At 45.9% G+C, this 55,525-nt stretch carries 65 protein-coding genes and 3 pseudogenes (1 of these 68 cut by a window edge); 39 read left to right on the top strand and 29 right to left on the bottom strand.

Annotation, left to right across the window (positions count from 1 at the left end; all coding sequences use genetic code 11):
• Positions 1-217, bottom strand: partial view of a metallophosphoesterase gene (locus tag NC997_RS04545; RefSeq protein WP_190528322.1) — the start only. The gene continues 1,358 nt to the left of window position 1, outside the view; 217 of the gene's 1,575 nt are visible here — the first part of the coding sequence; it begins with the start codon at positions 215-217; its stop codon lies off the left edge, out of view.
• A gap of 193 nt (positions 218-410) precedes the next feature.
• Here NC997_RS04545 and NC997_RS04540 point away from each other — a divergent pair, with 193 nt between their 5' ends.
• A complete protein-coding gene (locus NC997_RS04540; RefSeq protein WP_190528320.1) occupies positions 411-1,742 on the top strand; it encodes a GTPase in 1,332 nt (443 codons plus the stop codon).
• A gap of 72 nt (positions 1,743-1,814) precedes the next feature.
• Here the strand turns inward: NC997_RS04540 and NC997_RS04535 are convergent, their stop codons facing one another.
• Positions 1,815-2,330 (bottom strand): dihydrofolate reductase family protein, encoded by a 516-nt coding sequence (locus NC997_RS04535; RefSeq protein WP_190412520.1) that lies wholly within the window; start codon positions 2,328-2,330, stop codon positions 1,815-1,817.
• An 11-nt stretch (positions 2,331-2,341) separates the two neighbouring features.
• Positions 2,342-3,574 (bottom strand): DUF4336 domain-containing protein, encoded by a 1,233-nt coding sequence (locus NC997_RS04530; RefSeq protein WP_190528318.1) that lies wholly within the window; start codon positions 3,572-3,574, stop codon positions 2,342-2,344.
• Positions 3,575-3,716: 142 nt separating this feature from the next.
• Here NC997_RS04530 and NC997_RS04525 point away from each other — a divergent pair, with 142 nt between their 5' ends.
• Positions 3,717-3,854: a hypothetical protein gene (locus tag NC997_RS04525; protein WP_348257763.1), complete on the top strand. Its 138-nt coding sequence runs from the start codon at positions 3,717-3,719 to the stop codon at positions 3,852-3,854.
• Positions 3,855-4,428: 574 nt separating this feature from the next.
• On the opposite strand, the gene NC997_RS04520 is transcribed toward NC997_RS04525, so the two are convergent.
• Positions 4,429-5,301 (bottom strand): hypothetical protein, encoded by an 873-nt coding sequence (locus NC997_RS04520; RefSeq protein ID WP_190528316.1) that lies wholly within the window; start codon positions 5,299-5,301, stop codon positions 4,429-4,431.
• 578 nt (positions 5,302-5,879) lie between these two features.
• Here NC997_RS04520 and NC997_RS04515 point away from each other — a divergent pair.
• A complete protein-coding gene (locus NC997_RS04515; RefSeq protein WP_190528314.1) occupies positions 5,880-6,068 on the top strand; it encodes a hypothetical protein in 189 nt (62 codons plus the stop codon).
• 4 nt (positions 6,069-6,072) lie between these two features.
• On the opposite strand, the gene NC997_RS04510 is transcribed toward NC997_RS04515, so the two are convergent.
• Positions 6,073-6,609 (bottom strand): PadR family transcriptional regulator, encoded by a 537-nt coding sequence (locus tag NC997_RS04510; RefSeq protein ID WP_190528312.1) that lies wholly within the window; start codon positions 6,607-6,609, stop codon positions 6,073-6,075.
• 272 nt (positions 6,610-6,881) lie between these two features.
• Between NC997_RS04510 and NC997_RS04505 the strand changes: the two genes are divergently transcribed.
• From NC997_RS04505 to NC997_RS04490, 4 genes are all read left to right on the top strand, one after another.
• Entirely contained in the window at positions 6,882-7,775 is an 894-nt protein-coding gene (locus tag NC997_RS04505; protein WP_190528310.1) for a pirin family protein, read from the top strand.
• On the top strand, positions 7,765-8,178 hold the full coding sequence (locus NC997_RS04500) for a hypothetical protein (protein ID WP_199299475.1): 414 nt from the start codon (positions 7,765-7,767) through the stop codon (positions 8,176-8,178). The genes NC997_RS04505 and NC997_RS04500 overlap by 11 nt, the downstream gene beginning before the upstream one ends.
• Positions 8,179-8,793: 615 nt before the next feature.
• The gene (locus NC997_RS04495) at positions 8,794-9,198 is read left to right on the top strand and encodes a fasciclin domain-containing protein (RefSeq protein ID WP_190412512.1); all 405 of its coding nucleotides are present in this window, start codon (positions 8,794-8,796) and stop codon (positions 9,196-9,198) included.
• A 130-nt stretch (positions 9,199-9,328) separates the two neighbouring features.
• Positions 9,329-9,586, top strand: a complete 258-nt coding sequence (locus tag NC997_RS04490) for a hypothetical protein (RefSeq protein ID WP_242031413.1) — start codon at positions 9,329-9,331, stop codon at positions 9,584-9,586.
• A 52-nt stretch (positions 9,587-9,638) separates the two neighbouring features.
• Here NC997_RS04490 and NC997_RS04485 read toward each other — a convergent pair.
• Positions 9,639-9,818 (bottom strand): annotated as a pseudogene (locus tag NC997_RS04485) (HNH endonuclease signature motif containing protein); the annotation flags it as partial.
• On the bottom strand, positions 9,815-10,201 hold the full coding sequence (locus NC997_RS04480) for a hypothetical protein (protein ID WP_190528308.1): 387 nt from the start codon (positions 10,199-10,201) through the stop codon (positions 9,815-9,817). The pseudogene NC997_RS04485 and the gene NC997_RS04480, both read right to left, overlap by 4 nt.
• A gap of 33 nt (positions 10,202-10,234) precedes the next feature.
• Between NC997_RS04480 and NC997_RS04475 the strand changes: the two genes are divergently transcribed.
• Positions 10,235-10,390 carry a hypothetical protein gene (locus NC997_RS04475; protein WP_348257762.1) on the top strand — a complete coding sequence of 52 codons (156 nt, stop codon included), beginning with the start codon at positions 10,235-10,237 and terminating at the stop codon, positions 10,388-10,390.
• Between the two features lie 68 nt (positions 10,391-10,458).
• Here NC997_RS04475 and NC997_RS04470 read toward each other — a convergent pair whose 3' ends face one another.
• Positions 10,459-11,097 (bottom strand): VTT domain-containing protein, encoded by a 639-nt coding sequence (locus NC997_RS04470; RefSeq protein ID WP_190528306.1) that lies wholly within the window; start codon positions 11,095-11,097, stop codon positions 10,459-10,461.
• A gap of 24 nt (positions 11,098-11,121) precedes the next feature.
• On the opposite strand from NC997_RS04470, the gene NC997_RS04465 reads away from it, so the two are divergent.
• Positions 11,122-11,247: a hypothetical protein gene (locus NC997_RS04465; RefSeq protein ID WP_277881817.1), complete on the top strand. Its 126-nt coding sequence runs from the start codon at positions 11,122-11,124 to the stop codon at positions 11,245-11,247.
• An 86-nt stretch (positions 11,248-11,333) separates the two neighbouring features.
• Positions 11,334-11,774, top strand: coding sequence for a hypothetical protein (locus NC997_RS04460; RefSeq protein ID WP_190412507.1), 441 nt, complete (start codon positions 11,334-11,336; stop codon positions 11,772-11,774).
• Positions 11,775-11,818: 44 nt separating this feature from the next.
• Here NC997_RS04460 and NC997_RS04455 read toward each other — a convergent pair whose 3' ends face one another.
• Positions 11,819-11,941 carry a hypothetical protein gene (locus NC997_RS04455; RefSeq protein WP_277881816.1) on the bottom strand — a complete coding sequence of 41 codons (123 nt, stop codon included), beginning with the start codon at positions 11,939-11,941 and terminating at the stop codon, positions 11,819-11,821.
• A 29-nt stretch (positions 11,942-11,970) separates the two neighbouring features.
• Between NC997_RS04455 and NC997_RS04450 the strand changes: the two genes are divergently transcribed.
• From NC997_RS04450 to NC997_RS04440, 3 genes are all read left to right on the top strand, one after another.
• Positions 11,971-12,414, top strand: a complete 444-nt coding sequence (locus tag NC997_RS04450) for a hypothetical protein (protein ID WP_190433060.1) — start codon at positions 11,971-11,973, stop codon at positions 12,412-12,414.
• Between the two features lie 164 nt (positions 12,415-12,578).
• A complete protein-coding gene (locus NC997_RS04445) occupies positions 12,579-13,043 on the top strand; it encodes a XisH family protein (protein ID WP_190450961.1) in 465 nt (154 codons plus the stop codon).
• Positions 13,010-13,333, top strand: coding sequence for a XisI protein (locus NC997_RS04440; protein WP_190528304.1), 324 nt, complete (start codon positions 13,010-13,012; stop codon positions 13,331-13,333). The genes NC997_RS04445 and NC997_RS04440 overlap by 34 nt, the downstream gene beginning before the upstream one ends.
• 284 nt (positions 13,334-13,617) lie before the next feature.
• On the opposite strand, the gene NC997_RS04435 is transcribed toward NC997_RS04440, so the two are convergent.
• The gene (locus NC997_RS04435) at positions 13,618-14,316 is read right to left on the bottom strand and encodes an MAE_28990/MAE_18760 family HEPN-like nuclease (RefSeq protein ID WP_190528301.1); all 699 of its coding nucleotides are present in this window, start codon (positions 14,314-14,316) and stop codon (positions 13,618-13,620) included.
• On the bottom strand, positions 14,313-15,428 hold the full coding sequence (locus tag NC997_RS04430; protein WP_190528299.1) for a DUF262 domain-containing protein: 1,116 nt from the start codon (positions 15,426-15,428) through the stop codon (positions 14,313-14,315). Before NC997_RS04430 ends, NC997_RS04435 begins: the two co-directional genes overlap by 4 nt.
• A 279-nt stretch (positions 15,429-15,707) precedes the next feature.
• On the opposite strand from NC997_RS04430, the gene NC997_RS04425 reads away from it, so the two are divergent.
• A complete protein-coding gene (locus NC997_RS04425) occupies positions 15,708-16,304 on the top strand; it encodes a Uma2 family endonuclease (protein ID WP_190528297.1) in 597 nt (198 codons plus the stop codon).
• A 114-nt stretch (positions 16,305-16,418) separates the two neighbouring features.
• Here NC997_RS04425 and nudC read toward each other — a convergent pair whose 3' ends face one another.
• A complete protein-coding gene (gene nudC, locus NC997_RS04420) occupies positions 16,419-17,237 on the bottom strand; it encodes an NAD(+) diphosphatase (RefSeq protein ID WP_190528295.1) in 819 nt (272 codons plus the stop codon).
• Positions 17,238-17,576: 339 nt separating this feature from the next.
• Entirely contained in the window at positions 17,577-19,277 is a 1,701-nt protein-coding gene (leuA, locus tag NC997_RS04415; protein ID WP_190528293.1) for a 2-isopropylmalate synthase, read from the bottom strand.
• 567 nt (positions 19,278-19,844) lie between these two features.
• On the opposite strand from leuA, the gene NC997_RS04410 reads away from it, so the two are divergent.
• Both NC997_RS04410 and NC997_RS04405 read left to right on the top strand, forming a co-directional pair.
• Positions 19,845-22,226 (top strand): MASE1 domain-containing protein, encoded by a 2,382-nt coding sequence (locus tag NC997_RS04410; protein ID WP_242031412.1) that lies wholly within the window; start codon positions 19,845-19,847, stop codon positions 22,224-22,226.
• 58 nt (positions 22,227-22,284) lie between these two features.
• A complete protein-coding gene (locus NC997_RS04405) occupies positions 22,285-23,601 on the top strand; it encodes a response regulator (RefSeq protein WP_190528289.1) in 1,317 nt (438 codons plus the stop codon).
• 280 nt (positions 23,602-23,881) lie between these two features.
• Here NC997_RS04405 and NC997_RS04400 read toward each other — a convergent pair whose 3' ends face one another.
• On the bottom strand, positions 23,882-25,060 hold the full coding sequence (locus NC997_RS04400) for an MFS transporter (RefSeq protein ID WP_190528287.1): 1,179 nt from the start codon (positions 25,058-25,060) through the stop codon (positions 23,882-23,884).
• Positions 25,061-25,455: 395 nt separating this feature from the next.
• Between NC997_RS04400 and NC997_RS04395 the strand changes: the two genes are divergently transcribed.
• The 4 genes from NC997_RS04395 (at position 25,456) to NC997_RS04380 (ending at position 28,417) form a co-directional block, all read left to right on the top strand.
• Positions 25,456-26,457: a nucleotidyltransferase gene (locus tag NC997_RS04395; RefSeq protein ID WP_190528285.1), complete on the top strand. Its 1,002-nt coding sequence runs from the start codon at positions 25,456-25,458 to the stop codon at positions 26,455-26,457.
• A gap of 35 nt (positions 26,458-26,492) precedes the next feature.
• Positions 26,493-27,398, top strand: a complete 906-nt coding sequence (locus NC997_RS04390; RefSeq protein ID WP_190528284.1) for an S-4TM family putative pore-forming effector — start codon at positions 26,493-26,495, stop codon at positions 27,396-27,398.
• A 187-nt stretch (positions 27,399-27,585) separates the two neighbouring features.
• Positions 27,586-27,930, top strand: a complete 345-nt coding sequence (locus NC997_RS04385) for a metalloregulator ArsR/SmtB family transcription factor (RefSeq protein ID WP_190412492.1) — start codon at positions 27,586-27,588, stop codon at positions 27,928-27,930.
• Positions 27,920-28,417 (top strand): SRPBCC domain-containing protein, encoded by a 498-nt coding sequence (locus tag NC997_RS04380; RefSeq protein WP_190528281.1) that lies wholly within the window; start codon positions 27,920-27,922, stop codon positions 28,415-28,417. Before NC997_RS04385 ends, NC997_RS04380 begins: the two co-directional genes overlap by 11 nt.
• Positions 28,418-28,707: 290 nt before the next feature.
• Here NC997_RS04380 and NC997_RS04375 read toward each other — a convergent pair whose 3' ends face one another.
• Positions 28,708-29,031: a transposase gene (locus tag NC997_RS04375; RefSeq protein WP_190528279.1), complete on the bottom strand. Its 324-nt coding sequence runs from the start codon at positions 29,029-29,031 to the stop codon at positions 28,708-28,710.
• Between the two features lie 14 nt (positions 29,032-29,045).
• Complete coding sequence (locus NC997_RS04370; RefSeq protein ID WP_190528277.1) at positions 29,046-29,471, bottom strand: IS630 transposase-related protein; 426 nt, start codon at positions 29,469-29,471, stop codon at positions 29,046-29,048.
• 84 nt (positions 29,472-29,555) lie between these two features.
• On the opposite strand from NC997_RS04370, the gene NC997_RS04365 reads away from it, so the two are divergent.
• The gene (locus NC997_RS04365; RefSeq protein WP_190528275.1) at positions 29,556-29,963 is read left to right on the top strand and encodes a VOC family protein; all 408 of its coding nucleotides are present in this window, start codon (positions 29,556-29,558) and stop codon (positions 29,961-29,963) included.
• 23 nt (positions 29,964-29,986) lie between these two features.
• Here NC997_RS04365 and NC997_RS04360 read toward each other — a convergent pair whose 3' ends face one another.
• Both NC997_RS04360 and NC997_RS04355 read right to left on the bottom strand, forming a co-directional pair.
• Positions 29,987-30,115, bottom strand: a complete 129-nt coding sequence (locus NC997_RS04360; RefSeq protein WP_277881815.1) for a hypothetical protein — start codon at positions 30,113-30,115, stop codon at positions 29,987-29,989.
• Between the two features lie 81 nt (positions 30,116-30,196).
• Positions 30,197-30,814, bottom strand: a complete 618-nt coding sequence (locus tag NC997_RS04355) for a TetR/AcrR family transcriptional regulator (protein WP_190412490.1) — start codon at positions 30,812-30,814, stop codon at positions 30,197-30,199.
• Positions 30,815-30,983: 169 nt separating this feature from the next.
• Between NC997_RS04355 and NC997_RS04350 the strand changes: the two genes are divergently transcribed.
• From NC997_RS04350 to NC997_RS04335, 4 genes are all read left to right on the top strand, one after another.
• Positions 30,984-32,177: an ABC exporter membrane fusion protein gene (locus NC997_RS04350; RefSeq protein WP_347276130.1), complete on the top strand. Its 1,194-nt coding sequence runs from the start codon at positions 30,984-30,986 to the stop codon at positions 32,175-32,177.
• Entirely contained in the window at positions 32,174-33,346 is a 1,173-nt protein-coding gene (gene devC, locus NC997_RS04345) for an ABC transporter permease DevC (protein ID WP_190528271.1), read from the top strand. Before NC997_RS04350 ends, devC begins: the two co-directional genes overlap by 4 nt.
• Positions 33,347-33,358: 12 nt before the next feature.
• Entirely contained in the window at positions 33,359-34,066 is a 708-nt protein-coding gene (locus tag NC997_RS04340; RefSeq protein WP_190528269.1) for a DevA family ABC transporter ATP-binding protein, read from the top strand.
• Positions 34,067-34,208: 142 nt separating this feature from the next.
• Entirely contained in the window at positions 34,209-35,921 is a 1,713-nt protein-coding gene (locus NC997_RS04335; RefSeq protein ID WP_347276129.1) for a pseudouridine synthase, read from the top strand.
• 45 nt (positions 35,922-35,966) lie between these two features.
• On the opposite strand, the gene NC997_RS04330 is transcribed toward NC997_RS04335, so the two are convergent.
• Entirely contained in the window at positions 35,967-37,067 is a 1,101-nt protein-coding gene (locus NC997_RS04330) for a WD40 repeat domain-containing protein (RefSeq protein WP_206753365.1), read from the bottom strand.
• Between the two features lie 368 nt (positions 37,068-37,435).
• Between NC997_RS04330 and NC997_RS04325 the strand changes: the two genes are divergently transcribed.
• The 6 genes from NC997_RS04325 (at position 37,436) to NC997_RS04300 (ending at position 43,998) form a co-directional block, all read left to right on the top strand.
• Positions 37,436-39,316, top strand: coding sequence for an ABC transporter ATP-binding protein (locus NC997_RS04325; protein ID WP_347276128.1), 1,881 nt, complete (start codon positions 37,436-37,438; stop codon positions 39,314-39,316).
• A 212-nt stretch (positions 39,317-39,528) separates the two neighbouring features.
• Positions 39,529-40,188, top strand: coding sequence for an SDR family oxidoreductase (locus NC997_RS04320; protein ID WP_190528265.1), 660 nt, complete (start codon positions 39,529-39,531; stop codon positions 40,186-40,188).
• 172 nt (positions 40,189-40,360) lie between these two features.
• Entirely contained in the window at positions 40,361-40,516 is a 156-nt protein-coding gene (locus NC997_RS04315) for a hypothetical protein (RefSeq protein ID WP_348234173.1), read from the top strand.
• 177 nt (positions 40,517-40,693) lie between these two features.
• Positions 40,694-41,848, top strand: a complete 1,155-nt coding sequence (locus NC997_RS04310) for a DUF262 domain-containing protein (protein WP_190528263.1) — start codon at positions 40,694-40,696, stop codon at positions 41,846-41,848.
• Positions 41,845-43,041, top strand: a complete 1,197-nt coding sequence (locus NC997_RS04305; protein ID WP_190528261.1) for a DUF3696 domain-containing protein — start codon at positions 41,845-41,847, stop codon at positions 43,039-43,041. Before NC997_RS04310 ends, NC997_RS04305 begins: the two co-directional genes overlap by 4 nt.
• A gap of 3 nt (positions 43,042-43,044) precedes the next feature.
• Positions 43,045-43,998: a T-complex 10 C-terminal domain-containing protein gene (locus NC997_RS04300; protein ID WP_190528259.1), complete on the top strand. Its 954-nt coding sequence runs from the start codon at positions 43,045-43,047 to the stop codon at positions 43,996-43,998.
• A 66-nt stretch (positions 43,999-44,064) separates the two neighbouring features.
• Here the strand turns inward: NC997_RS04300 and NC997_RS04295 are convergent, their stop codons facing one another.
• Complete coding sequence (locus NC997_RS04295; RefSeq protein WP_190528257.1) at positions 44,065-44,355, bottom strand: Precorrin-3B methylase; 291 nt, start codon at positions 44,353-44,355, stop codon at positions 44,065-44,067.
• A gap of 97 nt (positions 44,356-44,452) precedes the next feature.
• Here NC997_RS04295 and NC997_RS04290 point away from each other — a divergent pair, with 97 nt between their 5' ends.
• Together NC997_RS04290 and NC997_RS04285 are read left to right on the top strand one after the other, a co-directional pair.
• Complete coding sequence (locus NC997_RS04290) at positions 44,453-44,716, top strand: hypothetical protein (protein ID WP_190528255.1); 264 nt, start codon at positions 44,453-44,455, stop codon at positions 44,714-44,716.
• Entirely contained in the window at positions 44,716-45,159 is a 444-nt protein-coding gene (locus tag NC997_RS04285) for a type II toxin-antitoxin system VapC family toxin (RefSeq protein ID WP_190528253.1), read from the top strand. Before NC997_RS04290 ends, NC997_RS04285 begins: the two co-directional genes overlap by 1 nt.
• Positions 45,160-45,215: 56 nt before the next feature.
• Here NC997_RS04285 and NC997_RS04280 read toward each other — a convergent pair whose 3' ends face one another.
• Positions 45,216-45,482, bottom strand: a complete 267-nt coding sequence (locus tag NC997_RS04280; protein WP_190528252.1) for a Precorrin-3B methylase — start codon at positions 45,480-45,482, stop codon at positions 45,216-45,218.
• A 147-nt stretch (positions 45,483-45,629) separates the two neighbouring features.
• Entirely contained in the window at positions 45,630-45,905 is a 276-nt protein-coding gene (locus NC997_RS04275; RefSeq protein ID WP_190412477.1) for a UBP-type zinc finger domain-containing protein, read from the bottom strand.
• A gap of 343 nt (positions 45,906-46,248) precedes the next feature.
• On the opposite strand from NC997_RS04275, the gene NC997_RS04270 reads away from it, so the two are divergent.
• Together NC997_RS04270 and NC997_RS04265 are read left to right on the top strand one after the other, a co-directional pair.
• Positions 46,249-46,803: a DUF6438 domain-containing protein gene (locus tag NC997_RS04270; RefSeq protein ID WP_190528249.1), complete on the top strand. Its 555-nt coding sequence runs from the start codon at positions 46,249-46,251 to the stop codon at positions 46,801-46,803.
• Between the two features lie 327 nt (positions 46,804-47,130).
• A complete protein-coding gene (locus NC997_RS04265) occupies positions 47,131-47,817 on the top strand; it encodes a Coq4 family protein (RefSeq protein WP_190528247.1) in 687 nt (228 codons plus the stop codon).
• Here NC997_RS04265 and NC997_RS04260 read toward each other — a convergent pair.
• From NC997_RS04260 to NC997_RS04250, 3 genes are all read right to left on the bottom strand, one after another.
• Positions 47,795-48,001 carry a hypothetical protein gene (locus NC997_RS04260; protein WP_190528245.1) on the bottom strand — a complete coding sequence of 69 codons (207 nt, stop codon included), beginning with the start codon at positions 47,999-48,001 and terminating at the stop codon, positions 47,795-47,797. The two genes, NC997_RS04265 and NC997_RS04260, sit on opposite strands and share 23 nt — an antisense overlap.
• A gap of 2 nt (positions 48,002-48,003) precedes the next feature.
• Positions 48,004-48,297, bottom strand: coding sequence for a hypothetical protein (locus tag NC997_RS04255; protein ID WP_190433004.1), 294 nt, complete (start codon positions 48,295-48,297; stop codon positions 48,004-48,006).
• 166 nt (positions 48,298-48,463) lie between these two features.
• Positions 48,464-50,203, bottom strand: a complete 1,740-nt coding sequence (locus NC997_RS04250; protein ID WP_190528243.1) for an ABC transporter ATP-binding protein/permease — start codon at positions 50,201-50,203, stop codon at positions 48,464-48,466.
• 107 nt (positions 50,204-50,310) lie between these two features.
• On the opposite strand from NC997_RS04250, the pseudogene NC997_RS04245 reads away from it, so the two are divergent.
• Positions 50,311-50,418: pseudogene (locus tag NC997_RS04245) on the top strand (aminoacyl-tRNA hydrolase); the annotation flags it as partial.
• A 215-nt stretch (positions 50,419-50,633) separates the two neighbouring features.
• Here NC997_RS04245 and NC997_RS04240 read toward each other — a convergent pair.
• Both NC997_RS04240 and NC997_RS04235 read right to left on the bottom strand, forming a co-directional pair.
• Positions 50,634-51,251: a L,D-transpeptidase gene (locus NC997_RS04240; protein ID WP_190528239.1), complete on the bottom strand. Its 618-nt coding sequence runs from the start codon at positions 51,249-51,251 to the stop codon at positions 50,634-50,636.
• Positions 51,252-51,406: 155 nt separating this feature from the next.
• Positions 51,407-52,123 (bottom strand): class I SAM-dependent methyltransferase, encoded by a 717-nt coding sequence (locus tag NC997_RS04235; RefSeq protein WP_190528237.1) that lies wholly within the window; start codon positions 52,121-52,123, stop codon positions 51,407-51,409.
• 269 nt (positions 52,124-52,392) lie between these two features.
• On the opposite strand from NC997_RS04235, the gene arfB reads away from it, so the two are divergent.
• Entirely contained in the window at positions 52,393-52,809 is a 417-nt protein-coding gene (arfB, locus tag NC997_RS04230; protein ID WP_190412468.1) for an alternative ribosome rescue aminoacyl-tRNA hydrolase ArfB, read from the top strand.
• A gap of 14 nt (positions 52,810-52,823) precedes the next feature.
• Here arfB and NC997_RS04225 read toward each other — a convergent pair whose 3' ends face one another.
• Positions 52,824-53,417 (bottom strand): TetR/AcrR family transcriptional regulator, encoded by a 594-nt coding sequence (locus NC997_RS04225; RefSeq protein WP_190528235.1) that lies wholly within the window; start codon positions 53,415-53,417, stop codon positions 52,824-52,826.
• A gap of 5 nt (positions 53,418-53,422) precedes the next feature.
• Positions 53,423-54,172, bottom strand: a complete 750-nt coding sequence (locus NC997_RS04220) for an alpha/beta hydrolase (protein ID WP_190528233.1) — start codon at positions 54,170-54,172, stop codon at positions 53,423-53,425.
• Between the two features lie 131 nt (positions 54,173-54,303).
• On the opposite strand from NC997_RS04220, the pseudogene NC997_RS04215 reads away from it, so the two are divergent.
• Both NC997_RS04215 and NC997_RS04210 read left to right on the top strand, forming a co-directional pair.
• A pseudogene (locus tag NC997_RS04215) lies at positions 54,304-54,578 on the top strand (aminoacyl-tRNA hydrolase); the annotation flags it as partial.
• A complete protein-coding gene (locus NC997_RS04210; protein WP_190528231.1) occupies positions 54,571-55,305 on the top strand; it encodes a class I SAM-dependent methyltransferase in 735 nt (244 codons plus the stop codon). The pseudogene NC997_RS04215 and the gene NC997_RS04210, both read left to right, overlap by 8 nt.
• Positions 55,306-55,525 lie beyond the last annotated feature (220 nt).

Below are 55,525 nucleotides of genomic sequence, written 5' to 3'. Positions count from 1 at the left end.
CTGCGATTTGTCGTTGGGGGTTGTATCCTCGATAGGAGCCGGAGCCGCTATCTCCCACGACTAAAAATGAGAACTCCGGAGTGTCAGAAGCGCCATCGTCTAAAACCATCCGGGTTTGATCGATTCCTCTGTCCACAAGACTCGGTGCAAGCCATCGCACTCTTTCGTTCATCTTACGGATTTTGACCGAGATCGGTGGATCGGATACAAATTGCATAGCTGCTTTACTCCCAGATTTCTCTGTGCCCTCGTTGCTCGTCCCACTGCATGCTGATTGTACCTGCCTGCGTTCGCAGAAGGCTTCTATCGGTTTATATTAGTTTTCCGATCGGCGAGAGCGACGAGTAGCTTGCTTGTAGTCTAGAAGATAGACACGATGTAATCTGAATCTATCCGCCGTTTTAATGTCTATGACTGAGCAACGTGATGCTGATTCGTCGTCAATGGATTCTCAGCAACCTAGCGAACCAACGGATGCTGTGACGACTGAGTCGGTCAATGATTCTCCCAAAAACCGCATTGCGGGTGTTTGGAACGACGCAACCGCACGTTTGAGGCAACTGCTACCTGTAGAACAAGTGGCACAAAAGACTGTTGGGTGGTTTAGTGTCAGCGAAGACCGGGTTGCAGAGATTTTGGAGACGGTTCGAGCTGAACTCCCCACGACAGAAGCCCTTTTGATTGGGAAACCTCAAGCGGGGAAAAGTTCGATTGTGCGGGGGCTGACAGGCGTTTCTGCTGAGATTGTCGGTCAGGGATTTCGCCCTCACACGCAACACACGGAACGGTATGCTTATCCTTCGAGCGATGTGCCGTTACTCATTTTTACAGATACGGTCGGGCTAGGAGATGTAAATCAGGACACTCAGGCGATCGTTAAAGAATTGGTTGGCGATTTGGAACAGGAGAGTCGTTCTGCCCGAATTCTTATTCTGACAGTCAAAATCAATGATTTTGCAACCGACACACTGCGACAGATTACGACTCAGCTGCGTCAGCAGTATCCAGATATTCCTTGTCTGCTAGCTGTCACCTGCTTGCATGAGGTTTATCCTCCCGGTACTAACGATCATCCCGCTTATCCACCCGATTATGAGGAGGTTAACCGAGCTTTCGGTGCCATTCAACAAGCGTTTGCCGGAGTGTGCGATCGCTCCGTTATGATTGACTTCACCCTGGAAGAAGATGGTTACACGCCGGTATTTTATGGCTTAGAGGCGCTGCGAGATACCTTGGCAGACCTCCTACCAGAAGCGGAAGCGCGGGCGATTTATCAATTATTAGATAAGGGCGCTAGCGAACAAATTGGCAACCTCTACCGAGATGTTGGACGCCGTTATATGTTGGCATTTTCCATCATGGCAGCCGCGATTGAGGCGGTACCGTTGCCATTTGCCACCATGCCTGTCCTAACTGCCTTGCAAGTCTCAATGGTCGGTTTGTTAGGAAAATTGTACGGGCAAACCCTGAGTCCATCGCAGGCGGGGGGGGTCGTTAGCGCGATCGCCAGTGGCTTTTTAGCACGGGCAATCGGACGGGAGTTAATTAAATTCTTACCGGGTTTTGGGAGCGCGATCGCTGCTTCCTGGGCAGCTGCCTACACCTGGTCATTAGGCGAAGGTGCCTGCGTCTATTTCGGTGACTTAATGGGGGGTAAAAAACCCGATCCTCAGAAAATTCAGTCTGTGATGCAAGAAGCGTTTAAAACAGCGCAAGAACGATTTAAAGGAATCAAGCGTTGATAAAACCTGTGCCAATTTGCATTGCAGCAAGAATTGAAACAGCGCATCGATTTCTATTGCCATTTACTCACTTTAATGCACTACATCATAAGACAGTTGCACAAGACCAGAATCATAAGTTTGACATTTAGTAAGATTCAAAGATTGAGAAATTGTTCCATTATCAAATAATGGAATTCCTTCACCCAATATCGTTGGATGTATTGAAAGAATTAGCTCATCTACTAGGTTCTGACTCATCAAGGCATGAGTCAGTTGAGATCCGCCAACTAACCAGATATTCTTTCCATCTACCTGACGCAATTGCTCTACAAATTCCGTGATGTCTTCCCTGATAACTTCAGCATTGCTATCTGCTGGAAAGAGAGGATTTTTTGTAAACACATAGCTTTTTACACCTTTGTAAGGATACTCACCGAAAGTCAGCACTTGCTCGTAAGTCTTCCTACCCATCAGAAGAGTATCAACACTGGCGAAGAATTCTGAATAGCCGTAATCTTGGTCTGTAAATAACCAGTCAATGTCGCCAGACTGTCGCGCAATATAACCGTCTAAACTGGATGCAATGAACAGGATAACTTTACGCATTGCTCTTTGTCCTATACCTTTTCCTTTGCTGGTGGTACGATGCCAAGCTTATTCAAACCTTTATCCAATACCTTGAGCAGTTGAAAATCTTGCTCTGGTAAGGGATAAGTGCTACTGCCGAACAATCCTGCACCTTGAGAAGGGTGCTTTTCTAAGAAGGAGAATGCTTGTCGAAACTGATGCGATTCTGCTTGAATTGGCGAGTCAAAATGGCAGGGAATAATTCGCTGAAAGTCCCAACTTGCTACCTTATCTGCCCATTCGATGGTTTCTTTGGGTGCGCGGTTGAGAATCAAAGTTTGTAGAATTGGTGCCACAAACAGACGACCATCTCCTCGCAGCGCATCGAACGACCGCTTCCAATCTGGCTTCCATCTAAAGGGAAACAAACCGAAATAAGCTTTCTTAGAACGTTCCGGTGCTTTGAGAGCATTGCGAAACACTTCACCCCATTTTGGGACTTCTAGTACGCCTGGTTGGAAGTACAAAGTAAATAGGGAGATGCGCTGCCATCCCTTCCGGCGATTTGCCTGAGTGTTGGCAACGATATCAGATGCCTGCTCCTTGGCATGGAACAGCAAAGGATAGGGATCTAATTGGACAATTGCAGGCGGATCTTCTGGTATGGAAATTACCGAATCGGTTACAAGTAGCGTGCGCGATCGCTTGTGAAAAAATGCAACTTCCGCGAACTTACCCGGTCCCAGGTAGATGGGACCTAGTATCGCGTAGTCAAACTGGTTGGCAAAGGGGGTAGTGCTGCTGTCTTGTGGAAGTACCTGAGTGCGTTTGGAAGGCAAACCCAGCCAACTGAGGGGGAGATTGAGGGGAAAACTCCACTGAGAAGGAGCCACAAAAACCTGTGCAAGCGGAAAACATCTAGCAAAGGGACCCACAAAGACTTTGTGTTCTAGTCCAGAAATCGTGGGTAGGATGATGTACTTGACATCTCCGTGTTCTGCTACCAATTCTTTGACAAGCCGGATACACTCAGGAGTCGGCGCAACAGGCGCATAGACGAGCAAACCCCCTTCATCTAGCTTAACGACTGTCATGCGAATCGGCACGACAACGTAGAAGATGCCCTGAAGCTGGTCAAAAGTCCAGACTGTATCCTGAACAACTTCTTTGCGAATAGTCCGCCGACTGCCAAAAGGATAGAGAGGCAAAGTGAACCAGAAAGACCAGGAAAAGTCCCTCAGATGAATCTGTTCTTCGTTTAGTGTGTGTTCATCATCAGCCACTTCACGACCCCCTTCCGCATTCGCTCAATCTGTGTTTATTTGAACTTCAGAAGTTGGAGTGTAGCAAATTGTTGTCACAATAAACTACATTTTTGTTAAAACTCAGCCTGCTTATACCATTTTAGATTTTAGATTTCAAATTTTGGATGGTAGAAGACTGGCAGCGATCGCGTACAGCCCTTTGGGCATGAAAACAGCGAAGCGAGGCGTTAGCCTAACGCTGACTTGTCAGTTCGCGTCCTTGCCAGTAGCCACTAACAACAATTTATTTGTACTCTAGCGCCCCTAAATGATTCCTGAAGGCGAGATACCCGAAAACTCTTACGGAGTCGGGTATCTGAAGGGTTAGCTCACCATTCAAATGCTAGGATTGCGACTACACGCTATTGAAGGCTGGACGAGGTTTCTGGCGATTGCACAAGAACTCCGGAATTTGGGATTTTACGGTTGAAGTCTTTGAGATGGTTTTTTTAAAGAGCGATCGCGTCTATATGTCACGGCTAACGGAGTGTGGCTTGAGATGAACCCCATTTATTTAGTTACAGCCATTTTTCTCGTTTTTGTCACCTACACAAAACCTAGTTGGTTTTGGCAAACTCGTAAGACACTCCAAATCAGACATAGAATTGGCGATCGCGCTACAGCTATTTTTTGTTACGCACTTGCAGTAGCGCTCATCATCAGCGCGATTATTTAATAATTGCTCCCACAAGCCTTTCCTTCTGCAAGGTTTGCTAGTATGCCAATGCCCTTGGTAAATCTTTGGCATACTAGCGCTTTCTCCTTGCGTTCTTTTCCCTAAAACTCAAGCTAGAAATAACAGTTTATAACTCAACTTTGTGTTGGGAGAATTGTTAGGGAGATACGGCTTTCAATCCTTTAGCTGTTAGGATTACCTCAGCTCCTTTCTTTACGGTTAAGATTGTTGAAGAGTCAGCTCCTTCAGGCTGATCGGGATTGCTGATTGGTGTCTCAAGAATGTAAAAATAATCCCCATTCGCCCAGCCTGTGGTGCAACTTCCATCCCGGCAAGTGATTTTACCTCCAGTTAAATTGATGCATTTTCCATTAGCATCACAACCACGGTAGCTAAGATTTCCCGTTCCATTGACTCCTGACCAAGATTTTGCATTACCAACCGTTATTGTCCACTCACCATTACTGAGAGTTTGTGAGTCAGTTGGAGCTTGAGAGTTTCCATCATCGATAATCTCCATTTTGGTTATGAGAGATTCTTGTTTGCTTTTGCCGCAAGGTTCGATGCTTTCACAATCATTAACAGAGAGGATTTCATAAGAGTTACGAACTTTCTTATTCAAGAAAGTTTTTTCTTGTTCGCAGACTTCAAATGATGCGCCCACATTCCTCTCAATTCTGTTTTCATCCACTAGGGTGATGTAGCATTTGAGGTCGCCCTGTACCATGCTTGTGACGGTACCAATGGTTGGCTGCTTGGTTGAAACTTGCTTATTTTTATCGCGTTTAACTTGGGTATTCGTTTGAGTTTTATTAGAAGAATCAGTGCTAATTTCGGTATTCGTTTGAGATTTATTAGAAGAATTAGCTTTGACTTCGCTATCTGTTTGAGCTTTATTAGAAGAATCCGCCTTCGTTTCTGGGGCGTTATTTGGTTGATTTTGCTGAGAAGCATTGGGAAGCGAGTTACCACAACTCACAAGCCAGAGAGAGCAAATAGTGAATGCAATTGTCTTGGTCAAATTTTTCATGTTTGAGTTTTTTCCAAAATTGAGTGAGTGCATTCTTGATAACTACGCTTTTGGGTCAGTAATAGGTATCTTCACTTCAAATTACTGTGTTTCCCGAAGCGCTAGAAAGCCTATGCTTTCCCGATAAGTTCTAAAATCCTTATAGAGCAAGGATTTTAGTTCGGAAAAAAGAAACCGATATTTGCTGTTTTTTGGCTAATCCTCTTCTCCTTTGGTGAGGCTACACATCAGATACCCCCAAACTCTGCCAAGGGAGCGATCGCATCGCACAGGAATGACTGAGCGCAGCCGCCTATACGATCGCTTGAAAAAAGAAGCTATTTTTTCTCTTTGCAAGGAGTAGCGGGGAGAAATCAGGATTCTCACTACCGTTTTTAAAAAGAAGGATATTTTCTCCCTTTTTCAAGGGAGTTTAGGCAAGCTCGTACCTTATCCGAAAAGGATTAGAGTCTGCCTTTGATCAAGAAATTTAGCAATTTTGGGTGGACTTGTTTGGATAGTGTACTTACTAGAGTGATTTTTCCCGTTTAACTGATTCAAACCTGTAAGAAGAATCACAGTAAAGGGAATTCAGAGTTATGACCGATGCCCGTCAAATGAAGATTCAATGGATTGCTGCTGAATTCAAGCGGTTAAATGCACAGCTTTCCGAGCTTTTGGAACAACAAAAGCAGATACCGAGGGAATCTTGCGATTGGTGGCAATTGCAGGATCTGATTAGCGAAGTGGAAGACGAGATAGAGGCGTTGGTTTTTACCTCTAGTTGATTCATTATGCGTTCCCGATCGCTTCTATAGCAGTCTTGAGCCAATCAATGTAAGTTTGTTCTCTGCGAATCGCTAATTCTAGTCCGAGCCGTTGCAGAATCTGCTCGCGGCTCGCAGAGCGATCGCTCAGGGTTGGCAAGTCAATATTTTCACACTCAGAGAGCTTTTGGCGGCGTGCGGCTAGTTGCTCCTCTAAAAGTTGAAGGATAGCTTCATCGGGTAACTGCGCCGCAAAATGCAACTGCACGAGTAAGGGATCTCGCACGGTTGGCAAGGGCTGAGGACATTGCAGCCATCGGATTAATTCGGCTTGCCCTGCCTCCGTCACGCTGTAAACTTTGCGATTTGGGCGATCGCTCTGAATCTCTAAAGTACAGGTAATCCACCCTTGCCCAACCAGTTTATCGAGGGTTCTGTAGATTTGTGCTTGGTCTGCGGGCCACAAGTGAGCAATACATCGATCGAAGCAGCTGGTTTTCAAGTCGTAACCCGTCCTCTCTTCTTGCTGAAGTAAACCCAGAATTGCGTGTGCTAGAGACATAGACGGTTTTCCGAAGAATGAAGTAGTGGAAGCTCTATTGGTTACTTACGATCTTATGCTAATATATGATCAATCATATATAGGAGCAATCAAAGTAAACGAGATGAATGATGGTTTGCTCCGACAAAGAACCTAAAGGCATCAGCTTCTTGCCGACCGGGGTTTATGACCCGATCTAGATAGACTTTCATACTCTGCAAGTGCTGGTTATCCGCATATTCTTTACCAGGGTTCTGATTAAACTGATAACTAAGGCATCAAGGAGACAGTTGATGACGACTCAAATACGAACGATGCGAACGGTTGCAGGCATCATTAACAGTGTCGAAACGCTGGAAGGTGAAGGGATGCTTGTGCGCCGCCCATTCCCCAAAAGCACCTTTTCCCACTTCGACCCCTTCCTCCTCCTTGATGAATTAGGGCCGGTTGATATTGAGCCGGGTCAAGCAAAAGGAGCGCCGGATCATCCCCATCGGGGCTTTGAGACGGTTTCCTATGTCCTTGAGGGGCGCTTGGAACACAAAGATTCACAGGGTCATGCAGGACAGTTGGGTGCTGGTGATGTGCAGTGGATGACAGCAGGAGCCGGTGTTGTCCATTCAGAAATGCCAGAGCGGGAATTTGCTCGGACTGGCGGACGGCTTCACGGACTGCAACTTTGGGTAAATCTGCCTCGGCGGGACAAGATGATGAAACCTCGTTATCAGGAAATCTCGGCGGAGCAAATTCCCACTGCTCAGACTGATGATGGCTTGGTAACGGTAAAAGCGATCGCTGGAGAAGCGCTGGGAGCGAAAGCAGCCATCGCAACGCAGACTCCGATAATGTACCTGCACTTCACGCTCCAACCGGGCGGAACAGTGGTTCAGCCTGTGCCAAAAGAATACAATGCCTTTACATACGTGCTAGATGGAGAAGGTTTGTTTGGTGCAGACAAGGAACGCGCAGGAGATGGGCAGATGGTGTTGTTTGCACAAGATGGTGAGGAAGTAGCAATTTCAAATCCATCGGATGCGCGATCGCCATTGGACGTGTTGCTCATTGCAGGTGTACCGCTAAACGAGCCAGTTGTCCGCTACGGGCCATTCGTAATGAATACCCAAGCAGAAATTGTTCAAGCAATTGAAGATTATCGTAACGGGAGGATGGGTTCCATTGACTTCTAACACACTGCTACAACGAATACATCAACATCAATATCTGCGCGATCTGCGGAACAAATTGCTGCACCTCCACCGGATGTTGCTTGACACAGAACGCATCACTTACGAACAGGTGCGCGGACGGGTATCCAACACAGAACTCCTGAAACTCGTGATTGAGCACGAACAATTTGCGTGGCTGCATCGCCTTTCTGAGCTGGTTGTGCAAATTGATGAAATGCTCTCTAGCGATGAACCTGTATCGCTGGATGATATCCAAAATCTGATTACCAATGCCCGCACGCTGCTGACGCCGTCAGAGCTAGGCAATGAATTTGCCCGGAAATACTACAATGCTTTCCAACGCGAACCGGGCGTTGTGTTAGCACACGCAGCGGTATCAGAGCTTCTTGCATCTGATAAATAAGGACAAGTGAAGGAAAAGCACCGCAATTTACCTTGCGGTGCTTTTCTATGGGTACGGAAATCTTTGAGAGTCCTTTAGTGCAAGCAACGATCTAGGCTTCATCTGAGGGAAGTATGCGATCGCGCTTAGCAGCTTTCGGCATCTCTTCAGACAGGCGCTGGGCTTTGCCTAATCACACTTACTCTTACAGAACAGAAAATACAGAACCGAAAATCTGCTTTCGCTGAATCGCTGCTTCAGGTTTCCAGTGTTTTACATTTGCTAAATGCAGCCGAGCAAGTTAGTCTAGCAAGAGTAGAATAAAACTACATGAATTTATATTAAAAATATGAGAGACTGGTGCCTCGACTGCATTTGCAGTAATGTAGGCTCTCTCAGTAATTATTGTTACAAAAACGCTCAGTAATCTTCTTCAATAAAGTTGAAGTTTATCCTATAACTTTTGCATAAACTCAACTTAACCTAAATCAAATCTATGACTTTGTTAGTATAAACGATATCTAGTATTTGTGTGGCTCTCGACTCAACAAATTGGGGATATGCCTAAAGGTACAGACAATTTATTAAAATAAACTTTATAGTTGTTAACAAGAGACAAAAAACTAGGTAAAAAACTTGGCTAATATCGTTGATACCGCCGTTCAGGCTGGTTCATTTAACACCCTAGTTGCTGCCGTCAAAGCTGCTGGTTTGGTTGATACACTGCAAGGCGCTGGTCCCTTCACTGTGTTTGCGCCTACTGATGAAGCTTTCGCTAAACTTCCCGCAGGTACAGTAGATTCTTTGCTTCAAGATATTCCGAAGCTTAAGCAAATCCTGACCTATCATGTTGTTTCCGGCAAAGTGATGGCATCTGACGTAGTTAAGCTGAAGTCAGCTACTACCGTTCAGGGTTCAGATGTGAAAATTGATGCTTCCAATGGTGGCGTCAAAGTGAATGATGCAACAGTTGCAACAGCGGATGTTGCTGCTGATAATGGTGTCATCCACGTCATTGACACAGTATTGCTTCCTGCGTAAGTAACGCAAGAAATAGTGAATACTCTGTGTGGGGCAGCGATTATTTATAATCGCTGCCCCACTACTATTTAAATGTGTTTTCTCTATGGGAAATTTGTGAGTAAATTCTCAAGCGATTCTTAGGGTTAATATGCGATCGCGTTGCCCTGACTTGTCAATTCGCATAGCTTACTATAAGCTAGCCGTTCAGCTTTTCACCCATGACGATATAGGTAGTGTTAAGGAAATAAACTTAGACGAATCCATAGCTGCCGCGCCGTTACTTGTGCTTGACTATTTATTTCTAAACAAGCAATTGTTACTCTTGCAATGGGCGTTTTTCCCACAAGCGTTCCAGAATCGCTGTCTACTTGGAAATGGTCGTCCCATTGGTCTTGCCTTGGGTTAAACAGACGAACTTCCGTACCGGATTCAGGATCGATTCCACTGATGCGAGTTCCTTTCCGAAGATTGCAGGAGCGACAAGCGAGAGCTAAATTGAATTCAGCATCAGCGCCGCCTCGGTAAAGAGGGACAATATGTTCGACTTCAAACGGGAAGTTGAAAACTAGCTCTGGAGCATAACAATATTCACATCGATGAGCAGCGTGATCAGCGACTAGAGTATAGAAAGGGTTTATTGACTCAGTTGTTGCACCAAAGCTGCTGTTCGGGCTGTGGCTGCTTTTAATTCAGCTTCAACAAGTTTATCTAGCTCTGCTTGTTGTTCTGGAGGTAGCACCTGTCCGCGATCGCGTGCTGTTCGCCACAAACTCATCAACTCTGATAAACGCTGTTGCTCCCCAGCACTAAAAAACCAGTCAGGACGAAAACTCTGGATAAGCAGTAACGTACCCGATTCGCTACCTTCTAACTGAGCAGTTAACGCATCGAGCGCTTCACCTGCGGTTTTACCTGTTGATTGCTTATCACCTGCGTTCGCGTAGCGTGCGCCAAGCGCAATCGCTCGATAAAGCCTCTCGCCATTGGCATCAGATACTGGCAAGATAGCGACTGTAGTCATGTCTTTACCTGAGAGCCTTTTGTCCAATTATAGTTGGAGCAAGATTACCGCAACTGCCTAAACTCAAACTATAACGACAGGCGATCGCGCTTCTACGTGCAGCCAAAATTTAGCAAGGATGCGATCGCGTACAGCCCTTTGGGGATGAAAACAGCGAAGCGAGGCGTTAGCTTAGCGCTGAGTTGTTAGTTCGCTCTGTTTGTATGAGGTTGCGATCGCGTTTATCGGATCGCTGCCATGCAGCACCTAGCCGATCGTCATTGCTTCGACTGGCGTTGGACAACAGCGGTGACGATGCCGATGCCGAATGCTCCGAGGATCGCAAACCCTAAGAGTAACCGACTGCCTTCAAAGATTCCAGCGCCAGCAGCGACCCAAAGCGGTTTGGCAATCAGAATGCTGACGATAAGGGCTAAGAAATAGCTTTGCCAACGCATTGTAGTCATTCCGGCAGCATAAGCGACAAAATCAAACAGTCCGGTCATCAAAAGACCCGTCATCAGGAAAAAGTTGCCTTCTAAATGTTGTTGAGCGAGGCGATCGACTTTTTCCATAAATTGCTGACCGACAAATCGCTCTACTAAACCTCGTCCGTAACGACGAGCAATATAGAAATTGAACGTACAGGAGGCTAAATCTGCCAACGCAACGACTAGCAATCCTTGAGCGAACCCAAACAGACCTCCTGCTAAAATCGCGTAAGCAGTACCTGGAAGCACTGGCACGATGATACTGGTAAAGCGCAGCCCAAACACGATCGCGGGTGCCCAGATGCCAAACCGATCCACCTGTTCTCGAACTTGCTCAATCCCATATTTGTTGAGCAGCCAGATTGCTAAAGTAATGAGAACTCCAATCGCAAACCAGCGCAGAATTTTTATCCAGTTGTATTTCATGCGGCTCAACTACTCGAAACCTATTTGGTATGGTTGCATGAAATTGATGGCACCGTGATGGAGCGATCGCGTTGCGCTGACAAGTCAGTTCGCGCAAGTTTATTTGAGGTTACGATCGCAAGTGCGGGTGATGAATGCGATCGCTGTTGAAGGGAACTGAGAAGTCATGCTGAGTGTCATACAGGTTAAAGCATGGCACGCTCCAATCTTTTTTCTTTTATTAATAGAAACCGATCATGAAGACTCTGCTACTCGCCAGTGTATTCGCTTCTATTTTGGCGTCTAATCCCTTGAATGTGTCCTCAACGAACACGCCTTCTCAAGCAGACTGGTTTCGTTTCATTGCTCAACCACGTACGTCAGGGCAAGCGTTAGAACGTCCTTTGGTGAGTGCAAAAGGTGGCGCGGGAAGTATTGTAATTCGTGCAGACCTATCTGCATCAGATCCTTGCCAGAAGCTCAGCGGTGCGGCGGAACGCAAAGGAAAGAAAGTAACAGTGCGCGTTACCATCCGTCAACCTGAGGGTGGATGTATCGCCACAATCGGCAATTTTCGCTATGAAGCTACTCTTAACAAGCTTACCCCTGGCAAGTACCAGGTTGAAGTAATCCACGATTATGTGAATAATGGTTGGCCAAGTGGAACAGTATTCAAGCGTAAGGTGAGCGTAAGATAAGACAGTAAATCTTCCACCAAGAGCGATCGCGTTGCGCTGACAAGTCAGTTCGCGCAAGTTTGTTTGAGGTTGCGATCGCAAGTGCGGGTGATGAATGCGATCGCTGTTGAAGGGAACTGAGAAGTGATGCTGAGTGTCATAAAGGTTAAAGCATCGCACGCTCCCATCTTTTTCCTTTTATTAATAGCAACCGACCATGAAGACTCTGCTACTCGCCAGTGTATTCGCTTCTTTTTTGGCGTCCAATCCCTTAAATGTGTCCTCAACGAACACCCCTTCTCAAGCTGACTGGTTTCGTTTCATCGTTCAGCCGGGTACGCCTGGACAAGTGTTAGAACGTCCTTTGGTGAGTGCAAAAGGTGGTGCGGGAAATATTACGGTTCGTACAGACTTATCTGCCTCAACTCCTTGCCAGAAGCTCAGCGGTGCGGCGGAACGCAAAGGCAAGAAAGTAACAGTGCGCGTTACCATCCGTCCACGTGAGACTGGTGGATGTATCCTCATGGTCGGCAATTTCCGCTATGAAGCTAATCTTAACAAGCTTACCCCTGGCAAGTACCAGGTTGAAGTAATCCACGAATACCCGAATAGTGGTTGGTTAAGTGAGACGGTATTCAAGCGTCAGGTGAGCGTAAGATAAGACAGGAAATCTTCCACGAAGAGCGATCGCTTGCATTTGTTTGAGGATGCGATCGCGCTTCTACGTGCAGTCAAAATTTAGAAAGAATGCGATCGCGTTGCGCTGACAAGTCAGTTCGCGTAGCGTACCATAAGCTAGTCATGCGGCTTGTGACCGATTAAGTCATGCCTCAACGAGATGCGATCCATAACATCATCAGGCAAGCTCTCATCAAAGAGGGTTGGGAAATCACGGACGATCCCTATGTCATATCCTATGGTGAGCGATTTCTGTTTATCGACTTAGCAGCAAGATTAGATGCCGTCAGCGGTATTGCAGGGCGATTCATTGGTGCCAGACGCGGCAGCAGTCGAATCGCTGTTGAAATTAAGGAGTTTCGAGGCAATTCGGCAATTGCTGATTTGGAGCAAGCGATTGGTCAATATGTTCTTTATCGACTTCTACTTGAACAGGTCGATCCAGATCGTGAATTGTATCTCGCTATTGCAGACACAACCTTCGACGGGATTTTCAGCGAACCGATTGGTGAGTTGGTGAGGCGTGAGTTACCGATGAAATTGCTTATTGTAGATGTAGCGGCGCAAGAGGTGAAGCAATGGATACCACCACTCAAGAACGGGACATTGTAAAGCAAGTAATTCAACGATACGCCCAGTTCAAGCCTTCTCACGGTGATATTCGTCTCGACACGGTATTTGACGACACGCAAAACCGCTATGCACTGATGCAAGTGGGTTGGGATAGAGGACGAAGAGTTAGGGGAAATTTGATTTATGTGACTCTGCGTGAGGGTAAGGTTTGGGTGGAGTATGACGGGATGGAACAGGGAATCACCAAAGACTTAATCGCCGCAGGCATTCCAAGAGAGCGAATTGTTCTAGCATTTCTCTCTGAAGAGCAAACCGCTGCAACTGCTTAAACTTAGACTAGATAATAGGCGATCGCTCTTTTACGTGCAGCCAAAATTTAGCAAGGATGCGATCGCTCTTTTACGTGCAGCCAAAATTTAGCAAGGATGCGATCGCGTTGCACTGACTCGTCAGTTCGCATAAAATTACAAACTTTTCCAGCAGAGTATGAGTTCGTAGCTCCTGATGAACCAGTGGTTTTTGATCTTATAGGGCGATTAATTAGAAATGCTGTTCCTGTGAAACTGGGTCAAGTTATTGCTCAAAGTATCTTAAATCATCTAGAGCCGTTTACCTAAGGAGTACCACCGGGGAATGAATTTAAGTATTCTTGATTAGATAAATATTGCTCAATATTTTGCAGTATCTGTTTTAGATACCTGACAACCTTCTTCTGGATTTCTAAAAGCTCATCTGCGGTTTTATCTCGTCCTACCTCTGCAAAAGACTTAATGCCGTGTGCTAGATCATTCCTGTTTGACTTAATAGTTAATAAATCACTTCCATCTGCTGTTTTAGCATAGTCAGTCAGGTGTGAAAATCCGTATTCAGTCGCTGTTTCTCTTATTTTCTTCCCATCAATATTGCCTGAAAAGATATCTTGTTTATCAAATCCGGCAGTAATAATATCAAGCGCAATATCGCTTATGCTTGAAAAAATTTTTCCGGGATCTCGCTTCTTTAGGTTTTTGAGGACAATTTTCTTAAGCTCAGGCCTAATTTGATCGTAGGAAACCTCTTTACCTCGAAGTTCATCAAATATTGCTTCAATCGCGTTTCGCATTGTTGCCTCCACTAAGTTATAGAGCAACAGAAAACCACTTGCTTTTAAAGTTTTTATTAACTCAGGGTCAATTTCTCGTATTTTTAAGCTTCCTCCCTTACTTTCCATACTTAATTTAGTAGTTTTTTGCTCCAAGCTCTTCAAAAAAATAAAATATTTGCTCACCTCTCTAGAGCGTTCATTGAAGTCCTGAAATAATGCGCTAGTCATAATTTACTGAGAAGTTGATCGCGCACGAATTCAATACGCCGAATTACTTTAAGTCTGGAGTTGCTTACATCCAAGGTCGTGTATTCTTTGAATTCTCGCGAATCAAGCCACTCTATTGAGGTTGGCATAAGATCGCTCTTTTCCCTTAAGGCAAGTGCAACACCTACAGAAATTGCCTCAAACCGAATTCGAGGAGTGATAGTTCGTTTTATCCCTTTCTGAAATCCATAGGGAAAGTATTTTTCTACAAAATCAAGCATCATCTGAAATTCGATACGCATTCCTTCACGATCAAGCGATTCATTATTATTTTCTTTTAGGTAATTAGTAAGGAATTGAGTTACCTGCCGCTCAAAGTTTTTATAGTTATTTAAATAAGCGAAAAACCGCAGTACGAACTCTTCAGGTTCACGTCTACGAATAAGAGCCTCTGAAAATGAACACAACTTATGAAATTTCGGACTCTTAGATAGCTCATCAATTAAATCAATAAGTGGTCCGCGTAATATATTAACGCGCACCTCCATATCATTGAAAGTTACGCTACCAAGGTTAACTCGTTCCCAAATATCTTTATTAAGTCTTTCATAGATATCTCGCCTTACTTCCTCATTGGACCTGATCGTGATTTCGACTAATCTTATTGATTCACGTTTAAAGCGCCTTTGTCTAGGTAAGGGCAAATCAGCGAATGTAAAACCATTGAGCTTTTCTAACTTCTCTAATCCTGCCAGCCTCAGCTCATTGTTTAGGAACCTTGCTAGAGTACGAATACGTTGTGTACCGTCTATGATTTCAAAACGCACCTTATTTTTATCTTCAGCAACTTCAGCCACGAGAATGTAAGGCGTTGGTAATCCTAGAAGCACAGATTCAATGAATTTTGATTGCCTTACATCATCCCAAACCAATTCTCGTTGGTAATCTGGTATGAACAATTCGTTAGCGTCATCGTCTCTTCCGTCTAGGTACTTCTGAACAAGCAATTCGATTGGGTACTCTTTCGTATTGTAGTCAAAAGGCTTTCGCTGTTCCCGAATTTCTGCTTCCGCCGCTTCTTTTTGCTTATCGGTGATTTCTGGTTTCGGTGGTAGATTTTGGGCTTGTGCCATCTTTCCCTCCAGTTTAGATGGAGTAAGTGTATTGGAGTAAGAAAGGCTTAGAGCTTGCTTCTAGCACCTATAATTTTAGCGCTTTGTGAGTAAATTCTATCAGAGCCTAGCCAGAATAACTAAGCTAGCGCGATCGCACACTCTGGATGTAGAGGATTAACAGTGCGATCGCTCAAGATTGAAACTGGGACAATAACCAAACATTCAGTTTGTCATAATTTATTTACCGACTTAGCCAGAAGGCTTATCCCAATAGTGTAATTTTCAAACTTAGAAACAATGATTATGCAAGCTGAAGATAAAAAAATTTACACACCTGAAGAATATCTTGATTTTGAGGTTAACTCAGAAGAACGGCATGAATATATCAATGGTGAAATTGCCCTGATGACTGGCGGAACCCCTAATCACAATCAAATTGCGCTTAACCTAAGTGGCGCGCTCAATTTTGCACTCAAGCGTCAACCTTATCGAGTATTCGTCACCGATCAGCGTCTCTGGATTCCTAGAAAACGTATCTATACTTATCCAGATGTCATGGTAGTTCAGGGTGAATTGCAATTACAAGAAGGACGGCGAGACACCATTACTAACCCTTTGATGATTGCTGAAGTGTTGTCAGCATCTACTAGAAGTTATGACAAAGACGCAAAATTTACCGCTTATCGTACTATTCCCAGTTTTCAAGAATATATCTTAATTGACCAATACACGATGCACATTGAGCAATACTTCAAAACAGAGCAAAAACGCTGGACATTTACTGAGTATGACGATGCCAATGAAATAGTATCTCTAAATTCCCTTTCTTTTCAAATAACGCTTGCAGATATATATGACAAAATTGAGTTTGAGTCAGTAGAAGTAAGCACCTGAAGATATTATTGTTGAACTTATTTCAATGTCTTGATTTTTGCCAATAGCGATCGCACGCTCTGGATGTAGAGAATGAACAGTGCGATCGCTTCTTTTATTACAGACTCGAATCGCTTAATCCGTAGAAACAAACCAGTCGAGAAGTGTTCGGGCGATGCTCAGTTTAGGAGGAATCAACGGTAGGTTGTCTTTACTAAACCAAGCAGCATCCTCCAATTCTTGTGGGTTAATGATAATATCACCACTCGCATAGATAGCTGTGAATCCAATCATCAGTGAGTTCGGAAAAGGCCAAGGTTGCGAACCAAAATAGCGAATATCCTTAACTTCAATCCCAACTTCCTCTCGGACTTCGCGCACGATTGTTTCTTCGAGTGATTCTCCCGGTTCGACAAATCCAGCAATCAAACCGTACATTCCTGCGGGAAACCGAGAAGCGCGAGCCAATAATATGTCCTCACCACGAGAAATAAGTACAATCACCGCAGGCGAGAGGCGAGGATAATTGACTAACCCACACTTAGGACAACGCTTGGCACGTTCGTTGGGTAATTGGGTTGTGGGAGCCGCACACTGTCCGCAATACTGATGGGTGCGATCCCATTCCATAATCTGAATCGCACGACTGCTGAGCGCATACAAGTCTTCGTCTAAGGTGCCGTACAATTCGCGCAGTCCTTGCAAAGTCATGCCATCGGCTATCACGGCATCTTTCCCTAGTTCCGCCGAGTAACAAGGTCTATCGTCCAGGGTGCCAAGAAATTGCGATCGCACGGGCACCAAGCCAATCTCTGCCAAACTGATGAGGGTGGGAATTGTGCTGAGTGTCCCTTCCCGTCGAACCAACAGCTGATTCCCGACAAAGGTGAACCACCACGCAGGTTCAGATTGTACTGGAGGTGGAGCAATGCTAGGGATGAAAGTTCGATACATATCCGAGTAGAGTGCGATCGCGTAGCCTGCCGGAGGCAGTCGCCTTCATCGTATCATTGCGATCGCATACAGCATCATACAAAAAGCCGCCCGATCGGGGCGGGACTTTATACCCAGTTTTCGATAATACGATGTGTAATTCGTAGCCGTGCGGGGCAAGTTTTAGCCAAAAAACGCTAAAAAGCCCAAGGGCGTCTTTCCGTGTTTCGACTCCAAGGGCTTTTCGCTATAACTTTCACTCCTCACACTTACATCATGTTGCTAAAGACATAATTTTGCTATACACCTTCTGACATATATTGAAGTGGATCGGCGATCGCTCTTACTCAAAAATCAGGCTTAAACCGACTCAAAGCTTTGTAATACCTGGATTTGAGTTTCTGAATCAAATTTCTGCCAAGCACGGTTAACCGCACCCAGAACAGCGAGTAACGATGCCGTGACAATATTGGAGTGGATGCCAACGCCGTAGAAAGAACCAGGGAAGCGATCGCCAGCAACCTCAACATAAGCGATCGCAGACGCATTGCTACCCTGGCTGAGTGAGTGTTCGTCGTAACGATCGATGCGAATGCCAAGATTTAGCGCCTTTAGGAATGCATCAATAGGGCCGTTGCCTTTTCCAGCAAGCGAAATACGATTCCCCTTCATCTCTAGCGATACTGCGATCGCTTGTTCATCGCTGTCTGTTTCCGACAAGTGGTGAGAGAGGTACTTAAACGGCGATACTGCCTGCAAATATTCTTGCTCGAATAGTTGCCACAGATCCGTTGCAGACATTTCCTGCCCGGAAGCATCCATTGCCCTTTGCACCACTTGGCTAAACTCGATTTGCAACCTGCGGGGCAATACCAGGCTGTAATCCCGTTCTAGCAAGAAAGTAATGCCACCCTTACCCGATTGGCTATTCACCCGAATCACAGATTCGTAGCTGCGTCCCACATCGGTTGGATCGAGTGGCAGATACGGAACTTCCCAGATTCCATCCGATTCCTGTACCGCCAAGCCTTTCTTGATCGCATCTTGGTGAGAACCAGAAAAGGCAGTAAATACCAAATCCCCAACATACGGATGGCGGGGATGAATTGGCAATTGCGTGCAATCCTCCACCGTTCTCGCCACCATGTTGATATCAGAAAAATCCAAACCGGGATGGATGCCTTGGGTGTAGAGGTTCAGCGCCAGCGTCACTAGATCCACATTTCCAGTGCGTTCGCCATTGCCAAATAGACAGCCTTCAACTCGATCCGCACCTGCCATCTGCGCCAGTTCTGCTGCTGCAACCCCACAACCGCGATCGTTGTGGGGATGGACGCACAAAATTACGCTATCCCGTCGCGCCAAGTTACGATGCATCCACTCAACTTGATCTGCGAATATATTAGGCGTTGCAACTTCAACGGTTGCAGGCAAATTGATAATTGCCATGTGCTGCGGTGTGGGTTGCCAAACATCCAGAACGGCATCGCAAATATCTTTAGCAAAATCCAGTTCAGTCGCCGTAAAGGTTTCCGGCGAGTATTGGAAATACCAATCAGTCTCCGGTTGCGCTGCGGCAAGTTCGTTCATCAGTTGCGCTGCGGATGTTGCCATCTCGATAGTGCCCGCGCGATCGAGATTAAAGACAGTGCGGCGGAAGACTGGAGAGGTGGCGTTGTAAAGATGCACGATCGCTCGTTTTGCACCTTGCAATGCTTCAAAGCTACGACGAATTAGATGTTCGCGGGCAGGGGTTAAAACCTGGATTGTGACGTTATCGGGTATTAATTGCTGCTCGATCAGGCGGCGGACGAAATCAAAGTCAGTTTGTGAAGCGGAGGGAAATGCAACTTCGATTTCTTGAAACCCAATCTCGACTAAAAGCTTGAACAGACGTAACTTGCGTTCAACGTGCATCGGCTCGATTAGTGCCTGATTGCCATCGCGCAAATCGGTACTGAGCCAGATGGGAGGATTGGTAATGGTTTTCGAGGGCCAGGTGCGGTCGGGTAAGTTAATTGGGGCAAATGAACGATATTTGGTTCCGGGATGCTTCAACACGATCGATGTTTCCTATATTTTTGGGGTTTGTGAGATGCTGTGGCGATCGCAATCGAGTTAAACAAGGAGTTGCCAGGTTGCGACGCAGACCCATCCTGACAACCCATCAACAGTCGCAGTAACATCTCAAGTGCTGTATGAAGTCGCATAAAAATCTCCAAAAAATTGGTGAATGAATGGCAATGCCGCACTTGCCCGCGTAGGCAAGGAGGTTGAGGCTTGAAAGGGAAAAACTTGGTTTAAGTGGTAAAAAATTAGTTGCGCCCAAGGCGCAGCAGCAGCCCTAGCCCTAGTAGTCGGCTAGTGGAGTGGTGTAGAGATTGCTGCTGTGGAAGCATGAGATTGAGACAATAAACTATGGATATACTAGCCCTAGACCTTGCAGGGGTCAATATTCAGATGGACATACTTTGTCACCATAACGCCAGTTAATTTGCGATCGCACGGGCACCAACTCAATCTCACCCGCTGTTAACTTCAAATTCAATTTGGGCACTATAAGGGTAGCAGCCTTCCTAGAAGTTTGCTGCTCTTATGGTCTGTGCGCGGAGACAGGAAATGCAGCCGATGTCGATAACGCAGAAATTCCCAGTTAAACTCGATCGCACTTTTTTGACAGCAGCGCTGGTAATTCCGATTGTTCACCTCTATTTAGGATACGTAGGATTATCCACGACCTTTGTAAATGGTGCCTCCGTATTTTGGCCTTCACTCGGTGTCTTTTTGGCAGCGATGCTGCTACTAGGCTATCGCGTCTGGCCTATTTTATTTGTGAGTGATTTCATTGTTAGTCATATTCTTTTTTTCCCAAACAATCTTTTAATCAGTCTGATTATTCCCGCTGTCAACCTGCTCACTCCATTCAGCGGGACTTTTTTAATTAATCGTTATATCAAACGCCACAATTTTTTAGAGCGATCGCAAGATGTTTTTAAATTTATCATCCTGACTATCCCCACCCCCCTGATTAGTTCCCTCTTGGCTGCCGTCACGCTTTGCACCAGTGGGATTGCGCCCTGGACAGCATTTGCAGAAGTGTGTCGAACCTGGTTGGCATCAGACACCACGGGAATTTTGGTCGTTACACCCCTATTGCTGGCATGGTGGCAAAAATCTGAATTTAAAAAATTCGACAAGCAACAAATTCTCGAATTTGTATTTGTATTGGTCTGGGTAATCGCGCTCGATCATATTGCCTTTTCGGGAGGATACCCAATCGAATACATGGTAATTCCCCCCCTGATTTGGGCGGCATTTCGGTTTGAAGCGCGGGTATCAACGCTACTCGTGCTAATTGTGTCAGCGATCGCAGTTTTTGGAACCGTTCGCGGCTTCGGCTCGTTCGCCAAGCAAGCCACTCCCAACGAATCGCTGATCCTGCTGCAATCGTTTATTTGTGTCATTGCTATCACCACATTTGTCATCTCTGCGGTGACGAATGAAAACCGTAAGGCAGAAAGAAAACTTCGGCAAGCGAATGATCAATTAGAGCAACGAGTTGAAGAACGGACGACTGAACTCAATGAGGCGAAAAATTCTGCCGAAGTTGCCAACCAAGCGAAAAGTGAATTTCTTGCCAACATGAGCCACGAACTACGCACTCCCCTTAACGGTGTTCTGGGGTATGCTCAAGTTCTTTCTGCTGCCCCCAATCTTACCGAACAGCAACAACACGGCATCGACATTATCTATAATTGCGGCTCTCATTTGCTAACGCTGATCGAAGACGTACTCGATCTCTCTAAAATCGAAGCGCGTAAGATGGAACTGCATTTGAGCGATTTACATCTACCTGGCTTCCTGCAAGGAGTCGAGGAAATTTGCCGCATTCGCGCCGAGCAAAAAGGCATTCAGTTCATTTATCAGCCACCCGATAATTTGCCCATAGCGATCGCAACTGACGAGAAACGCTTGCGGCAAGTGTTGCTGAACCTCTTGGGCAATGCGATTAAATTCACCGATGCCGGTAGCGTGACATTCCGAGTGGAGGTGACTGAAAATCGGCAGCAACCAGCGTTCGCGAAGCTTCGCTTTGCGGTTGAAGACACGGGTATTGGGATGTTACCCGAACAACTAGAGCAAATTTTCCTCCCCTTTGAGCAGGTTGGCGATACCAAGCGACAAGCGGAGGGGACTGGATTGGGACTTGCGATCGCCAAAAAAATTGTCGAGATGATGGGAGGAGACATCCACGTTAAGAGCTTACCGAAGGTCGGTAGTACCTTTGAGTTTGAGATCGAGTGTGCTTTCTCGACGAACTCAATAGTAAGCAACATTTCCAGGGGGCGAATTTCTGGTTATTCGGGCGATCGCAAAAGCATTTTGATTGTGGACGATCGATGGGAAAATCGCTCGGTCATGGTTAACTTGCTGCAACCGTTGGGATTCACCGTCATTGAAGCCAGCAACGGACGGGAGGGGTTGGAAAAGGCGCATCAAGTTCAACCAGATTTAATCATTACTGACCTGATCATGCCTACCCTGAATGGTTGGGATTTGCTCGCGCTGCTGCGCCAGTCAGAAACGTTAAAAGATTTGCCAGTCCTTGTGTCATCGGCAAGCGTGTATGATGCCGATCGCCGTAAAAGCCTTGCCGCAGGCGGCAACGATTTTCTGGCTAAACCCGTGCAAGTCGAGGAACTATATCGCCTCTTGGCAAAACATCTGCACCTGGACTGGATTTATGCCGAGGCAAAACCTGTTGAACGTGCGATCGCAACGCCCTTCGCAAACGCAACCCCAACCGAACTCGCTGTGCCACCCCTATCTGAACTGTCGAGCCTACTGGAATATGCCAAGCGAGGACAAATCAAAGGCATCCAACAAGAACTGGAAAGACTTGCCCAACTAGATGAAAGTTATCAGCCGTTTGCCAACAAATTAAGTTTGTTAGTGAAAGAATTTAATATTCACAAAATTCGCAAATTCCTTCTAGAAACTGTAGGTTAATTGCCCCGTATTTCATCTTCATGAATAAACCAATAGTCAAAAAAGGAGCAGTTATAAAATGTTATTTAATTCCGATCGCGAAATCGTTTTAGTGGTTGATGATAATCCAACTAATCTAGAATTATTATATAACGCCTTGGGTTCATCTGGCTATGAAGTTTTGGTAGAAATGGATGGTTTTAGTGGAATTGAGCAAGCTAAGAACTATCCGCCAGACTTGATTTTGCTAGATGTCCAGATGCCAGGAATTGATGGGTTTGAAACCTGCCGTAAATTGCAGCTCGATCCGTCTACAAAAAACATTCCAGTAATTTTTATGACGGCGCTGACAGATACCACAGACAAAGTGAAGGGATTACATTTAGGAGCAGTAGATTATATTACAAAACCCTTCCGTCATGAAGAAGCACTTGCTCGGATTCAAACCCATTTAAAAATTCGCCGTTTGAGCTTAGAACTTGAACAACAAAAGCAAGAACTTGAGGAAATTGTTCAAAAACGCACAGCCGAACTAACCTGCACGTTACAAGAACTAAAAAAAACACAATTGCAATTAATTCAAAATGAAAAACTGTCTACAATTGGTCAGTTAGTTTCTGGCATTGCTCATGAGATTAATAATCCAGTTGGTTGTATTTATGGCAATTTAGAGCAAGCGAGTCTTGCTGTTAAAGATGCGGTTGATTATATACGTCTTTATCAAGCCAAGTTTCCAAATCCTGGCATAGAAATTGAACAAAAAGCGGAAGAGATTGATCTTGAATATCTTCTAGAAGATTTACCAAAAATGTTCTTATCTATGCATACAGGAATCGATAGAATTCGCAACATTAGTACATCCCTTAGAACATTCTCCCGTGCTGATGTAGATTACAAGGTATCAGTTGACATCCATGAGGGACTTGAGAGTACCTTGATGATTTTGCAACATCGTTTGAAAGCTCAGAATTATCGTCCAGCAATTCAAATCATTAAAAATTATGGTGAAATTCCTAAAGTTGAGTGTTATTTAGGACAACTCAATCAGGTATTTATGAATATTTTGGCAAATGCAATCGACGCAGTGGAAGAAGCGAACTTGGGTCACACCTATGAAGCGATTAAAGAAAATCCCAACCATATTATTGTTCAAACTGAAATGAAAGATGAACATCAGGTTGCAGTCCGAATTGCAGATAATGGCATGGGGATGACGAAAGATATCAAGCAACGCATTTTTGACCATCTATTCACGACTAAACCTGTTGGAAAAGGAACAGGTTTAGGATTAACGATTGCTCATCAAATTATTGTTGAAAAGCACGGAGGAACGCTCGAAGTCAATTCTGAATGGGGACGAGGCACAGAGTTTGTGGTAACGCTTCCGATTGTGTAATCTAGTCTTTAAAACTAGATTAGATGAATCAATCCCTCAATCAGCTCTAGTTTTGACTGTAAAATTATTAGTGAAACTGCTGCTGTAAGGTGGCAATAATTTTGAGAGCAGCTTGTAGTTCTTGGATAGCGATCGCCCGATCAACGATCGTGTTAACCAGTTGAGCTGTGGGTAACGGGAACATCCCCTAAATTGCAAATACACGCCCGTTGGTACAATCCTATTCTTTACCAGTGGCAAGAGTGCGAAATGGATGCAACGCCTGCCAGTGGTAAAGGATTTAAAAAAGCGCAATTAGTAAGGCAATGGGTGCTGCAAGTAATATCCACATCGTCGGCTGCAAACCATACTGTTGAGCAACCAAACCCAGTGCAAACGGAGCTAACCCCCCCACAAAACCTGCCAGGTTGTTGAGCGTCATGACGGTTCCGCTCTGCCCCGGCATCGCTGTGTACAATTGCCCCTGGAGAATAGAGTACCATCCGGAATTAAGGAGGCCCAGAAAGCAAAGAATGACCAGCTTGAGATTGATATTGGGTACAAGCAAAAAAGCTGGATAAAGACACAAAACAAGGATAGCGCTAACCTTCAAATAAGCAAGTCCTTGCACTCGTTCGAGTAAGGGAATCAGGAGAAAATCTCCTAGTAAACCAAACCCTAACCAGACTGTGAGAGCGAAACTCGCCTGCGTGTTGTTTACACCCACGACATCTACGAAATATAGTGCCAAAAAGCCACTCAAAACATCCAGCATTAAATCGGAAAATTGCAACAACGTTAACCAACGCAACACGTTACCTCGTTTTAAGCTTTGGATGGCATAACGGATGCCATCTTTGAAGCTGTGCGTGGGTTGATCAATATCAGAGGATGCCGTTGGAGTTGCGATTGGATACTGCCACAACATTCCTACAAGTAATCCCGTCAGTATCGCCAATAGTAAAAACACACTCCGCCAACTTTGATGGAATGCGATCGCACTCGCTAAAGCCAAAGGCCCAAGGACATTACCGACAGAACCCGCCAATGCCCACCGTGCCATATTTTGTTCGTGGCGAGTCGGTTCTATGTCCATCAGCGTCGCCTGGGAAAGACTGACAAAGGCACCGGATGCAGGATAAAAAAGCACAAAGGCTGCTAACAACCAGGAAAAGTTATAGCTAAGGGAGATGAGGAGTAATGCGATCGCAAACCCAACACCTCCCCCCAAAATCAATTGCCGTCGTTGACCAATATCTCCCCAGATTCCCAAAATTGGCTCTATCAGGCTGCTGACCGTGTTGGGTATCGTCAGCAACAGCCCCACTTGCAGGTAAGAAAGATGCAGGTCATTGCGAATCAATGGATACGCAGCACCCCGGACTCCATCCACCAGTTCGTCTAATAATTCAATCACCAGGAAGATCATCGTTAACAAAATGACAGTCCTGGTCGTTTTGTTTTTACTGTCCAATGACATCGTGAAATTCTCCCATCCTCAAAATTTGAACACCAGCGCAACATCTTCACGGCGTTGGCGATCGGAGGGGGAATCCACGAACATACTCTCCGCCTTAGTTGTAAGGCGAATCGCTGGTTGGATTGAGTTCTAGAAGCTTACCAAGGAGGAAAAATCATACAAGCGAAGGGCAAAGAAAGGACTTGCAACTAGGTCTGTAGCCTATTGTAGGCAGACCCGAAGAAATTGTCTTCACAAACAATGTTGGTTGCTTAGTACGGTTATCCCTACTCCTCAATAGTACGCATGTACTCATTCAAGAGTTAGAATCTCAGAAATTCCACATTTGGCGTTTGTAAATAGAAGGAAACATCATTTGTGGATCACTTTCTGAGTCCCAATAAACCTTAATAAAAATGGTTAAAACCGTTAACGAAGCTTTCGATGTTTTCTTAAAAGATTACGTCAACCTAGAGCCAGATGAAACTAAATCAGCTAGAAGTAGTAGAGATTGGCTTCTATCTCAAATTCATTTGTTTCCAAGCAAAGATGGCAAATTTCCAAGGTTATACTCAGAAAAAGATATATTTTTTGGTTCATTTGCTAGACGTACTAAAAAAAGAGAGCTTGATGACATTGATATGATGATTGCTTTGAGTGCGGAAGGAGGTGTTTACAATGAATTCACAGATAGGATTGAGATTCATATCTCTGATTCTGAGTATAGGCTAAAAGCACTTTGCTATGACAACACAAATATTCTTAGTTCACGAAAAATTATCAATAAGTTTATAAGCCTGCTTAATCAAGTTCCACAGTATGAGAAAGCTGAAATCAGTCGTGATATGGAGGCTGCGACTCTCAATCTAAAGAGCTATCCTTGGAACTTCGATCTTGTGCCTTGCTTTTTTACACAAAAGGATTGGCTTAATAAAGATTACTACCTTATTCCAGATGGTCAGGGACATTGGAAAAAAACTGATCCAAGAATTGATAGGCAAAGAGTAACTGAGATCAATCAGTTTCACGATGGCAATGTATTGAATGTAATCAGATTAATGAAGTATTGGAATAAAAGACAAACAATGCCATCAATGCCTTCATATTTAATTGAGAACATGATATTGGACTTCTACTCTACGGAGTATACAAAAACATCGAAATATGTAGATTTAGAGGTTGCAAAAGTCTTGCTATATATTCACGGCGCGATTTTCTATCAGGTCAGCGACCCTAAAGAAATTCAAGGGAATATTAACAAACAAACTTATGAAGAGCAAACTAAAATTTCAAAAAGGGCTTATGCCGACTACACAAAAGCTTTGGAAGCTAGGGAACTAGAAACTCAAAATGCTCATAAATCTTCCATTGCAATGTGGAGTAATATATTTGGCTCAAAATTTCCTAGTTATACGTAAATAACTACCTAAATCAAAAATGGAGATTAGTATTCATGAATAATATTCCTAAAGAACAAAACAATCAACGTAAGTTAGAGCTATTAGCTGCACAACGCCAGCTTTACTCTGATGCAAAAAAAATGCAAATTATTAGTGTAGTTATTGGAGTTCCAATAGTAATTACATGGTCTATCTTAGTTGCAAGATTACCTAAATTAGCTGTTTATGCTGGCTTGTGGGGGATTATTGCCACGCTTCTAGAACTTTTAATTTTTTCACGTTTACAAAAGTCTACTCAAGAAAAAGCCGCAAAGATTCAACAAATGTTTGATTGTGAAGTTCTCCAATTCAATTGGGCAAGTCTAAACTCTGGAATTCGTGTCGAAACAGAAACAATTGTTGATGCGTCTAACAGATTTAAGCGTAAAAATAAAAACTATTCTAATCTCCAAAATTGGTATCCAATTAGTGTTGAAAAATTACCGATTCACGAAGCCCGAATCATTTGCCAACGTTCTAACATTTGGTGGGATGCTAAACTGCGACGTCGCTACTCGAAGTGGATAGTTATTATTTTAATTACTCTATCCATTATTGTATTTTTGATTGGTTTAGTTGGGGGTCTAACTCTTGAAAAGTTTTTGTTGGCTATTTTAGCACCCTTGACACCCGCTTTTGTTGTAGGGCTGCGTCAATACACTGAACATAACGAAGCTGCGGCTAGACTTGATAGATTGCAGGAGAATGCAGAAATTCTTGTACACAAAGCAATCAGTAAAAGGCTTACGCAGCAAGACCTTGAGATAGAATCATACAGCTTGCAAACTCAAATTTACGATAACCGTCGTCGCAGCCCATTGATTTTCGACTGGCTATATTCTCGATTAAGACGTGAAAACGAAGAACAGATGAATAAAGGTGCTGAATCTCTCGTTAAGGAATTGACTCAAAATCCTTAGCATGAACGATTGCGGTGTACATAACAAATCATTGAAATCCAGCCCTGCTTCTATCCCAGCATGACAGCGACTGTCAGGGCATACCCTACTGCAATGTACTACTTCAAGCGATCGCTTAAATCAGCACTTGACATTCTTGGACAGTTTATTTAACCTCGTAGTTAATTAACTGAACGGTTAAATACAAGTGTCTTCCGATCAACTGAGCGTCACCTTTGCCGCCCTTGCCGATCCCACCCGGCGTGCCATCCTGGCTCACCTCGCCAAGGGTGAGGCATCGGTCACGGAGTTAGCAGAACCCTTTGAGATGAGCCTTCCTGCCATCTCCAAGCATCTCAAGGTGCTGGAGCGTGCCGGACTGATCGCGCGGGGTCGGGAGGCTCAATGGCGACCCTGCCAGATCAAAGCGGAGCCACTCAAGGACGCAATGGATTGGATCGAGCAATATCGCCAATTTTGGGAAGAGAGACTTGATCGGCTGGATGATTACCTGCACGAGTTACAAACCCAGGAGAAACAAGATGGGCAATAAAAATGATTCCATTGATGCTCAAAGCGATCGCGAGATCGTCATTACCCGCGTCTTCAACGCACCCCGCGAACTGGTGTTCAAGGCGTGGACTGACCCGGAACACGTAGCGCAGTGGTGGGGGCCGAAAGGCTTCACAACCAAGGTGACTGAGCTGGATCTGCGTCCAGGCGGTAAATCTCGCTACGTCATGATTGGCCCAGACGGCACAGAGTACCCAGGCAAAGGTGTCTTCCGCGAAATCGTGCCTCTTGAACGGATTGTTACCACTGATGAATTTGATGAAGGCTTTGAAAAGGTCGTGAACGCAGATCTGCCAAAAGGAATGGTGATGACGGTGCTTTTCGAGGATTTGGACGGCAAGACCAAGCTCACACTCCGCATTGTGCATGAGTCTGCTGAAGACCGCCGGAAGCATGAGGAGATGGGGGTTATTGGCGGGTGGAACTCCAGCTTTGACTGCCTTGATGAGTTCTTGGCGACGGCTTGAGTCTCCTTTACCACCCATGAGACAGTCAACTGGTGGTCTTTTGTGAAACGGCTCAAGCGGAACATTAGTATCGTCTTGCCGATACTTCCATACAGCAGATTGCAAGTTCATGAAGTACAGTAGCAGCAGTTTGTGAACCAGTTGCGTAGGTGTTTTGGATTGACTAAATCAAGTGCAGTAGCAAGCAAAGTATCAACCATTTTTGTTGTGGTTGGAGAGAACTGTCGTAAAAAAGACTTAAGGTGTGACCACCAAAGCTCAATCGGGTTGAAATCTGGAGAGTAGGGTGATCAATTAAGAACGTTTGCACCAACAGCTTGAATCAGAGGAGCAATCGCCGCTAGCTTGTGGGCAGGAAGGTTATCCATGACAACCACAGCACCCGACCACAATTGAGGCACCAAGCACTTTGTAATAAAGACTTCAAAAGCCGCTCCATCCATCGAGCCATTGAGAGTCATTAAAGCTACAACTTTTTGAGAGCTGATTGCTCCGATAACCGTAATCTTTGCACCTCGATAAAACGGTTTTAAATCGTATACTCTACTTCCATGAGAGGAACGAGCATGAGTTCTTGTCAAACCCAATAAAACGCCCATTTCGTCCGGAAACACGAGGTTCTCTGGGTCTACATCCTTAACTTGCTCCCAATATTCACCTCTGAGCTTTTGTACTCGGTCTGTGGCACATTGACTGCTGCGTAGCGTCTTTTTTTTAGCGTCAGTTGCTGCTTTTTCAAGGCACGGCACATCGTGCTGGTGCTGACCCAATGGTTGTGAGTGTCTCCCCAGTATTCACAATATTCTGATAGTGTTGCGTCTGGATGTTCCTTCACCATTTGAGCAAGTTGAGTTGAGTATCCGTATAATTCACTTTTCAGGCTTCCACCCTGCTTTTCTGGTTTTACGTGACCTTTGATTTTCTTTTGTTTGAGCAGTCTCTGTACAAAGGCTTTGCTCACATCAAATCTGGTTGCTAATTTCCTAATCGATGTGTTTTCTTGTTCGTATGCTTTGACTACTTTTTCTCGAAAGTCGATGGAGTAAGGTTTCATTCTACCTGTTCATGCACTGACCTCAATGTACTCTATATACCTGCAATCTGCTGTATATGCAATGAACTCTCAAAAGGAGAAAATATGGCTACTAAAATTTTCGTGAATCTGCCTGTAAAAGACCTGAATCAGTCTGTTGAGTTTTTTACGAAACTTGGCTTCAGTTTTAACGCTCAATTTACTGATGAAACGGCGACTTGCATGATTGTCAGCGATGACATCTTCGTGATGCTATTAACTCACGACAAATTTAAGACGTTTACTCCGAAAGAAATTTGTGATGCAACCAAAAGCACAGAAGTCCTGGTTTGCTTATCTTCTGACAGCCGAGAAAAAGTCGATGAAATGGTTCGCAAGGCAGTCGCCGCTGGTGGATCAACTTACAATGAACCACAAGACCACGGTTTTATGTACGCACATGGGTTTCAAGATTTAGATAGCCACATTTGGGAACTTGTCTACATGGAACCTAGTGCAATAAATCAAGGTTGAAAATGGAATCAGAGGAATGCCATTCAAGGGTCGATCGTTGTGGTAGTGAAAGTAATTTCGGGTTGAACGATCGCTAATGCGGATTGCAACGCCTGGAAGCGGTTTTCCAGTTGGTAAATTTGTGGCGATCGCATATCTAGATATTTGCCCACAACTCAATCGGTAGTCCCCGAACTGTCATCAACTGTTCGGGGTGACAAGGATGTGCAAACCGTTGCTAATATCAACTCCGCTCAAGCTTCGGATTCCTTGAGAAGATTCATTAAGCTATCGATCAGGCGATCGCTCTCCATCGGCAGAATATCCTGACCGTGAAGCATTTTCTGTACCATCATGAAATGAACTAATGCACCTAAAAAAATACGTGCGGTTGCTTCGGGATCGGCAATCTTTAAGTTTGGACTCGATGCCAGATACTGGCTCAATGTTTCAACGCCCGGTTTTACCAACGTGCGAACAAAGATTTGCGCCAGTTCGGGAAAGCGTCCAGACTCGCCAATAATTAGCCGCAACAGGGCAATTTCTTCACCATCGCAAATGATCTCATTCAGTGCCTTCGTTAATAGCTGCCGCAGCACCACGAAAGCATCTCCTTCCGACGGCAGAAAACGTTGGATGATGGAAAACTTTCTTTGAGCAAACCGTTGGACGAGGGCAGTGAACAGTCCTTCTTTATCTTGAAAGTAGGTGTAAACCGTTGGTTTGGATACGCCAGCCGTCTTCGCCACCCGATCCATGCTAGTCGCGGCATAGCCATGCACCAGAAACTCTTGCATTGCGCCTGTCAATATCTGTTCGGCTTTCTCTGCTAACCCATCCTGCTTCGGTTCCGTCATCTTCGTCCGTCTCATTCATTCCTGATCTGATTGTCACAGTCATTCTAGGGGTATTCGCTTTGAGGAGTTCTAGAGAATTTTCAGGACTCCCTTGACGTTATTGTACTAAACCGTTTAGTTTAGTTGCATGAAAACTAAACCGTTTAGTTTAGTGCCTTCCTAGAACTGGGGAATCTGACAGATGATGCAAGAAGTGGCAGCAGGTAATCCATCCTCTAAACGTCTTTCTCGACCACTGACTCTGCTGGCGATCGCTGCAACCTTGGCAACAGGTGGAGTGATGGCATATACCGTTTGGGCGGGGCGTATCCAGCAATCCAGTACGACCCCATCCACAGCGATCAGTACGCCCCAAATCAAAACCGTGACGGCGTTGGGACGGCTAGAGCCAGAAGGGGAAGCGATCGCGCTTTCTGCACCAACATCTGCTGAGGGGAATCGAGTAGATCAACTGTTAGTCAAGGAAGGCGATCGCGTTCGCAAAGGACAAGCAATTGCGATACTCAACAGTCGCGATCGCCTCCAGGCATCTGTAATGCAGGCACAAGAACAGGTGCGAGTTGCCCAAGCCAAACTGGAGCAGGTGCGTGCGGGAGCCAAGACGGGCGAAATCCAGGCGCAACGCTCCCAGATTGCCCAACTAGAAGCTGAACGTGTCGGCGACTTGAACGCGCAAGCCGCTACCATTGCCCGTCTGGAAGCGGAAGTGCAAAATGCACAGGTGGAGTATCAGCGCTACGCATTGCTTTACCAGAACGGAGCGGTTTCGGCATCCCAGCGCGATAGTAAGCGACTGACACTGACAACTGCCCAAAAGCAACTCCAAGAAGCGCAAGCTGCCCGCGATCGCACTCGGAATTCTCGCCAACAGCAACTGAATGAAGCCCGCGCCACCCTGGATCGAATTGCAGAGGTGCGTCCAGTAGATGTGCAGGTAGCCCAAGCCGATGTCAGACAAGCCTTAGCAGCCGTTGAGCAAGCCAAAGCAAACTTAGAGCAGGCATCCGTGCGATCACCTCAAGATGGTCAAATCCTCAAAATCTACACCCGTCCTGGCGAACTAATTAGCAATGACGGGATTGCCGAAATTGGGCGAACGCAGCAGATGTTTGCGATTGCAGAGGTTTATCAGAGTGACATCAAGAAAATCCGTCCAGGACAAACGGCGCAGGTGAGCAGTGACTCGATTGACAGCGAACTCATCGGTACTGTCGAACAGGTTGGCTACAAAGTGCTGCGCCAAGACATTGTAAATAGCGATCCGTCCGCCAATATTGATGGGCGCATTGTAGAAGTAAAAATCCGTCTGGATGCAGGCTCAAGTAGCAAGGCTGCCCGACTAACCAATCAGCAAGTTAAGGTGGTCATTGAATTATGATTGGCTTCCAACAACTCCAACGCCGGACACCGTTAGGATGGCTGCAACTGAGTCATCAAAAAGGAAAACTGGTCGTAGCGTGTGCCGGTGTTGTGTTTGCAGATGTCTTGATGTTGATGCAGTTGGGGTTTCAGAGTGCGCTATTCAACAGTGCCGTTTTAGTCCACAATAGCGTTCGCGCCGATGTCGTTCTGCTCAGCCCTCAAGCTCGCAATCTATCAAATATGTCGTCCTTCCCGCGACGGCGTTTGTACCAGTCGATGGATATTCCAGGCGTTCAGTCTGCGGAAGCACTCTACGCCAACATGGTGAACTGGAAGCATCCGACCACCCAGCGCGAAACCAGTATGCTGATGTTGGGATTTGACCCTAACAGCTCAGTCTTTGAGCAACCAGACATTAACCAACAATTAAACCTGATTAAGCTGCCTAACACAGTTTTGTTTGACAGCGGTAGCCGTGGAGACTACAAAGCAGCGATCGCGCAACTCGAACAAAACCAGCCACTGAAGACAGAAATTGAGCGCCATAGTGTTACCGTTGCTGGCAAAATTCGCATCGGGTCTTCCTTTGGTGCAGACGGACACCTGGTTACTAGCGACCAAAACTTTCTGCGGCTGTTTCCCCGCAGACAGGCAAGCAGCGTCAGCGTCGGCTTACTGCAACTGCAACCCGGAACCGATCCAGTGCAAACGGTACAAGCTTTGAAAGCACACTTGCCGAATGATGTTCAGGTTTTGACTCGGCAGGAATTTATCGAGTTTGAAAGAAGCTACTGGGCAAAGAATACACCGATTGGATTTATTTTTAACTTGGGCGTGACAATGGGCTTCATTGTTGGCGTCATCATCGTCTACCAAGTTCTCTCAACAGATGTGAATGCACACATGGGAGAATACGCCACTTTCAAGGCAATGGGCTATCGCAATCGCTACCTACTCATGGTGGTGTTTGAAGAAGCCGTTATCTTGGCAATCATCGGCTTTATCCCTAGTATTGCCATTTCCGCAGGATTGTATCGCCTGACTCGTAATGCGACGAATTTGCCTCTGTACATGACTGTGGCGCGAGGAATTTTCGTGTTGATGTTAACGATGGTGATGTGTACCCTTTCTGGAGCGATCGCTACCCGCAAATTGCAATCCGCTGACCCGGCTGATATGTTTTAGGTTTATATTATTATGTCTCTTCAACCTGTCATCTCTATTCACAACCTCGATCACTACTTTGGTCAAGGTCAACTACGCAAACAAGTTTTATTTGACATCAGTTTAGAAATCAATGCTGGCGAGATTATCATCATGACCGGCCCTTCTGGTTCCGGCAAAACCACACTGCTTACTTTAGTTGGTGGACTGCGATCTGCCCAATCGGGTAGTCTCAAGGTGTTAGGACAAGAACTCTGTGGTGCAAATCCGACAGCACTGGTACAAGCGCGACGGCACAATGGTTATATCTTTCAGGCGCACAACTTGCACGGTAGCTTAACGGCACTCCAGAACGTCAAGATGGGCTTAGAGTTGCACAGGGATATTTCTCCACACCAGATGCGCCAGCGCTCAGCCGAAATGCTAGAACAGGTAGGATTGGGAAATCGGATCAACTACTATCCTGCCGATCTGTCGGGTGGACAAAAGCAACGGGTAGCGATCGCCCGCGCCTTGGTAAGCCATCCCAAACTAATTCTTGCTGACGAACCGACTGCTGCTCTCGATAGCAAATCCGGTCGTGAAGTCGTTAGCCTGATGCAAACACTAGCAAAAGAACAAGGTTGCACCATTCTACTGGTGACTCATGACAACCGCATTTTGGATATTGCCGATCGCATTGTTCACATGGAAGATGGACACTTAATAAGTGATACTGCCAAGGTTGCAGCGGTTATTTAGGAACTGCTTTTAAATAGATGACTAGAGGCAATGTGCAACTTTTTAATTTGTAACAAAGCCATTAAACTGCAAAAGCTCCCAACCGCATGGCAGATTCTTATTGTGGGTCTTTTTGTTGTCGGCGTTGCTGGAGTAATCATCGGTGCATGAGAAAATAGATACCCGCGAGAGACTATCTACAGAGGTTGCCAAAGGTATTCAAAACTATTGGTATGAAGGGCGCTGTCCTCAAAGTGGTGAACTACTGAGACTACCCCGCACTCCGGAAGCAGAAGCGATCGCTAGAAGTTTAATGGAACACCTTGCCAACAACGATCCTTATTCTGATGAAGGCAAGATGTATGGCATCCTGCTGGTTGAACTGCCGAATGGCGAACAACAGATACTTAAAGCTTTCTCCGGTCTTCTCAATGGTAATCGTACAAGTGAGGGCTGGGTGCCGCCAATTCCGGGACGAGATGAAGTTGCCCTAGAAGAAGCTTGCACTTTAGCCCAACTGGAGGCGATTAAGCAGGAATTGATTACCCTAAAGCAACTTCCAGAATGGCAGCAGTACGAAACCCTGTCTCGCAAGTTTGCACAGCAGTTGCAAGAAATGAGCGATCGCCATCAAGAATGCAAGCAGCAACGACACCGAAAACGTCAGCTACTCTGCGAAACGCTGACTGGAGAGGCGCTAACGATTGCCCTCGAAGAACTTGACGAAGAAAGTCGTCAGCATGGAATTGAGCGACGAATGCTCAAACGCCAGCAGAATGAAGTGTTGCAGCCACTCAAGGAATTGATTGAAGCAACCCAAGCACGGATGCGCGAACTTAAACAACAGCGCAAAGAACTATCCCGCGAATTGCAGACTCAGATGCACGCGGCGTATAGCCTGACGAATTTTGCAGGAGAGTCTCTATCGTTGCAGGAATTGATGCCAGGAGGTTCGATGCCCACTGGAACCGGAGACTGTTGCGCCCCTAAGCTGCTGCACTATGCGGCAACGCATGGACTGAAACCGCTGGCAATGGCAGAGTTTTGGTGGGGGTCATCCTCAGCCGATGGTGACAAAATGCAGGGAGCATTTTATGGAGCCTGTGCTGAACGCTGTCAGCCACTGATGGGGTTTTTACTATCAGGATGGGAAGCCTCCCCCCCTTTGCCTCCCCCCGTGCCCCCCTTTAAAAAGAGGGGGGCACAGGAGGGGGAAAGCCCCTCCCCTATTAGGGGAGGGCTTTGGGGAGAGGTTCCCATTGTTTATGAAGATGAATGGCTGATTGCGGTGAACAAACCCGCAGGGTTCCTATCAGTACCTGGTCGTTATCACCACACCTTTGATAGCGTCCTCAGTCGCTTGCGTCATCTGTTACCGGATGGCATGGCGATCGCATCTGTGCATCGTCTGGATCGAGAAACATCTGGTATTCTCTTGCTGGCACGCGATCGCCAAACCCATCGCCAGATGAGTCAGCAGTTTCAGCAGCGGCAAGTTTACAAGGTTTACGAAGCCTTACTTTCCGGTTCTGTGACAATTGAGCAAGGTGAGATCGCACTCCCTTTATGGGGAGATCCAGAAAATCGTCCTTATCAGAAAGTCGATGAACGCGGTAAACCTAGCTTGACTCGCTTCCAAGTTATCGCCAGGGAAGGCGATTGGACTCGCATAGAGTTTATCCCCCTAACCGGACGCACCCATCAGCTACGGGTTCACGCAGCCGATTCGCAAGGGCTTGGGGTAACGATATTAGGCGATCGCCTTTATGGATGTCGTGCAACTGTCAGTCGGTTACATCTGCACGCTAGAGAACTTCGCTTTGTGCATCCGCAATCTGGACAACCTTTGCATTTACAAACAAAGACACCGTTTTGATGAATTGCTTTGATGACGGTAACTGATTAAAAAGCGCTCGGCACTTCAAAAAGACCCCCGCAAAACACTGATTCCAAAAGTGGACAAAACACCCCCAGAACCGATGGCAATCGTTTTGCCATCCGGGCTAAAGGAAATACTGGTTGTGTATATGCGACCAAGATTTTGGTCGTTAATAGAAGGCTCAAACAGTGTTTTAAGTAGCGTTCCAGTCCGCAAATTCCACAACTTGACTGAGTGATCCCAAGCAGCCGTAACCAGCTTCTGTCCATCAGGGCTAATTGAAATGGAAGCGGAACCTCCGGGTAAGGTGTGGAGAAGCTGCTTTGTTCTCAAGTTCCATATCTTGATGGAATCTGCAACGCTGACAAGCGTCTGCCCATCGGGAGCGATCGCAATGGAACTAATTGGGCTAGTCTGTCCTTCGAGAGTACCCAGCAGTTTTCCTGTCTTGAGATCCCATAGCTGAATGCTGGTGTCCGTACTGGTATTTTGATCCACATATTCTCCACCGCCAGTCGCGAGTATCTGACTGTTTGGGCTGAGGGCAATCGACCGAATCGGGGTTGATTGGGGATTGATAGTCTGTAGCCGTTTGCCTGTTTTCAGGTTCCACACCAACACTTTCTTGTCATTACTGGCACTGACTAAAGTTTGCCCATCGGCACTGATTTCAAGGTGATTGACTGGTTGTGAATGACCGTTCAAGGTGCGAAGAAGTTTATTCGTTTTCAGATTCCACACCTTAATCGTTTTGTCATTATCCTGTGCCTTACGGTCAACAGTCACCAAGGTTTGGGTATCGGGAGTAATTGCAACGACACCGGCGGCATATACTTTTTCATTCAGGGTACGCAGCAGCTTACCTGTTTTGAGGTTCCACAGCTTGATTGCCGTACCAGGGCTATGGCTGACCAGGACTTGACTATTCGTATTGAAGGTTAGAAAAGTAACATCGCTGTTATGCCCGCTTAAATTGTAGATTGGCGCAAAGTCTCTGGAGTTAGAGGTTGTCGGTGTTGTTGAGCTGGGTTGGGTTGAGGGTTGGGCTGTTGACGGGAGTTTAGCGATCGCGCCTGTGGCAACTGTTGCCATAACAGCCAGAGCGAGCGCGTTTTTCCAAGACAATTGCTTGAGATTTTTCATATAGATAGGTATATAGCTCAGGTAGGACAAAAACTTTATGACTCGCCGATACAATCCAGTAAGACGGCAGTTGTATACGCAAATGTTGCCGTCATAACAGCTACAACAGCCCGACCTTAACAAAGCAATTTGCGATCGCACATCACCCAGTTGATTCACCCAACTGATTGATGCTTGTTTGAACTGGCAAGTCTTACGGCATGAACGCGCCTACGCTTACGTCCTACCTAACCTAGAATTTTTCAAGGGTTTCAGGAGTTTTGAATCGTCTTTCAAGGGGTTAAAAACCAAAGTTGATTTCTGACCCCCGGCTCTCTGAAATTGTCCAATTGGTGTCATTGTTCTGCTTAGAGTCACCCAGCACATCCATGACTTTTCCACTCAAAGCATCTTTAAAAAGCCGGGAAAATCCGCCAAAAATGGTGAAGCGGTCAATATACCAACATTGGTTGGTGCGGATCGTCCTCCGGTCTATTTCTTACTTTCGCAGGGACTTCTGGCTGATCGTCACGCTCTTATTTTTGATCGGGGCATCGGTGCTTTGCAACCTTCTCAACGCTTGGCCTATGGCGATTCTAGTTGATACGGTTCTCTCCCCCACCCCAAAACCTAACTGGATTCATCGGCTGTTTCTTGCCCCGTTTGGTGAAGGCAAGCTGAACCAAATTTTCGGAATGGCGTTCGTGGCGATGCTCATCAGGATACTGAGCGATAGCGTCATGATGCTCCGTAAGATGTTGAACTACCGCATCCAGTACAACGGAACCTTGCGGGTTCGCACCGAACTCTACGACAAAATGCAGGCGCTGAGTCTCGGCTGGCACGGTTCGCGATCGCAGGGGGACGCCATCTATCGGTTGAGCTACGATAGCCTCGGCCCTTGGGGGGTGATCGATACGCTGATCGGCTCTACCGCTGCATCGGTGACGCTGACGGCGATGATCTGGATCATGCTGTCGCGCCATGTCCTTCTCACCGTGTTCGCACTTTCATTCACGCCGCTTCTGTTACTCGCGAACTGGTACTTCGAGGGAAGGATTCGGCGTCGGGCGTTTGAGTCGAAGCAGACCGATGCGATCATGACCTCAACCATGCAACAAGCGATAGAGTTGATCGGACTCATCCAGTCTTTCCGTCGAGAAGCGACGGAGTCGCGGCGCTTCACGCGGGTGGTCGATCGCAGCGTCGCTGCCTCCATGCGGCTCCATTGGCAGGAAAACCTGTATCCGCTCGCGGTTCAGGTCGTCTTCGCTCTGGGAAGCGGGGTAATCTTCGGCTACGGAGGGTATCTGGTCTATCGCGACCAGTTTTTGCGCCAGGTGCCGAACGGCCTGACCCTCGGCGATCTGATCGTATTCTTGGCGTACCTTAATCAGTTCTGGGACCCAATCGGTTGGGTGTTGGGGTTCACGACCAAGATCCAGACATTCGTAGCCTCATGCGATCGCGTCTTTACGGTCATTGACGAGCCACCCACCATCAAGGACGAGCCTGATGCGCGATCGCTTCCCGTCCATCCCCGCACCCTAACCCTTTCTAACGTAAGCTTTGAGTACATCCCTGAGCGACCCGTGTTACGGGGAATCGATGCAACTATTGAACCGGGTCAGATGGTAGCGTTTTTGGGTCCAAGCGGCACAGGAAAAAGCACGCTGCTCAATCTCTTGCCGCGCTTCTACGACCCGACAGGGGGCAGCGTCCAACTCGACGGTTTCGATATCCGCACCCTTAAGGTTGCCGATGTCCGCAAACACATGGCGCTGGTCACGCAAGGCAGTCCGCTTTTCCCCGGAACGATTGCGGAAAATATTACCTACGGCTGCGAGGAAGCGACCTTGCAAGAGATTCGGGAGGCGGCGGTGGAATCCGGGGCGGCTGAGTTCATCGAAGCCTTGCCGGAGCGGTACGATACGATGCTCAGCGAGGGCGGACAGAACCTTTCCGGCGGACAGCGGCAGCGTTTAGCGATCGCGCGGGCGCTAGCGACGAAGGCTCCGATCCTCATCCTCGACGAACCGACGAGTTCGCTGGATTTGAAGCACGAGCAATGGGTGATAGAAACCCTCCAGCGTCTGCGTCGCAAAAGAACCATTATCTTAGTGACACACCGACTCGAAACCGCCGTAGACTGCGATCGCATTTTTGTCATGCAAGAGGGCGAGATTGTCGAAGAAGGCACTCATGATGAACTTCTATCCCAAAAAGGACTCTACTTCCGAATGTTGGGCTACAAGCCATCCTCGACCTGACGACGGTGGAAAATTGAAATACTTTAAGCTCATTCCCCGCCTGAAGGTTGGAGGATAAGCGCTAAAGCAGTCTAATTCCACGATTCTCACCGGGGATTTTGACCGGGTAATTATCGCACCCGGCAACATTCTGGAACACGATGGTAAGCGACAGTTTCAGATAGGCTATGAGTGTCTAGAAATGTCCCTCTAATCAAGACATGGGAGTTCGCATGGCAACTTATCTGGTTACGGGTGCTAATCGGGGGATTGGTTACGAATATTGCCGCCAACTGCAAGCGCGGGGAGAGCGAGTAATTGCCATTTGTCGCAGTGCTTCTGAGGAGTTGAAGCAGCTAGGGGTGCAGGTTGAGGAGGGGATTGATATTACCTCTGATGCATCGGTTGCTGATTTACGCGATCGCCTTCGTAACACTCCAATCGATGTTTTGATTAATAATGCCGGAATTATCAAGCGCGTGACGCTGGAAAACTTGGATTTTGAGAGCATTCGAGAGCAGTTTGAAGTGAATGCGCTGGGGCCTTTACGAGTAACTCATGCGCTATTGCCACTTCTAAAAGCAGGTTCCAAGATTGCGCTGATGACAAGTCGGATGGGGTCAATTGCAGACAATACCTCTGGCAGTTCCTATGGCTATCGGATGTCTAAAGTGGCGTTGTCGATGGCTGGCAGGTCGCTATCTCTCGATCTCAAACCCCGTGCGATCGCAGTGGCAATTCTCCATCCCGGTTTAGTTCAAAGTCGTATGACGAACTTTACTGGCATTACGCCGGAAGAGTCGGTGAAGGGGTTGTTGGCTCGAATTGATGAGTTGACGCTGGAGAACACAGGCACTTTTTGGCACGCGAATGGAGAGATGCTGCCTTGGTAGGTGTGTGATATGGACTGGAGGAACTAGAAGAGGCTATAGCCCAGTTGCAAGGAATTTTGCAAGAATTGGGTGAGGAAATCAGTTTGTAGGTGCGGAGTGAGAACTATGCACAGCATCACACTAAAATCCCATATCGGTAGCGATGGTATGAGAGAAGGTTCATTTACCTGACATGAGAAATACAGATATCGAGGTTGTCATTGTCTATCAAACTACCCTGCCCAAAGGTGTTGAAGCTGAATCTGTTTCACAGTTTTACGGATGTATTCAGGATGACTCATTTATTAGACATCCTCAAAACGAACAATCTGAACCCGAACCCTTGTAATAAAATATCTTCTTGATACAAATGTTTGTATCATTTATCTAAAAGGCAGAAATTTGAACCTAAAGCAGAGGCTTGAGGCGGTTCCTATTCACTAGGCAACTTAAAATATTTTATATAACAAATACTCAATTGTGGTAGCAGATAAGTAAATAAGTATTAATGCCAAGGAGTACCGTCGTGACAGAGCTGAAGAACCTAAACACAGAATTCCCGGACGAAGACACTGAAATCGATGATAATATCTGGAGCGAATCAGGAGAAGAAGATGTTGAGCCAGAAGAAGAGGAAATAGATGAGCCATTTGACCCCACTAAAATTAGGGTTGACACTCAACAAATAACTATTGGCTTAATAGTTAGAAAGATTAAGTCTGATGAAATTGATTTGACTCCTGAATTTCAACGCCAAGCCGTTTGGAATAACATTGCTAAAAGTAGACTTATTGAGTCCATTCTCATTCGTATCCCAATACCATCATTCTACATTGATGCTACTAATGAAGCTAAATGGTTAGTTATAGATGGTCTCCAAAGGCTAACTACTTTAAAAGAGTTTATCCTAGATAAGCAACTTAAGCTAACTGGCTTACAGTCCTTTACTCAATTTAACGGCAAGATATATGATGAAATACCACGTAATTACCAGCGACGTATAGAAGAAACACCTCTCACAGTTATACTGATTGAAAAAGGTACACCTTCTGAATTTAAGCAGGCTATTTTTGAACGTATTAATACAAGTGCAGTAGCTCTATCAGCCCAGGAGATACGTCATGCTTTAAATCAAGGTAAAGCAACAAAATTGCTAGAGAGACTAGCTGTTTCAGTTGAATTTGAAAGAGCAACTGATAAGGGGATTAAAGCTAACAGAATGGCTGACCGTGAGTGTATTCTCAGAGTTCTAACATTTTTAATAAATTCTAAGGGCGAAGTCTTGAAAAATAAAACATTTAATAAATTACTTGATAAAACAATGGTCGAGATCAATCATATGTCTGACGAGAAAATAAGATTACTTGAAAATGAATTTCTGCGGTTGATGAACGTAGCTTTTGAAATTTTTGGTAAAGATGCTTTTCGTAAATTATCAAAAGAAATACGATACCCACTTAATAAAGCATTATTTGAAGCTTGGTCTGTTAATTTACATAAGCTGAGTGAAGAACAAGTTAAACTGCTCAAGCAGAGAGAGGATGTTTTAAAACAAAAAATCATAGATTTTACTAATGATGGCAACTTTGATAATCCTATTTATAGTAGTAAAGGAAATATCAAGATTGCATTGCGTAGAATGAGTGATATTGAACATATCATAGAGGCAGTATTGTCATGATAAAGTCACTGCATTTGAAAAATTTCAAACCTTTTGAAGACCAGTTACTTGAATTTAGGTTACTGACTCTACTATCTGGGCTTAATGGTATGGGGAAGTCTTCGGTGCTACAGTCTTTACTCCTATTGCGCCAGTCTCACCAACAAAGACTATTACAAAGAAAAGGTCTATCTCTAAATGGTAATTTAGTTAATATTGGTACAGCTCAAGATGCTCTTTTTGAGGGAGCAAAGGAAGATTTAATTAGTTTTAAAATTACTGGTGAGCATAGAGGAGAGAGAATGTGGGAATGGCGCTTTGGATATGATCGACAGGCAGATGTTCTACGCAGCATTGCTGCACCAGTATCTCAAAAAATACATGACTTTAGTCTTTTTGGAGATTATTTTCACTATCTTCAAGCAGAGCGCATGGGTCCTCGGACTGTCTTTGAAATGTCAGATTTCATCGTAAGCCAGAATCTTCAGATTGGTACTAGAGGTGAACATACCGCACATTTCCTTTCAGTTTTTGGCAACTGGAAAATCAATAGTGTAGGGCATCAGCCAGTAAGTTCAAAGACAGTTGATCAGGTTTTCGAGCGTCCTGAGCGAGAGAAAACTAATAAATTGAGCCATCCACAAGCAAAGTCGCTATCTCTGAAAGACCAAGTTGAGGCATGGATGGGAGAGATAAGCCCTGGTACACGGATTCACCTCACCTCAAATACAGATATTGATTTGATAAGTTTGCAATACTCGTTTGAAATGGGAAAAGAGGTTAGCAACAAATATCGTGCGACCAATGTTGGGTTCGGAATCACCTACACCTTACCAATTCTTGTAGCAGTGCTTGCATCCCCTCCAGGCACATTAATTCTAATTGAAAACCCAGAAGCTCATCTCCATCCCAAAGGGCAAGCCAAAATGGGCGAGTTGTTGGCGCTTGCAGCTAGCTGTGGCGTTCAAGTTGTGATAGAAACTCATAGCGACCATGTTTTAAATGGAATTCGTCTTGCTGTTCATGACGGCAAGCTTAACCCCAAAGATGTCCAACTGCACTACTTCCAGCGACAAGAGAAACAAGGGCAAGCTCTCACTGAAGTAGTTTCACCACACATTGACCGCAACGGACGGATCGATCAATGGCCGGAAGGCTTCTTTGATGAGTGGGATAAAAGTTTGGAGGCTTTATTAGAACCAGCAGGAGATTAAAACATGGATTTGGAGATGGTACTCAATGAACTGTCTCTGCGAACTCCTGCTGCTGATATTCCAACAGCACAGCAATTAATGTCAGAGCTGATTGGCACTGTACGCCAAGCAACTACCAGTGGCGTGAAGCGAGTACTTCGCACTTCGGATGAAATTAACACTATTGAACTGGCACCTGGTTATCCGGTAGCTCGTTGGCGCAACGATCCAACGGTAAATCGGGAAGAGCGTAGTTTCTTCAGAACTCTCACATCAAAAGCTCCCTTCTGGACTGATGTTGCTGAAGAAATTAAAGACAACTTTGATTTGTCTCAGGTTTGGCATCAAGGAGAAGAAGCAAAAGGACTTGGCTTTGCTGTAGTAATTGATGCACTTGCGGTGAGCTTGATTTCAGAAGCCCGATGGGATTGTAGCCGCTTAGAATTGGAAGTCAAACGCTTGGATGAAAATGAAGATTTAATTGATGAACCGCTAGAAATTATCCACGCGAGTCGTAGCAACCATGTACAGGAACACTCTAATTGGATTAACAACCGTATCCGCTCAAGAGTTGTTAACGGGTTGGAACTCTGGAATCGCAAAGATGAGTTATTTCCCAACCTGATATTCTGCAAAGCTGTGAGTGAACAATTGCAGAGTCTTGGTGCTGAAAGCCCGATATTACAGCTTGTTAAAAATAGATTATCAGAGCTTGAAGACTACTGCAAATGCTGGGCAGATGAAGCTTTTGAACCAAAAAGCCTTAGAAATGTTTCTCCAGAAAGCCAAGTTACACTTCAGAATCCCAAGTATAGCAAAGAACGAACGTTTCTTTGTCCCGATGGTAAGGAGCGAGTCTTCAGTTGGCACGCTAAATTATCGTTTGGTTGGCGTATTTATTTCTTTCCAAATAAGCAAAGAAAGATAATTATCGGTTATGTTGGTTGTCACCTTCGGACTGTGAGATACTCTAATTAATCTCAAGATTCAATAGTTTTTGCCAAATGTTTTGAATAATCGGCGATCGCACTTTCCCTCACAATCCTATTTCGACTTTCGTTGCGACTTGGGCGGCGTTCGGTGTGCGCCAAAGTATTTTTCACTACGGTAGCGCAACCACACCCGCAACTGCTGCGGAATTTGGTCTTTTTGTTCTTTGGTCAGCGTGTTGTAAAGCGCTAAGGCGCGATTTCCTTCGGAATAGCTTCGCTTAACGCGTTCTCCCCGACAAGCAGCATTATTATGAGCATCCCAGTAGCTACGGGCAACCAGAATCCGCCGACAGACTTCCTTGATTAGTGCAACTCCTGTGAGGGGATTTTCCTGCTTTGACATAATTCAATGAAAGCTGACTGGTGCGATCGTAGCTTATTGAAGAATCAGTAAAATAGCTCTAAACAGACACCTTATTGATGCCTTGGAGGCGATCGCAATGTCTTTGATCGTTGAAGTGAGTGAATCAGGCACCTTACAGCTACCTGCCGAAATTTTACAGGCAATTGGGTCTAATAGGCGCTTTGTAGTAGAGGTGGAAAGCGATCGCTTAATCCTTTCCCCCGTTCCCCCAGAGCAACCCTTTTGGGCAACCGCCACGCCTGAAGAACGGGCGGAACGGTTTCACCAGTGGGTACAAAGTCATAAGGGTGGAGTTAATCTACCAGACGAAGCTTTGCGACGGGAGAATATTTACGATTGATGACAACTTATTTGTTGGACACCAATGTTTTGCTAAGAAGTAGCGATACTAATTCACCCTTGCAAGCATTAGCGGATGCCTCTGTTACCCGACTTCTTGGAAGAGGCAACCAACTATACATCACCAGTCAGAATATTATCGAATTTTGGGTTGTTGCAACTCGTCCCGCAACAGTTAACGGCTTGGGATGGAGTGTCGAACAAACTCGTACTGAAATCGAGCTGATTCTCAATCAGTTTCCGCAGCTTGAGGAAACGCCACAAATATTCCCCCACTGGTTCAATCTGGTGACAAGCTACCAACTTCAGGGTAAGCGCGTACATGATGCCCGGTTGGTTGCCGTGATGTTGGCGCATGGTGTAACGCATTTACTGACGTTTAACCCAAATGATTTCCGGGGCATCAATGAAATTGTAGTTGTTCATCCCCAAGCGTTAGCGTAGTGGCGACGCAGTCGCATCGCGAACCCAGAGACGGAAGGCTAGATGCAAGGAAAACACTACTTCGACTTTCGTTTTGACTTGGGTGGCGTTCGGTGTGCGCCAAAGTATTTCTCACTGCGGTAGCGAAGCCACACCCGCAACTGCTGCGGAATCTGGTCTTTTTGTTCTTTCGTCAGCGTGTTGTAAAGAGCTAAAGCACGCTCTCGTTCTCCCCGACAAGCAGCGTTCTTATGAGCATCCCAGTAGCTACGGGCAACCCGAATCCTCCGACAGACTTCCTTAATGAGTGCTTCTCCCGTAAGGGGATTTTCCTGCTTTGCCATACTTCAATCAGAACGCCCTACCCTAAATCCTAACCCGTAGCATCAAGGCGATCGCTCCTTCTTCGATCTAGTGTTTGGAAGGATTATGCGATCGCCTTCCTTTAAAATTGCTTGTAAGTTGGGGAGATACCCCAATTGAGCGCATCTTCAATAATTCTTCTGCTGTTCATCCACAAAACACCACAGCCATTGCTCTCCTAACTCCGCTGAACTGATTACAGTGTGTCCGGTTTCCTCATAGTGACGACGAGCATGCTGATGTTCTGACGAGTCGCAACACAGCATCTTACCGCACGTCTGACAAATGCGAAGATGCACCCAACGACCATTGATCCGCATGCACTCTTCACAGCGAAACACCGGATAGTTGGCTTTATGGATTAGGTTTTGCAGAGTCACTTCATTGAGGTGTTTGCAGGACATAGGGTTTCCTAATCAATGTATGAGTTGGAGTCGCTCATTGGATGCTTCCAATTCTAGAGCCTAAACAAGCGATCGCTTGCTTTCTGTACCCCTTGAAAATATCGCTGTGCGTTCAGTTGTCAAAGCTGAGTTGTTCTCTGGTGCACTGCGGTGTAAGAACTCAACTCTTCTACGGAGAACACCAATGATTTCCCGATTGCATCAATAGCCGATAATTTAGTCTAAAAATAGAAAATTCCTACATCGTCTTCTGGTTTCTGAATTAGAAACCGGGAACTGAGAGCTGAAACAGCCGAATAGACTCGAAGTTAAGTGAATCTTTCTGATTTGGAGCCTAACGATAATGCGATCGCCACTTCTTCTAAGTCTAATAATCGGTGTAGCCAGTAGTGTTCTAAGTGTCTCTATTCCTAACTCCCCATTCCTGGCTGCTGAAACCAATACTCCGAATCAAAGGCTACTCAATCAACCTCGACAAGTCTCACCACAAGTTGCGCTGACACTCGAACGGACAGCCTGTTTTGGCTTTTGCCCCATTTATAAGCTCACTGTTTATGGCAATGGCAAGGTGGTTTACGAGGGCAAACGGTTTGTGAAAGTGACTGGCACCCGAACAACAACTATCAGTAAAACAGCAGCGAGAAAGCTCATTGCAGACTTTCAAAAGCTCAATTACTTCAAGCTTCAAGACAGCTATACAGGTGGACACACCGATGCACCTTCTGCCATCACCTCATTGACAATCGGCAAGAAACAAAAAACAGTACACCATTACCTTCCTTCACCTGATGCACCGACTCAACTAACAGAATTGGAAAATAAAATCGATACCGTAGTGAATTCTAAGCAGTGGATTGGAACAGATGCTGAACGCGCCCCACGGGGAACTACGAAGTAATTAAATTGGCATCCCGCGCAACTTGCCGGAGGCATCTCGCTCCTGCTCAATTGCTACAAAACTTTGCCCCGTAGATAGTCGCAATCAGGCTATTCGAGAATCCACAAAATAGTCCTAAACAGACGGTCGCTGCGCTAGTATGATGCACAAGGAAGTTGCGTGTTAACTGAGGTAAAAGCCGAACGCAACAGAGCGAGCGCAGCTAGAGTATAGGACAGCACAACAGGCAGAACGGTTAAGAACTGCGGGTCTCGATCCAGATACGTGCCAGATACGTGAAATTATCCCGCCAAGGGTTCGTTCATTTTGATTACCGAAGGTTTCCCGATGTCAAAATCTCCCTCGATTATCAATGCTGATAGGAGTCGCTCGGTTACTCCAGAACTTCTGAAAGGTTTGGAAGGTTTCCTTGCCTTTATCGATAACGGAACAGATATCGAGGCAGTTTTTGATATTGCTGCTGCCTTAGCCAACCATAAAGTTTCTGCTGCCGCGATTACCTATCTCAAGTCCCATCCTGAAATCGCTCAACTTTTTGAAGAACAATATATTGCACCGACTCCCAATTTAGAAGCGTTACTCAAGCTGCCTGAAGATTCGTTAGGCTTTGCCTATGCCTCTCATATGCGAGCAGCCAACCTCGATCCAGAGTTTTATCGCCAAGTCGAACTTCAAGATGACACAAGCTATTTAGCACTGCGTATGCGACAAACTCATGATATTTGGCATACCGTGACAGGATTTGGCACCGATCCTGTTGGAGAGATTGGGCTGCAAGCATTTACGCTCGCGCAAAATCGCTCTCCCCTTGCAGTGATGTTGATTGCCGCAATCACCCTGAATACGATCAAGATGAACAGCGATTTAAACCCGCTTGTACGTCTCATTCAGCAGAGCTACGATTTGGGGGATCGGGCAAAACCCTTTCTAGGGCAGAAGTGGGAAGAGGCTTGGGAAAAACCACTAGCAGACTGGAGAGCGGAGCTAAATGTCACTCCTTTTCGCCATGTTTGAGCAGAGCTAGCGGTTGTTTAATCTGCCACGTTTGAGCCTGGGATTCCAGCAAAGACTGATGGTAATTTGTCCACGTAGAGTGATGCCCGACACTCAAAAAAGTCGTCCCTTTCGCGTGTAAATTCAGAGTACACGCGAATCGGTGGCTGCGGCTATCAAGCGATCGCGCTAGGTGAATCGCCACTGCTAATCCTTATCTTCTCCATCCTTCTCCTCTTGTCCATCCTTCTCCTCATCGTCATTTTGATCGGATGAGCCAGTGGTCTCTTGCCCCTCGTTATCGTCATCATCAGCCTGATTACCCTGGTTGGATTCTTTTTCCGATTCTTGTACAGGTTCGGAATTTTTAGCGGCTTCACCACAACCAATCAGAACGATATTCCCTGCGAACATCACAAGCAGACTCAAGCAAAAAGCACTAAAAGATTTATTCCACAGCGGTATCATTTGGGATTTGGATTCTCCATCAATACGATTCATATCTTTTTAAACTTTAGCGAACTGCACGGGATTTAAACCTTAGATTTGATATGTCTATGGTCATGGATTGGCTTATCTCTCGACTTGTGCTTGCCAGCTTCCATTGACTTGGCTATTTCAAGCACCAGGTATTTTTTCACAAATGGGATGCTTCTGCCATCGCCCTTTAGGTAGTCGATGGAAGTTCCAACAACTCCGGTTGTTCTTCGACAAGAGCTAGGGGTTGTTTAAGCTGCCAAGTCCTATCCTGGGAGAGTTCCAGCAATGACTGATGATAATTTGCCAACGTAGCACGATGTCCCACACTTAAGAAAGTAGTCCCTTTTGCCTGCAAATGTTGATACAACCGTTCCTCGTTATCCAAATCTAGGGCGCTAGTTGCTTCATCTAGGATGGCGTAGTTGGGTTTGTTCAGCAGCAACCGGGCGAAAGTTAGCCGTTGTTGTTCGCCCAAAGAGAGGACATCTGCCCAATCCTCCTGGGCATCAAAGCCGCCAAATCTTTCGTCTAAACCTGCTAAATTCACCTGTTCCAGCACTTGCTTTAAGTGTTCGTCGTCAACCTCAAGATGCGTGTTGGGATACAGCAATTGATCGCGCAGAGTACCAAGCACCATGTAGGGACGTTGCGGCAAAAATAGGATCTCGTCGGATTCAGGACGAACAATTTTCCCTGTACCAGAATCCCACAAACCTGCGATCGCTCTCAGCAGCGAACTCTTACCGCAACCACTTGGCCCCATCACCAAAAGTCCCTGTGCAGCAGGTAACTCTATGGACAAATCTTCTACTAATGTGCGCTGATAATTGGGAGTTTGCAGGCTGAGATGTTCGACTGCCAGCCGATCTGCTGATACCGTCTGAATCCTGGGTTGCTCATCGGATGCCCGATCTGCCTCTGCCTGTTCTAAAAACTGGGCAAAGGTATAAAGACGATTAATCCCAGCGCCAAAAGTGGTCAATTGCTGGAAGCGGGCAACGACAACATTCAGCGAGAAAAAGACGCGGACAAAAGCCCCCTGTGCCTCAGAAACTTTACCCACCTCCATTTCCCCGGCAAAAATCGCGGGTGCGACAACTAGGGCAGGCAGGACGAAGGGGATGAACTCATAAGCGTTGGTGAGAACATTTAAGTTTAATTCCCAAACCAGCAGGCGTTTGACGTTCTCAAACACATCGAGGAACCGATGCTTAACTTGGTTTGACTCCTGTTCTTCCCCTCGATAGAATGCGATCGCTTCCGCATTCTCCCGAATCCGCACCAAACCAAAGCGGAGATTCGCTTCTCTCTTCAATTGTTCAAAGTTGAGTCGGACAAGCGGCTTACCAAATACAAAAGTTGTTACTACTGTCCCAATTAGGGCATACAGCACCAGAAACAACACCAGGGGTTTAGAAATGCCCCAGAGTACGCTGCTGAAGGCGATCGTTGACAGCACAGACTGCACCAACACCAGTACAAAGGTGAGAGATTCCTGGGTAAAACTCCTAACATCCTCTGCAATCCGCTGATCTGGGTTATCGATTTCAGTGCCTGAGATATGCAGATTGTAATAGGCGCGATCGCGAAAGTAGTTATCCACGAATCGATGGGTGAGCCATTTCCGCCATTGCAAACTCAGGCGATCGCGCAGATAGGTATAGCCTGCGAGCAATGGTGCATAGATCACCAACACAGCGATGAAAATGATGACAGTTTCCCAGAAGCGTGGCTCATCACGGGCTGAGAGGGCTGAAATCAGTACTCCTCGCTTGTTGTTGAGAACTACACTCAATCCCGTATACGCCAGCAGTAACAGCACTACGCCCAGCAATAACCCTCTGGCTTGCCATTTTTCATCCCCAGACCAATAGGACTTGGCGATCGTCCAGAACTGCTGGACTACATTGAAGTTCAATCGATCCATAGGCTTGCTTTCCTTACTTTGTCTGTCAGGAGATAATGAATAAAGGCGAATCAGAGCGAAATCTGCTCAACGACTGGTGCGACTCATCTCTGGACAATTGTTAAATTATGCTACAAATTTTTAACACGGTGAGTATCCCAGAGTATGAGATTGAGATGATTGCAATGCCCTCTCAAGGGGCAGGCGGGCAAAACGTCAATAAGGTACCAACTTCTGAGCGCAGTTGCAGTCAATCAATACAAACTTCTGCCGAATCTTCAGGTATAAAAGTGCGGAGTGCGATGCCAATTGCAGAAGCTAACTATACAAAGGCGCGAATAATAAGTTATGAAGGGGCAAGTTTAGCGGAAAACTAGCTTATTTATAGTCAGCTTGATTTGTGAACAAAGAGCATTACCGCGATCGCAGAAAACACAACCACGTCAATCCATTAATCAATAATCGTTACTTTGGTACCTAACTTCACCCAACCCTTCTCAATCAACTGCTGCAATGTGTTTGAGTCGAGATGGATGCAGCCACCTGAGTTAGCTTGACCAATATTCTCCGGATTGGGTGTACCATGAAGTGCGATTGAGAACCAGTAGGGCGTTCCCTGAAATGTACTCATTTTAGGACCCGTGATGCTTGTCGTTGAAGTGAGTCCGATATAGCCATTTCCATAGGCACTGTCTGGGCTACCGTTCCCATCAAAGTCAAGATGGTTCATGTTCTTGAATAGCTGAGCTAATCCTTGCTGAGGATTAACTAAGTTGCGATACTGAGTAACTTTGACAAAACGCTTAACGTTATCTTGGGCAATTTGGTTGTACTCAGACTTTTTGTAGAGAATCAAGTCTACACTCATCTCGCCTGTGGGAGTAACAAAGTCATTCATATTTTGTTTGTCTTTGAGTCCGCCCTTACCAATACCAATAGTTGCCTTGTAAATCGGAACGTTTTGGTTATTGAGTACCTCCAAGCGCTTGTCTACTCGATGAATGAGAAGCGAGTAACGTTCTTCTTGAATGCTGTTGAGTTTATCAGCATTATTTACGGATGGTGGCAAGGATTGTCGCTTGGCTTCAATTACGTTTTTTGGAGTTGAAACGACAGCATCAGATGATGTACAAGCGCATAGGGCTATTGGTAGTGCAACTAAGAGCCAGTTTGAGATGAGACGAGATGTTGTAAACACAACTAACCTAACTGGGGCTTGCTCAACTATTTCTCATCATATAAGGGAGATCCTCTAAATTGTTCTTCTACGCAGGACACGAGAATAAGCGATAGAGGATGCTGCGTTGTTGGCTCAAGTGGTTCAATACATTGGCGTATCTGCAACTTTGCTTGGTTAAAAGCTGTCAGCCACGAACTGAGAGTCCGAAAATACCAAGGCATTGGCTCCCACTCCTCCTCGCCAAAGCTCGTGAAGCGCTCGGTTCGCCAGCCCTCCTTGTAGGCGGTGTCGCCACAGGCACTCCACGGGTGAACCGTCTGCACAACGAGGTGTCCATTAGGCGCTAGAACTGTACCCAGTGCAGCCAGCAGCGGTACAATGGTTTCCCCTAACACTGAGAAGTTACAAACGACGAGATCGTATAGTCCATCGAGTTGATTTGGATCGTTGACGAGCCGATCGTAGGTGAGGGTGCGAAACTTACCCCCACCTGCTGCCTGAGCTTGTTGAACTAAAGCAGAACTCCCATCTACCCCAAAAGCTTGGATACCGCGTTCGTTTAATGCGCGTACCAGCCAACCTTCACCGCATCCAACATCTAGCACGCGGCGAGGTTGCAGCGCCACCAAAACGTCCACAATGGCGGCATCAGTCACAACGCGGCGACTGGATATTAGTTGCTCGCGGACTGCTTTTGTCCAAGCACGAGCATTCGCATTCCAACTTAAATGCAAGCGGTATTCCAAATCAGATTGGGACATAAAAGCCTCCAGTTGTGCAAATTATACGTGCGCGATCGCCAATGGCATGAACAGTATGAAAGCACTCAAGCGTTGTCGAGGAACCAGTTGCAGCACAAAGTTAACGTTTCTAGGTGTAGCGAACTAAAAACTTCGTGTTTGATATATTGCCGCTAGAGAGGGAGCTAGAGGCGTGGCTACTACTTTATGCTGGAATCAGCACCAATAAAGCGAAACGGGGCAACAATTTCTGTGCAATGCTGCACTGTCTATAATCAAGCGAATCAATCATGCTGCAAATTTCTAACACCGTAAGTATTCCAGAGCATGAGATTGAGATGAGTGCGGTGCGATCGCAAGGGGCAGGGGGACAAAATGTAAATAAGGTGGCAACTGCCATTCACCTGCGCTTTGACATCATCGCTTCCTCACTACCTGAACGCTACAAAGAGCGGCTGTTGAAGCTTTCCGACCAACGCATCACTAAAGAAGGTGTCATTGTCATCAAAGCACAGGAACACCGTAGCCAAGAGCAAAATCGAGAAGAAGCATTGCAACGATTGCAAGACTTGATTAAAAGTGCGATCGCAGTCGTCAAACCACGCAAAAGGAGCAAACCAACTCGGAGTTCTCAAAGAAAGCGTCTGGATAGCAAAACTAAGCGAAGTCAGATTAAAACGATGCGTGGAAAGGTTACGGATGAATGAGATGGTGCGAACACTCAGTCTTCCTCCCCACAAAACTCCGCAATCACCTGTGCCTTGACCGCATCTAACGGATAGGTGTTGGGATAAGTTGAAAACATCAGCATAATGCCCTGAAGCGTCGAGGAAAAATAGAGCGATCGCTGTCTTGGGTTAGCAACTCCCAACTCGCTGAACATCTGCGTCTGGATTTCAAACTGCTTTGCCTGCTCATCCATCAACTTCTGGCTATATTTCGCCACAATCGGGTCGAGCCGGGGTTGGGTAAACAGATTGAGATAAAATCGGAAAACCTCCGGTTGCCGTCGCACATCGTCTAACGCACCTTCGGCAACATGGCGAATTTGCTCAACAGGCGTTGACTTTGCAACGGCAGCATTCATGACGACCAGCAGATCGTTGAGCCGCACATCGACCATTGCTGCCAAAACGTCTTCTTTACCCTTGAAGTAGTGGTAAAGCAGTCCCTTTGAAATCTGCGCTTGTTTGGCGATATCTTCAATCGACGTGGCGTGATAGCCTTTCGTGAAGAACAAATCCATCGCCGTTTTCAAGATTTGCTCCCGCGTTGCCTGACGGATGCGCTCGTTTTCTGCTGGGGTACGTGGCATGGCTTCTACCGACTGAGAAATTGAACGATCCGACTCGAAACCTCATCAGCATGAGTGAATGTAGGCATATGATCGGCTCCTTCAATGTAGGCAAAGTGAATGTCGGGTACCTGTTGAAATAATTCGGCAACCTTGAAAAGGTCAGGCATATCCTTTTTGCCGATGATAAACAGCGTTTTGGTTTGAAGCTCACTTAAGCGATCAATGGCGGGTGGCTGTGGCCAGAGCATCTCATAGGTTTTCCATTCAAAAGACCGTTTCATGTTGTGCGTTGTCATCTCAATTATGCGATCGCGCTGTGGACTGGACATCACGACACTGTACACAGGATGGTTCAACAACACCTCAACCATTTTTTCCAAATCTGGAGCTACCGCATTGATTTGCGCGTACCATTGTTGAACATCGGGTGAGAACTGGAAGCCCGATAATCCCGGAGCCACCAGCACCAGCCTGGTTACTCTATCAGGATAAGCCAGGGCAAAATCGGTCGCAATTTGACCGCCGATCGAATGTCCAACTAGAATCACGCGATCGAGATTGAGATGGTCAAGCAACTGCCGCAAATCCTCAACATAGTGGGCAGGTTTGAGTAGTGGGGGTGACTGTCCGGCACCGCGTCCGTCAAAAGTGATGACCTGATAAGTCTGGGCTAGTTGCGGGGCAATGAACTCCCAATCCCGCAAATCTGCCATTGCGTTATGAATCAGCACAACCGCCTCACCCTTACCTTGAACTTCGTAATGCAAATCCATGTCTGTCTCCTTTCAGGTTTGTAGGACAGTCACAATGAACGTTTCAGCCTGATTTTCCAGCAACAGCCTGGGCTGATAGGATCGATTGTTTCATCTCTAGAATAATTTATGACTGAACAATCAGTCAATAGAAAAAGCGGCTATTGAAGCTTTCCGACCAGCGCATTACCAAAGAAGGGGTGATTGTCATCAAGGCTCAAGAACACTGTAGCTAGGAGCAGAATCGGGAAGAGGCGTTGCAACGATTGCAAGACTTGATTAAGAATGCGATCTGCGCTTCGCTATCGCGTTACCCAAACCCCGTAAACTCAGCAAACCGACTCGTAGTTCTCAAAGAAAGCGTTTGGATAGTAAAACTAAGCGAAGTCAGATTAAGACGATGCGAGGAAAAGTTACGGATGAGTGAGTGGTACAGAAAAGACCTTGCTTATATTCACGATGTCGGATTTAGGAGTTACGTTCTGCGAGCAATGCCAGGAATTCTGGCAATTCTCAGACAGCATGGCATTCAGGATGGACTGATTGTAGATTTGGGGTGTGGCAGTGGTTTGTCAGCTGAGGAGTTGGTTAGGACAGGCTACCAAGTATTGGGAGTTGATATCTCAGCTGACATGATTGAGATTGCCCGTTGTCGAGTTCCTATGGCTGAATTTCAGCTAGGCTCATTGTTCAAGGTCGAAATTCCTGACTGTAATGCGGTGATTTCGATTAGTGAATGTTTTAATTACCTGTTTGACCCCGACCACCAAACACTTACCCAGGTGTTCCAACGCATCTATGATGCTCTCACGCCGGGAGGCGTTTTTATCTTTGATATTGCAGAACCCGGACAGCTGACTTCTGCAACTCCACTCAAAAGCTTTACTGAAGGCGAAGATTGGATTGTTTTGGTAGAAAAACAGGAAGATTCACAGCACATCTTGACTCGGCGAATCATTACCTTTCGGCAAGTAGGAAACGATTATCGTCGAGATGACGAGGTTCATCGCCAGCAACTATATGCAGCAGCAGAAATTGCCACGATGTTGCAACAGGTGGGCTACCAAGTCGAAATTCAGCGTTGTTATGGTCAGTTTGCTTTACCCAATGCCCATGCTGCATTGATTGCCAGAAAGCCTATGAGCAACCTTTGATTCTTGGCGATTGTTCCGACAGCCATCAAGACTTTAAGCGATCGCAGATTAAGTCGATGCGAGGGAAGGTTACGGATGAATGAGCGGGCGGGAATAGAATCTCTAACTCAGGACTTACGCAGGTACGCTATAGGTAGTGGCATAGGGGCTGATAGAGCTACATCAAAAAAAACTAATTAATTGAGCCTGAGCATGTTAGTCTCAAGTCGAGTAGAGATTG

The sequence above is a fragment of the Trichocoleus sp. DQ-A2 genome, from assembly GCF_039961915.1.
Lineage (GTDB): Bacteria > Cyanobacteriota > Cyanobacteriia > Cyanobacteriales > FACHB-T130 > FACHB-T130.
Note: the sequence above shows the minus strand (reverse complement) of the source record. Positions and strands in the feature narration are given on the sequence as shown.

Coding starts and splice junctions, on each gene's coding strand:
- NC997_RS04520 (WP_190528316.1), bottom strand. CDS start 5,301: ATGAAAAATTTGACCAAGACAATTGCATTCACTATTTGCTCTCTCTGG.
- NC997_RS04410 (WP_242031412.1), top strand. CDS start 19,845: ATGTCGATAACGCAGAAATTCCCAGTTAAACTCGATCGCACTTTTTTG.
- NC997_RS04300 (WP_190528259.1), top strand. CDS start 43,045: ATGGATTTGGAGATGGTACTCAATGAACTGTCTCTGCGAACTCCTGCT.
- NC997_RS04480 (WP_190528308.1), bottom strand. CDS start 10,201: ATGACTACAGTCGCTATCTTGCCAGTATCTGATGCCAATGGCGAGAGG.
- NC997_RS04445 (WP_190450961.1), top strand. CDS start 12,579: ATGCCTCAACGAGATGCGATCCATAACATCATCAGGCAAGCTCTCATC.
- NC997_RS04315 (WP_348234173.1), top strand. CDS start 40,361: ATGAGAAATACAGATATCGAGGTTGTCATTGTCTATCAAACTACCCTG.
- NC997_RS04365 (WP_190528275.1), top strand. CDS start 29,556: ATGGCTACTAAAATTTTCGTGAATCTGCCTGTAAAAGACCTGAATCAG.
- NC997_RS04430 (WP_190528299.1), bottom strand. CDS start 15,428: ATGGCACAAGCCCAAAATCTACCACCGAAACCAGAAATCACCGATAAG.
- NC997_RS04380 (WP_190528281.1), top strand. CDS start 27,920: ATGGGCAATAAAAATGATTCCATTGATGCTCAAAGCGATCGCGAGATC.
- NC997_RS04425 (WP_190528297.1), top strand. CDS start 15,708: ATGATTATGCAAGCTGAAGATAAAAAAATTTACACACCTGAAGAATAT.
- NC997_RS04505 (WP_190528310.1), top strand. CDS start 6,882: ATGACGACTCAAATACGAACGATGCGAACGGTTGCAGGCATCATTAAC.
- NC997_RS04340 (WP_190528269.1), top strand. CDS start 33,359: ATGTCTCTTCAACCTGTCATCTCTATTCACAACCTCGATCACTACTTT.
- NC997_RS04540 (WP_190528320.1), top strand. CDS start 411: ATGACTGAGCAACGTGATGCTGATTCGTCGTCAATGGATTCTCAGCAA.
- NC997_RS04255 (WP_190433004.1), bottom strand. CDS start 48,297: ATGAATCGTATTGATGGAGAATCCAAATCCCAAATGATACCGCTGTGG.
- NC997_RS04400 (WP_190528287.1), bottom strand. CDS start 25,060: ATGTCATTGGACAGTAAAAACAAAACGACCAGGACTGTCATTTTGTTA.
- NC997_RS04325 (WP_347276128.1), top strand. CDS start 37,436: ATGACTTTTCCACTCAAAGCATCTTTAAAAAGCCGGGAAAATCCGCCA.
- NC997_RS04270 (WP_190528249.1), top strand. CDS start 46,249: ATGCGATCGCCACTTCTTCTAAGTCTAATAATCGGTGTAGCCAGTAGT.
- NC997_RS04210 (WP_190528231.1), top strand. CDS start 54,571: ATGAGTGAGTGGTACAGAAAAGACCTTGCTTATATTCACGATGTCGGA.
- NC997_RS04350 (WP_347276130.1), top strand. CDS start 30,984: ATGCAAGAAGTGGCAGCAGGTAATCCATCCTCTAAACGTCTTTCTCGA.
- NC997_RS04290 (WP_190528255.1), top strand. CDS start 44,453: ATGTCTTTGATCGTTGAAGTGAGTGAATCAGGCACCTTACAGCTACCT.
- NC997_RS04435 (WP_190528301.1), bottom strand. CDS start 14,316: ATGACTAGCGCATTATTTCAGGACTTCAATGAACGCTCTAGAGAGGTG.
- NC997_RS04265 (WP_190528247.1), top strand. CDS start 47,131: ATGTCAAAATCTCCCTCGATTATCAATGCTGATAGGAGTCGCTCGGTT.
- NC997_RS04295 (WP_190528257.1), bottom strand. CDS start 44,355: ATGTCAAAGCAGGAAAATCCCCTCACAGGAGTTGCACTAATCAAGGAA.
- NC997_RS04460 (WP_190412507.1), top strand. CDS start 11,334: ATGAAGACTCTGCTACTCGCCAGTGTATTCGCTTCTATTTTGGCGTCT.
- NC997_RS04515 (WP_190528314.1), top strand. CDS start 5,880: ATGACCGATGCCCGTCAAATGAAGATTCAATGGATTGCTGCTGAATTC.
- NC997_RS04455 (WP_277881816.1), bottom strand. CDS start 11,941: ATGGGAGCGTGCGATGCTTTAACCTTTATGACACTCAGCATCACTTCT.
- devC (WP_190528271.1), top strand. CDS start 32,174: ATGATTGGCTTCCAACAACTCCAACGCCGGACACCGTTAGGATGGCTG.
- NC997_RS04305 (WP_190528261.1), top strand. CDS start 41,845: ATGATAAAGTCACTGCATTTGAAAAATTTCAAACCTTTTGAAGACCAG.
- NC997_RS04280 (WP_190528252.1), bottom strand. CDS start 45,482: ATGGCAAAGCAGGAAAATCCCCTTACGGGAGAAGCACTCATTAAGGAA.
- NC997_RS04225 (WP_190528235.1), bottom strand. CDS start 53,417: ATGCCACGTACCCCAGCAGAAAACGAGCGCATCCGTCAGGCAACGCGG.
- nudC (WP_190528295.1), bottom strand. CDS start 17,237: ATGTATCGAACTTTCATCCCTAGCATTGCTCCACCTCCAGTACAATCT.
- NC997_RS04220 (WP_190528233.1), bottom strand. CDS start 54,172: ATGGATTTGCATTACGAAGTTCAAGGTAAGGGTGAGGCGGTTGTGCTG.
- NC997_RS04390 (WP_190528284.1), top strand. CDS start 26,493: ATGAATAATATTCCTAAAGAACAAAACAATCAACGTAAGTTAGAGCTA.
- NC997_RS04320 (WP_190528265.1), top strand. CDS start 39,529: ATGGCAACTTATCTGGTTACGGGTGCTAATCGGGGGATTGGTTACGAA.
- NC997_RS04405 (WP_190528289.1), top strand. CDS start 22,285: ATGTTATTTAATTCCGATCGCGAAATCGTTTTAGTGGTTGATGATAAT.
- NC997_RS04370 (WP_190528277.1), bottom strand. CDS start 29,471: ATGAAACCTTACTCCATCGACTTTCGAGAAAAAGTAGTCAAAGCATAC.
- NC997_RS04535 (WP_190412520.1), bottom strand. CDS start 2,330: ATGCGTAAAGTTATCCTGTTCATTGCATCCAGTTTAGACGGTTATATT.
- NC997_RS04330 (WP_206753365.1), bottom strand. CDS start 37,067: ATGAAAAATCTCAAGCAATTGTCTTGGAAAAACGCGCTCGCTCTGGCT.
- NC997_RS04235 (WP_190528237.1), bottom strand. CDS start 52,123: ATGTCCCAATCTGATTTGGAATACCGCTTGCATTTAAGTTGGAATGCG.
- NC997_RS04470 (WP_190528306.1), bottom strand. CDS start 11,097: ATGAAATACAACTGGATAAAAATTCTGCGCTGGTTTGCGATTGGAGTT.
- NC997_RS04450 (WP_190433060.1), top strand. CDS start 11,971: ATGAAGACTCTGCTACTCGCCAGTGTATTCGCTTCTTTTTTGGCGTCC.
- NC997_RS04440 (WP_190528304.1), top strand. CDS start 13,010: ATGGATACCACCACTCAAGAACGGGACATTGTAAAGCAAGTAATTCAA.
- NC997_RS04510 (WP_190528312.1), bottom strand. CDS start 6,609: ATGTCTCTAGCACACGCAATTCTGGGTTTACTTCAGCAAGAAGAGAGG.
- NC997_RS04490 (WP_242031413.1), top strand. CDS start 9,329: ATGCGATCGCGTTGCCCTGACTTGTCAATTCGCATAGCTTACTATAAG.
- NC997_RS04285 (WP_190528253.1), top strand. CDS start 44,716: ATGACAACTTATTTGTTGGACACCAATGTTTTGCTAAGAAGTAGCGAT.
- NC997_RS04355 (WP_190412490.1), bottom strand. CDS start 30,814: ATGAGACGGACGAAGATGACGGAACCGAAGCAGGATGGGTTAGCAGAG.
- NC997_RS04250 (WP_190528243.1), bottom strand. CDS start 50,203: ATGGATCGATTGAACTTCAATGTAGTCCAGCAGTTCTGGACGATCGCC.
- NC997_RS04395 (WP_190528285.1), top strand. CDS start 25,456: ATGGTTAAAACCGTTAACGAAGCTTTCGATGTTTTCTTAAAAGATTAC.
- NC997_RS04275 (WP_190412477.1), bottom strand. CDS start 45,905: ATGTCCTGCAAACACCTCAATGAAGTGACTCTGCAAAACCTAATCCAT.
- arfB (WP_190412468.1), top strand. CDS start 52,393: ATGCTGCAAATTTCTAACACCGTAAGTATTCCAGAGCATGAGATTGAG.